Origin of the sequence: Bradyrhizobium ottawaense, from assembly GCF_002278135.3 — a bacterium.
Classification (GTDB): domain Bacteria; phylum Pseudomonadota; class Alphaproteobacteria; order Rhizobiales; family Xanthobacteraceae; genus Bradyrhizobium; species Bradyrhizobium ottawaense.
Map to the genome: position 1 here is coordinate 171405 of NZ_CP029425.2, position 54986 is coordinate 226390.

Sequence of the window (54986 nt, forward strand, 5' to 3'; positions counted from 1 at the left end):
CACGGTCTGCCGCTATGCGATCAACCGCATCGGCTTCGGCTACGACACCAAGAACATCGTCGACCTCATGCGCTTCTTGTTCCCGTTGCCGGTGCCGCAGCGCTGGCGGCGACGCATGATCGCGATCGGCTCGGGCGATCCGACCAAGATCATCTGCTCGGCGCTGATCGCGCAGGCGTTCGATGCGGTGCGCTATCCGATCCTGCCCAAGATCACCAAGGCCGGCAGCCGCGCCGCCCGCCGCGAGATCCTGCACATCCGCGATTCCTCGCTCTACATGCCCCGCGACTTCGACATCTCGCCCTATTTCGAAGTCGTCAAACCCACCATCGTTCACGGGTTCGACTACACCGCCCTGCACTGGGCCGACAAGCAGAAGCCGCTCGAGGAGGTAGCGGGCACATTCAGTGTGTTTCCAGAAACGATCAGTGCGCCGCCGCTCGTTCCTGAGGCGGTTGACCAAGAGGCGCCGGCTGAAATTCCGGCTGCGCAAGTGAGTGCACAGCCTGCGGTGACGGCTGAAAGCGTTCCCGGGCCTGTCCCGCTGCTGAAGAAGCTGGCGATGTACCGCCCGAGGCGCCGTGGCCGGGTGAGAGAAATTGCGGCGTAACCGCTGTCGTCCCTGCGAAAGCACTAGGGCATGCACATATCTGGTGCGGCGGATTGACTCGGGTTCGCCCTGGGGGTTCCAGAATCGGAGATCTATGTGATTCCTATTGCGGCACTCCATGGTTTGGACGGGGGTGCTGCGATGTTGTCACGGATTGACTGGACGCTGGGCCGGTTCGGGGATCGTCGTCTCGATAAAGGGGGGCGGCGCTCGCTGAACGCATGGTTGCGGGCAAAACTGTCTGCCTTCGGCAGCTCTCCAGGGGGAACCGCGCGCTGGAAGTGCGGTTCAACCGCTTTCTTGGCCATGACAAGGTGACGGTGGATCGGATCATCGAAAGCTGGAGCAATAGCACGGGCCCTGCCGTGGAAGGCCGCCACGTGCTGGCCATCCAGGACACCAGCGAGATCCACTTCAACACCACGCCGCAACGCCGGCGCGGGCTCGGAGAAATCGGCAAAGGCAATAACCACGGCGTGCTGCTGCACCCGCTGCTGGCTGTGGACGCCGACGACGGCAGCTGTCTTGGGCTTTTGAGCGGGCAGATATGGACGCGCGCAGGTCGCCGCACGACCTCGCATGATGATCGGGAATTATCGGACAAGGAATCGCAACGCTGGATATCGACTGCCGTGGCGGCAAGGCCGCTGCTCACCAAGGCCGCGGCGGTGACGGTGCTGGGTGACCGCGAGAGCGATATTTTTGCCCTTTATGCCAGCTCGGCCAAGCAACATTTCCACGTCATCGCGCGCAGCATGCATGATCGCAAGCTTGCCGACCGCAGCAGCCTGTATGAGGCCAGCGATGCCATGGCCGCGGTGGACCAGCGTATGATCCAACTGCCTGCGCGCGCCGCGCGGCCGGCTCGCCTGGCCCACCTCGAACTTCGCTTTGGCGCAATCGAGCTCGCCCGCCCGCAGAATAAGTTCTTGCACCATCTGCCGAAAAGCTTGCCGCTGGCGGTGGTCGATGTGCGCGAGATTAACGCCGAAACCGGCATAGAGCCGCTGCACTGGCGGCTTCTCACCTCTCACGAGGTCACCAGCATCGAGGACGCCTGGCGCATCGTCCAATGGTACAAGCAGCGCTGGATCATCGAGCAGTTCTTCCGCATCCTGAAGACACAAGGCCTCAAGCTCGAAGACAGTCAGATCGGATCCGCCGATCGGCTTCTCAAGCTGGTTGCGATCGCCGCCAAGGCGGCCGTCATCACCATCCAGCTTCTGCAGGCCCGCAATGGTGGTCGCCAGCCCATTCTCGCGGCCTTCGACAACGGCCAAATTGGCGCGCTCACAGCCCTCAACCGGCAACTCGAAGCCGCGAGCAAGCGACTAAAGAACCCACATCCGCCCGATAGTCTCGCTTGGGCCGCCTGGATCATCGGCCGTCTCGGCGGGTGGGATGGCTACCCATCGTCCAAGCCGCCGGGCCCGATCACCTTCAAAAACGGCCTCGAATACTTCAACGCCGTCGCAGCAGGATGGAGCCTCAGAGATATGTGCATGCCCTAGTGCGAAAGCAGGGACCCATACCGCGTGATCTATCGAGTGGTCGCGGTAGACATACCGAACAACGAGTCTTCGCCAACATCTCCCTGGGGTTATGGATCCCTGCGTTCGCAGGGACGACACCGGAGTTATGGCGCGATCTCGCTCAACAACAATCATCACGAGCGCAGCGACGGTGAAAACCTACCGCTCCGCCCGTCCGATCACCGCCATCAGCTCCGCGATCTTCTCGCGTTGGTCGGCCTTGTCGCCGCTCGCGATCGCGTGCTCGACGCAATGGGCGACGTGGTCCTTGAGGACCTCTTCCTCGACCCGGCGCAGTGCGGCACGCACCGCAGAGATCTGCGTCACGATGTCGATGCAGTAGCGGTCCTCCTCTACCATTTTCGAGAGGCCGCGAACCTGGCCCTCGATCCGGCCGAGGCGTTTTCCGACAGATGCCTTGATGTCCTTGCGCATGGGGTCTATATACCCCTACCGGGTATGGGTTGCAAGACCTGGGTAAGGCCGGAGCGAGGGCAATGAACGAACACAGGCATCATCAGGGCGCGGACGGACATTCCGGATGCGGTTGTTCCGCCAAAACGGAAGCGACCAAGCCGGCGGCGTCCTCCTGCTGCGGCGGGCACGGCAATCATGCCGGCCACGGCCATCATCACGCGCATGACCATGGCGATGCGGCCAGCAAGGTGCACGACCCCGTCTGCGGCATGACGGTCGATCCCACGACCTCGAAGCACCGTTTCGACCATCACGGCGAGACCTTCCATTTCTGCTCGGCCGGCTGCCGCACCAAGTTCGCCGCCGATCCCGCAAAATATCTCGCCAAGGACAAGGCGCCCGAGCCGGAGATGCCCGCGGGCACGATCTACACCTGCCCGATGCATCCGGAGATCCGCCAGGTCGGACCCGGCAGCTGTCCGATCTGCGGCATGGCGCTGGAGCCGGAAGTGGCAAGCCTGGAGACCGGCCCCAACCCCGAGCTCGCCGACATGACGCGGCGGTTCTGGATCGGCGGCGCGCTGGCGCTGCCGGCCGTGGTGCTGGAGATGGGCGGCCATCTCGCGGGCCCGCACAATTGGATCGATCAGACGCTGTCGAACTGGATCCAGCTCGCCTTCGCCACCCCCGTGGTGCTATGGGCCGGCTGGCCGTTCTTCGTTCGCGGCTGGCAGTCGCTGCTGACGCGCAACCTCAACATGTTCACGCTGATCGCGATGGGCACCGGGGTTGCCTATGTCTACAGCATCATCGGCACCGTCGTGCCGCAGATCTTCCCCGCCACGTTCCGCGGCCATGAAGGTGCTGTTGCCGTCTATTTCGAAGCGGCTGCCGTCATCACCGTGCTGGTGCTGCTTGGCCAGGTGCTGGAGCTGCGCGCCCGTGACGCAACCTCCGGCGCGATCAAGGCGCTGCTTCAGCTTGCGCCGAAGACCGCGCGCCGCGTCGATGACGACGGCGGCGAGCACGAGGTCGAGATTGACGCGCTGCATGCCGGCGAACGCCTGCGTGTCCGTCCCGGCGAAAAAGTGCCTGTCGACGGCGTGATCCTCGAGGGCCGCTCCTCGCTCGACGAATCGCTCGTCACCGGCGAGTCCATGCCGGTGACGAAGGAGAGCGGCGCGAAGGTGATCGCCGGCACGCTGAACCAGTCGGGCAGCTTCATCATGCGCGCCGACAAGGTCGGACGCGAGACGCTGCTGTCGCAGATCGTGCAAATGGTCGCGGACGCGCAGCGCTCGCGCGCGCCGATCCAGCGGCTGGCCGATCAGGTCGCGGGCTGGTTCGTGCCCACCGTCATCGTCGTCGCGATCGCCGCCTTTGCCGCCTGGGCCTGGTTCGGACCTGAGCCGCGGCTGGCCTTCGGCCTGGTCGCTGCCGTCAGCGTGCTGATCATCGCCTGCCCCTGTGCGCTGGGCCTCGCAACCCCGATGTCGATCATGGTCGGCGTCGGCCGCGGGGCGCAAGGCGGCGTGCTGATCAAGAACGCCGAGGCGCTGGAGCGGATGGAGAAGATCGACACGCTGGTCGTCGACAAGACGGGCACGCTGACCGAGGGCAAGCCCAAGGTGGTCGCGATCGTGCCGGCGTCGGGTTTTGCGGAGGATGACATCCTCAAGCTTGCCGCCAGCGTCGAGCGCGCCAGCGAGCATCCTTTGGCCGACGCGATCATGCGCGCCGCCAAGGAGAAGCAGCTGGCCCTCGGCCAGGTCGAGCAATTCGACTCGCCGACCGGCAAGGGCGCCACCGGCAAGGTCGACGGCAAGACCATCGTGCTCGGCAATGCCAGATATCTGACGTCGATCGGCATCGATACCAAGACGCTCGACACTGAAGCCGAACGGCTGCGCGGCGATGGCGCAACCGTGATCAACATGGCCGTCGATGGCCGGCTTGCCGGCCTGTTCGCGATCGCCGATCCGGTCAAGGCCTCGACCCCGGAGGCGCTGAAGGCGTTAGCTGCCGAAGGCATCAAGGTGATCATGTTGACCGGCGACAACCGCACGACGGCCGAGGCCGTGGCGCGCCGGCTCGGCATTGCCGAGGTCGAGGCCGAGGTGCTTCCGGACCAAAAGAGCGCGGTGGTCACCAGGCTGCAAAAGGCCGGCCGCAGCGTCGCGATGGCCGGTGACGGCGTCAACGACGCGCCGGCGCTGGCCGCCGCGGAAGTCGGCATCGCCATGGGCACCGGCACGGATGTGGCGATGGAGAGCGCGGGCGTGACCCTGCTCAAGGGCGACCTCGTCGGCATCGTCCGGGCGCGAAAGCTGTCGCAGGCGACGATGAGCAACATCCGGCAAAACCTGTTCTTCGCCTTCATCTACAACGCCGCCGGCATTCCGATCGCGGCCGGCATCCTCTATCCCGCCTTCGGCGTGTTGCTCTCGCCGATCATCGCCGCGGCGGCGATGGCGCTGTCCTCGGTGAGCGTGGTCGGAAATGCGCTGCGGCTGCGGGCGACGCGGCTGTGAGGGGGACGAATTCGTGTAAGACAGGTCCATTCAGCGGGTACGCGCGGAGAGGACCTGATGCAGCGAATTACCATCACGATCGAGGACGATCTGTTGGCCGAGATCGACGCGGCGGCGGAAGCCCGCGGCTACCAGAACCGCTCCGAGATCATCCGCGATCTCGCCCGCGCCGGCCTGCAGCAGAGCACCGAGGACACCGCGCAGACCGGCCAATGCGTGGCCGGTCTCGTCTATGTGTACGACCACGCCTCCCGCGATCTGTCAAAACGCCTGGTGCAGGAATTCCACGGCCATCACGACCTCGCGCTGGCGACGCTGCACGTCCATCTCGACGACAACAATTGCATGGAGATGACGGCGCTGCGCGGCGATGCCGCCGAAGTCAGGCATTTCGCCGACCACATCATCGCCGAACGCGGCGTGCGCTACGGCCGCGTGGTGATGATCCCGACGGGCGAAGGCAAGCAGGGGAAGGCGCGGAAGCACGGGCACCGGCATGGGTAGGAGCGAGCTTGCGTGCCCCGGACGCGGCGCAGCGCTTCTTCAGCGGTGCGCCGCTGAGCCGGGGCCCATCTCGCCGCAAGCTCCTGGGTCCCGGCTCAGCAGCGCGCCATTGCATGCCGCACTGCGTCCGGGACACGGTCGTGCCTTGGGCAACCGCCCTCCCTTGCCGAAGCCGCATTGGGTGTCTACCTCTCGCAGGGTGTTTACCTCAGAGGGTCCCCCATGCTGGATGCCGCCATCAAGGCGCTGTCGCAAATGATCTCGCCGCCGATGCGCTCGATCCTGTGGCGATCAGTCGGGCTTGCGCTCGTGCTGATCACCGTGCTGGCGATCGGGCTGCAGCGGCTGCTGAGCTGGTTTGCGACCTCCGGTGAGGTCTGGCTGGAAGGCCTGCTCGGGCCGGGCTGGCACACCTCGCTCGAGGTCTTGTCCTGGATCGTCTCGATCGCGGCGGGCCTTGGCGTCGTGTTCGGCGGCGTCTTCCTGATGCCCGCGATCACCTCGCTGGTGGCGAGCCTGTTCGTCGACGACGTCGCCGACATCGTCGAGCGCGAGCATTATCCCGCCGAGCAGCCGGGCCTCGCGCTGCCGTTCAGCCAGGCGATCTTCGAGGGCATCAAGACCGCGCTCCTGACCATCCTGGTCTATCTGATCGCGTTGCCGCTGGTGCTTTTCGCCGGCGCAGGCTTCCTGATCTTCTTCCTCGCCGCCGCCTGGCTGCTCGGCCGCGAATATTTCGAGCTCGCCGCGATGCGCTTCCGCTCGCCGGAAGAGGCCAAGGCGATGCGGCGCGACAATGCCGCCACCATCTTCACCGCCGGCCTCTTCATCGCCGCCTTCGTCTCGATCCCGATCGTGAACCTGGCGACGCCGATCTTCGGCATGGCCTTCATGGTCCACATGCACAAGCGGCTGTCGGGCCCGCGGCCCGAGCTGATCGAGCCGGCGCGGCAGATGCGGTAACGCGCTCTACGTCACCTGCACGCCGCACTTGCGCAGCACCGTCTTGGCGAAGCCGAATGGCGCCGGCGTGAACGGGCCGGCCGGCGCACGGGTGATCAGTGCGAGGACACCGAGCGCGGCTATCGCGAGCCAGAAGCACAGCCAGAAGCCGTCGATATAGGCGAGCACGTTGGCCTCGCGCTGCACGATGCCCGCCAGCGTGCCGATCGCACGCGGCTGTGCCAGTCCGGCGCCGTGGGCAGCGAAGTGATCGGCAAGCTGCTTCAGCATCCGCACCACGTCCACGTCGCCGACGCCGAGGTTCTGGCCGAGATAGAAGGAGTGGACCTGCTCGCGCACGCGCAGCCATGTCCCCATCAGCGCCACGCCGATCTCGGCGCCGCCGAGCCGCATGATCTGGATATAGGCGGCGAACGACGTCGCGCGGCTCGGGTCGGAGTTCGACAGCAGCGTGATGATCAGCGGCAGCAAGGTCAGCGACTGCCCGATCGCCTGGAGCAGCACGATGCCGACAAAGTCCTCGCGCGCCCAGTCATGGGTGAGCTGCGTGCCCCAGAGATTGGCGGCGGCGAAGCAGGCGAAACCCACGACAATCACGGTGCGCGTATCGAAATGCCGCAGCAGCCAGATCGAGAGCGGCACCAGCACGAACATCGGGAGCGCGCCATAGGTGAGCAGCAGCACGCCGCTCTGCTCGGGCCTGAGCAGGGCGATGGCAGCGAGGAAATTCGGCACCAGCGAGGCGTTGGACAGGCTGGTCAGCGTGTAGAGCAGGATCAGCACCAGCCCCAATCCGATATTCCGCGAGAACAAGACGTTCACATGCGCCCAGGGCTGCCGCACCAGCGACTCGTTGACGAGGAAGCCTGCGAACAGCACCGCGCCACCGACAAGCAGCGCCATCACCGTTCCCGAACCCAGCCAGTCCAGCCGGTTGCCCTGATCGAGCCCGGCGTAGATCATCGCGACACCTGCGCCGAGCAGCAGCATGCCGCCCCAATCGGCCTCGCGCAGCAGCGCGCGGTTCACGGGCTCGTTCGGTGTGCCGAGATAGACCATCAGCCCCATCAACGGCGCGATCACGACGCTCTGCCAGTACAGCCATTGCCAGCCGAGATGGTCGACATAGAAGCCGACCAGCGAACTCGAGCTATCGAGCGCAAAGCCGACGCGGATCGAATAGATCGAGATCGCCGGCAGCCACCACCGGATCGGCAGATTGCGGAACACGATCATCAGCGTCGCCGGCACGAAGGTGCCGAGCAGGAGGCCATGCACAACGCTGAGCGCGAGCAGCGTTGGATAATCGTGCACGAAGGGAACGATCAGCGAGATGACGGCATAGATCAGGCTCGGAACGCCAAGCACGCGCCGCAGCCCGAACACGGTCGCGAGCCATGCCACTGCCGGCGCGATGAAGATCTGCGAGCCGATGCCGGCGGTGGAAAGCCAGGCACCCTCGTCGAAGCTGAGCGAGAACGCGCCGCGCAGGTCGGGCAGGCCGACCGTGGTCAGGCGGCTGTCGAAATTGGCGAGGAAGGAGCCGAGCAGCACCGCCGCCACGGCGAACAGCGGCCGCGGCGCGACGCCGCCGCGCGAGAGCGGTCCGCGATCGGCGTCGTCATTTTCCGCCATTCGCAGCCTTGGTGTCGATGCGGGTGACGACCGACATGCCCGGCACCAGCCGCGCCAGCAGCGGCTGGCCTTCGTCGAGCTGGATCCGCACCGGAATGCGTTGCACGACCTTGGTGAAATTGCCGGTGGCGTTATCGGGCGGCAGCAGCGCCACTTGCGCCCCCGTCGCCGGCGCGATGCGCTCGACCGTGCCGCGCAGCGTCTCGCGCGGAAAACTGTCGACGGTGATCTCGACCGGCTGCCCCGGCGCGACGTGCGTCAGCTGGGTCTCCTTGTAGTTCGCGATCACATAGACCTTCGGCAGCGGCACCACGTTGATGAGGTTGGTGCCGATATTGACGTAGTCGCCGGGCTGCACCTGGCGCTCGCCGACGACGCCGTCGAACGGCGCCGATATCCTAGTGTAGCCGAGCTTGAGCTTCGCACCCGCCAGCGTTGCCTTGGCCGCGGCGACATCGGCGGCGCGCTGCTTCCGGGTGCCTTGCAGGACTTCGAGCTGATGCTGCTGGGCTGCGATCACGGCGCGGCTCGCACGCACGTCGGCCTGCGCCTTGGCGTAAGCAGCCACCGCCTGCTCGAGCCGCTGCCGCGTGCCGGCTTCGGTCTGCGACAGCGATTGCTGACGTTCCTGCTCCTGCCGTGCCTCGACCTCCATGGCTTCCGCGGAGAGCCGCGCCGCCTGCGCCTGCGCGATCGTCGCATATTGCAGCTCGACCTGATTGGCCAGATTGTCGAGCGTGGCCTGCGCGGCGGCGACCGAAGCTTCGGACTGCGCGACCTGGGCCTCATAGTCGGCGGGATCGATCTGGATCAGGAGATCACCGGCCTTGACGCGCTGGAAGTCGGTCACGGCGACGGTCAGCACTTCGCCCGAGACACGGCTGGAAAGCCGCGTCAACTCGGCGCGCACATAGGCATCATTGGTGGTCTGGATCGCCGCATTGCCGACCCATTCGTCGAAACGCAACGTCGCCAGCGCGACGAAGCCGAGCGCGACGATCACGGCGAACAGCGGGATCGCGAACCGGCTCCAGAGTGAGGTCGCCGGAGGCTGTGTCGGCTTGGGCGGTGAGGCTGGTGCTGCGGCGACCGATGGCGGCGACGAGACCTGTTCCTGTTGACTCACGACATGCCCCCCAAAATCGGCTGCGCTTGGACTCGAATCTCACCGCCATCATTCCGGGATGGTCCGAAGGACCAGACCCGGAATCTCGAGATTCTCAGGTGCGCAATGGCGCACCATAGTTCGATGCTGCGCATCGCCCCGGAATGACATCGGTTGCTCAGATCGTCTTCTCCGGCCACCGGCACAGATCGTTGATCAGGCAGACCTCGCAGCGCGGCTTGCGTGCGAGGCAAGTATAGCGGCCGTGCAGGATCAGCCAATGATGGGCATGCAGCATGAACTCGGCCGGGATCACCTTTTCGAGACCAAGCTCGACTTCGAGCGGCGTCTTGCCGGGCGCAAGTCCCGTGCGGTTGCCGACGCGGAAGACATGCGTGTCGACCGCCATGGTGTGCTCGCCGAAGGCCATGTTGAGCACGACGTTGGCGGTCTTGCGTCCGGCGCCGGGCAACGACTCGATCTCGGCGCGCGTGCGCGGCACCTCGCCGCCGAACTCGCTGAGCACCTTGGCGGACAGCGCGATCACGTTCCTTGCCTTGGTGCGGTAGAGGCCGATGGTCTTGATGTACTCGCGCAAGCGCTCCTCGCCGAGATCGAGCATCCTCTGCGGGGTGTCAGCGATTTCGAACAAGGCGCGCGTCGCCTTGTTGACGCCGGCGTCGGTTGCCTGCGCCGACAGCACCACGGCGACCAGCAGCGTGAACGGATTGACGTGCTCGAGCTCACCTTTCGGTTCCGGGTTGGCTTTGCGGAAACGGCTGAAGACCTCGTGGACCTCGGCGGGCGTCCAGCGCTTTATCGCCTTGAGCGTCTTTTTGGCGGGCGCGTTCGGCTTCGCGACGATCGCCTTTGCCTTCTTCTTCGGCACCGGCGCTTTGCGCGGAGCCGGCTTGCGGGTGATTTTCGCCATGATCGGGATATACTGAGGGACGATGAGCACAGGCAACGAAATTGAGGGCAGCGATCCTGATCCGCGCGACGTGCAGATCTTCTCCGCGCTGCTGACGCCGCACCGCTCGCTGAACCGCACCGGCTTCCTCGCCGTGATGCTGTTCCTGAGCGTGGTCAGCTTCGTCACGGGCCTCGCCTTTCTGATGATGGGTGCCTGGCCGGTGTTCGGTTTCTTCGGCCTCGACGTGCTCGTGATCTGGTGGGCCTTCAAGGCCAATTTCCGCGCGGCGCGGGCCAGCGAAGAGATCGTGGTCACGCCGTCGGAGCTGCGGGTGCGCCGCGTCAACCATCGTGGCCAAGTCTCGGAATGGACGTTCAATCCGCTCTGGGTCCGGCTCGACCAGGAGGTCGACGAGGAATACGGCATCGAGCACCTCTATCTGATTTCCCGCGGCCGTCGGCTGCTCATTGCCGGTTTTCTCGGACCTGAGGAAAAAGCAAGCTTTTACAATGCCTTGGTCGGCGCCCTAAGTGCCGCCCGGCGCGGCCCGACCTACAATCCGGTGACCTGAGCGCAGTCAGAAATCGGGTGGTTTCCCATCCGTCCCTCTCCTACATTTCCAGTCATGATGACACTCGCCATACATGACCAGCGCCTGGCCGGGCCGGGCACCCAGAACGCCGCGCTGCGCGACTATGATTCGGTGCGCCGGGCGATCGCCTTCATCTCGGAGAACTGGCGCGCGCAGCCGACCATCGAGGCGATGGCGGATGCGGCCGGGGTCACGCCGGATGAGCTGCACCATCTGTTCCGCCGCTGGGCCTCGATCACACCGAAGGCTTTCATGCAGGCGCTGACGCTCGATCACGCCAAGGGTCTGCTGCGGGACTCCGCGAGCATCCTCGACGCCGCGCTCGACTCCGGGCTGTCAGGCCCGGGACGGCTGCACGATCTCTTCGTGACCCATGAAGCGATGTCGCCGGGCGAATGGAAGAACGGCGGCGCCGGCCTGACCTTGCGTTACGGCTTTCACCCCTCGCCGTTCGGCACCGCGATCGTGATCGCGACCGACCGCGGCCTGTCAGGACTTGCCTTCGCCGATCACGGCGAGGAGGAGGTTGCGCTCGCTGACATGACCCGGCGCTGGCCGAACGCGACCTATTTCGAAGATCACGAAGGCACCGCGCCGCTGGCGCAGCGCATCTTCGATCCAAAACTGTGGCGGCCGGACCAGCCGCTGCGCGTGGTGATGATCGGCACCGATTTCGAGGTGCGGGTGTGGGAGACGCTGCTGAAAATCCCGATGGGCCGCGCGGTGTCCTATTCCGACATCGCCTGTAACATCAACAGCCCGAAGGCCTCGCGCGCCGTCGGCGCGGCGGTCGGCAAGAACCCGGTCTCGTTCGTCGTGCCCTGCCACCGCGCGCTCGGCAAGAGCGGCACACTGACGGGCTATCACTGGGGCATCACCCGCAAGCAGGCGATGCTGGGCTGGGAAGCCGGGCAGCTGGGGGTGCAGTAGGCGCAACAAGCACACTGCCGTAGGGTGGGCAAAGGCGCAACGCGCCGTGCCCACGATCTCTCTGAAACGGCCGACAGAACGTGGGCACGCTTCCGCCTTCGCTCTTCGAGCTACGGCGGACAAGTCGCTTTGCCCACCCTACGAGACCGTCGCTAACCCGCCAGATCGAGCTTCGAGGCCACCGTCGAATCCGCATTGAGCCGGTAGATGATCGGCACACCCGTCGCCAGCTCGCGCTTCAAGATGCCTTCGGGCGAGAGCTTTTCCAGCACCATGATCAGCGCGCGCAGCGAATTGCCATGGGCGGCGACCAGCGTGCGCTTGCCGTTGAGCACGCCGGGCAGGATCTCCTGCACGTAGTACGGCAATGCACGTGCGAGGGTGTCCTTCAGGCTTTCGCCGCCGGGCGGCGGCACGTCGTAGGAGCGGCGCCAGATCAGCACCTGGTCCTCACCCCATTTCTTGCGCGCGTCGTCCTTGTTGAGGCCGGAGAGATCGCCGTAATCGCGCTCGTTCAGCGCGAGGTTCTTCGTCGTCGGCAGGCCCTCCTGGCCGAGCTCGCCGAGAATGAGGTCGAGCGTGTGCTGCGCGCGGGTGAGCACCGAAGTGTAGGCGACGTCGAACACGAGGCCCTGCGCCTTCAACTTGCGGCCGGCTTCCGTGGCTTCCTTGACGCCGAGTTCGGTGAGGTCAGGGTCCTTCCAACCCGTGAACAGGTTCTTCAGATTCCATTCGCTCTGGCCGTGGCGCACGAGCACGAGAAGACGTTCGCTCATTGACTGCTTTCCGTTCGGGTTATTTGTTTGAGCATGATCTTGTCGGAAAACCGCTCCACACTTTTCCGGATCATGCTCGTCGATCAGATATCGGCGAGGCCGAGCACGTCGGCCATGGAGTAGTGGCCCGGCTTCTTGCCATGCGCCCACAGCGCCGCCTTCAGCGCGCCATGGGCGAACAGCATGCGATCCTCGGCCTGGTGCGACAGCGTCAGGCGCTCGAACGGGCCGAGGAAGGTGACGCTGTGATCGCCGGCGACGGTGCCGCCGCGCAACGAGGCGAAACCGATATTGCCCGGCCTGCGCGCGCCGGTGATGCCGTCACGGCCACGCTCGGAATGGTCATCGAGGGTGACGCCGCGGCCGCTGGCTGCGGCCTGCCCCAGCATCAGCGCGGTGCCGGATGGCGCATCGACCTTCATCCGGTGATGGGTCTCGACGATCTCGATATCAAAACTCTGGTCGAGCGCCTTGGCGACGCGCTTGACCACGGCGGCCAGCAGATTGACGCCGAGGCTCATATTGCCTGATTGCACCACGACGGCGCGGTTGGTGACGCTCTTGATCACGGCATTGTCGGAGCCCGACAATCCGGTCGTGCCGACGACATGCACGATCCCGCGCTGTGCCGCGATCGCGACATTTGCGATGGTCGCCGCCGGAACGGTGAAGTCGAGGATGCCGTCGGCCTCCTTCGACATCGCCCAGAGGTCAGCGGAGAGCTTGATGTCGTTGGCCGGCAGTCCTGCGAGCACACCGGCATCCTTGCCGAGCAGCTCCGAGCCGGGGGCCTCGAGCGCGCCGGCCAGCACCGCGCCTTTGCTCTCGGCAATCGCCCGCACCAGCGCGCGGCCCATCCGGCCACCGGCTCCAGCAACAATCAGGCGCATGTCGGACATGGTGTGATCCTCTCATGGCCGTTGTAGCGGGGGGACGCAGTTCCGGCAACCGAGGGGGGAGCAGACGGGCGACCCTCTCTAAAGCGTCATGGCCGGGCTTGTCCCGGCCATCCGCGCCTTGCCACGCGCAGGAAGAACGTGGATGCCCGGGACAAGCCCGGGCATGACGACCCCTCGTGAACGTTCAAATGCGACGGCCCCTCCCGCGCAGGGGAAGACCAGCAGCACGCCTCAGCCGTCAGACGGCTGCGGGCCGTCATAGCCCTCGATGATGATGAGGTCGGCGACCGAGTGCGGCTGGCGCACCTTGATGTTGGCCTGGTATTCCGGCGAATTGTAGCAGGCGATCGCGGTCTCGTAGTCCGGGAATTCGATCACGACGTTGCGGGTGCGGCTGGCGCCTTCGACGGTGGTGAACTTTCCGGCGCGGACGACGAAGCGACCACCCCACTTCTTGAAGATCGGGCCGTTGGCGACGGCGTAGGGCTTGTAGCCCTCGTCACTGCTCACATCGACGCGCCCGATCCAGTAGCCTTTTGCCATTGTTCTTCTCCCTGTTGTTGCTGATCTTCATTTGAGCATGATCTGATCGGAAAACCGCTTCTCACTTTTCCGGATCGTGCTCAGAGCGCCTGCGCGATCTCGGCCTGGATGGCTTCCGCGATCGCCTTCGGATCGGCGGCTTCGACGACCGGCCGTCCGACGACGAGATAATCGGCGCCGGCGGCGATCGCGCGGCCCGGCGTCATGATGCGCTTCTGGTCGCCGGTCGCCGAACCGACCGGCCGGATGCCGGGGGTGACGAGATGCATCTGGTGGCCGACGATCTTGCGCAAGGCCCCGACTTCCTCCGGCGACGACACCAGTCCGTCGATGCCAAGCACCTGCGCCTGCTGCGCGCGGGCCTCGACCAGCTCGGAGACGCCGAGCCGATAGCCGGCCGCGTGCAGATCGTCCTCGTTGTAGGATGTCAGCACCGTGACGGCGAGGATCTTCAGGCTGGAATTGCCGCGGCCTTCGACTGCGCCCTTCATGGTCTGCGGATAGGCGTGCACGGTGAGGAAGGTGGCGCCGAGCCTGGTGATGCTTTCGACGCCTTGCATCACGGTGTTGCCGATGTCGTGCAGCTTGAGATCGAGAAAGACCTTCTTGCCCCTGTCGGCGAGCTTGCCGACCAGCGGCAATCCGCCGGCATAAGCGAGCCGATAACCGATCTTGTAGAAGCTGACGCTGTCGCCGAGACGATTGATCGTCGCCTCCGCGGCATCGACGCTGGGCAGATCGAGCGCGACGATCAGGCGGTCCTTGGGGGCGATCTCGGCTGGCGTCATGTCACCTCACATCATGCGTTGGGAAAAGTCGATCAACTGCGCCACCAACTCCTTCAACGCGGCGATATCGCCCTCGTTCTTGAGCTTGTCCATATCGTCATAGGCCTGGTCGGCAAAGGCGAGCGTGAGCTGGCTGGCAATCACATTGGCGTGGCAGGAGGTCAGGATCAGCCGCAGCGCCTGCAGGGCACGGGCCGCACCGAGCCGGCTCTGCGAGGCGCCGGCGAGCGCGAAGGCGCGGTTGCGGAACACATCGCCGCGCGCCTCGTGCAGATCGTGCACGCGGCTGACCCAGTCGATTGCGTTCTTGAGCAGCGGCGGCACCGAGGCATTGTATTCGGGCGAGACGATCAGCACGCCATGATGCGCGCCGATCATACGCTTGAGGTTGATCGCGTGCTTCGGCAGGCCGGACTTGGCCTGGAGATCGCCATCATAGATCGGCAGCGGAAAATCGGCGAGCGAGATGCGGGTGACGTCCACGCCGGCCCGGGCAAACTCATAGGCGGCGACCGCCGCCAGCTTCGCATTGTGCGAGCCGGTGCGCAGCGAGCCGGGAATGATCAGGATCTTGGGAGCTGACATCCAATCCAATGCGTTCGGCGAAACGAGCCCGCCGCGCAAAGAACCGAGCCGGCGGAATTAGTGCTTGCGATACACCCAGACGCGGGCGGGCGGAAGGTTCATCCAGATCCGTTCCGAAGCCTCTGTGGACACGCCGGGCAGCGATTTCGGGATCGGCGGCACCACCGCATAGGTGAACTGGACGAAGGGCGCGCCGGGCGCGAGCGCCGTGAAGGCGTCGCGGATCAGCCGCAGCCGCGTCAGCATCGGTTTTGTCACCAGCGGCAGGCCGGAGACGACCGCGGAGGCCGGCGCGCTCAGGACGTTCCAGAGCGTGTCACGCAGGCGATAGGCATCGCCCTGCACCACCTTGGCCTGCGGATAGCGGTCGCGCAGCAGGGCGCAGAAGCCGGGATTGTATTCGACGAGGACGAGACGCTTCTGGTCGACGCCGCGCTCGATCAGGGCCGAGGTGATGGCGCCGGTGCCGGGTCCGAGTTCGACCACAGGCGCGTCCGAATCGACATCGACGTAATGGGCCATGGTCCGGGCCAAGAGCTTGCCCGACGGCATCACCGCGCCCATGTGGAGGGGCTTTTCGATCCATGATCTGAGGAAGCGCACCTCGTCGTCGAGACGAGGCTTCTTCAACGCACGCGCGGACGATGGCAATGGCATGTCAGGACCGGACGGGACCGCGGGACCGCGGCGTGTCAGAAAATGGTCATAAAGACGTATAGGCCGAAGGCGGTATGGTCAAGCCGGGTCAACTCGCCCGATTACCGAAGAAATCCTTGACCTTGGCGAAGAAGCCCTCGGATTCCGGCTGGGTGTTGCCGGAGGACAGCTTTTCGAACTCGGCCAGCAATTCCTGCTGCTTCTTGGTGAGGTTCTGCGGGGTCTCGACCACGACCTGAACATACATGTCGCCCATCTGGCGCGACCGCAGCACCGGCATGCCTTTTGATGCAATGCGGAACCGGCGGTTCGACTGGGTCCCGGCCGGCACCTTCACCTTGGCCTTGCCCTTCTCGATGGTCGGCACCTCGAATTCGCCGCCGAGCGCGGCCGTCACCATCGAGATCGGCACACGGCAATGCAGATCGGCGCCGTCGCGCTGGAAGAACTGGTGCTGGGCCAGCGACAGGAAGATGTAGAGGTCGCCGGGCGGACCGCCGCGAACCCCTGCCTCGCCCTCGCCGGCGAGCCTGATCCTTGTGCCGTCCTCGACGCCCGGGGGAATGTTGACCGAAAGATTCCGCTCGCGGGTGACGCGGCCCTGGCCCGAGCACGACGGGCAGGCATCCTCGATCATCTGGCCGCGGCCCTGGCAGCCCGGACAGGTCCGCTCCAGCGTGAAGAAGCCCTGTGACTGCCGCACGCGGCCGGCGCCGCCGCAGCTCGAACAGGTCTTCGGCTTGGTTCCGGCCTTGGCGCCGATGCCCGAGCAGGCCTCGCAGGTGACCGAGACCGGAATCTCGATCTGCGCGGTCTTGCCGCCGAAGGCTTCCTCGAGCGTGATTTCCATGTTGTAGCGCAGGTCGGCGCCGCGCTCGCGGCCGCCGCGGCCGCGCTGCCCGGCCATGCCGAACAAATCTTCGAAAATATCGGAGAAGGAAGAGGCAAAGCCCGCACCGAAGCCGGCGCCGCCGCCGCCCTGCTCGAAGGCGGCATGGCCGTAGCGGTCATAGGCCGCGCGCTTGTCCTTGTCCTTGAGGACCTCGTAGGCCTCGTTGATTTCCTTGAACTTGACTTCGCTGGTGTCGTCCCCGGGATTGCGGTCCGGGTGGAACTTCATCGCCAGCTTGCGGAACGACGATTTCAGAACGGATTCGTCGGCATCGCGTTCGACTTCGAGAGTTTCGTAATAGCAGCGCTTGGTGGACGTGGACATGTGGGACTCGGTCTATCCAATCGCGATTCAAGTCGGAGCGAAACGACGTCGCCACACGACGATATAGGCAGCCTTCTGCCCGGCGGCAGAGGGTCGCTTGGCGGCGTTCAGCATAACGGCTGGGAATTGATCGATCGTAACGGGCGACCCGCCCGTCCGTCCCGACACGGCGGCCTCCCCCGCGAAGGAGGAGGCCGGTAGAGCGTGTGGGGTCCAAGCCGTCCGCATCATGACCCTCTTGGGGTTCAGGCGGACTTCTTGTTGTTCTTGTCGTCGTCGACTTCGGTGAATTCCGCGTCGACGACGTCGTCCTTGGCCGCGTCCTTCTTGGCGTCGGCCTCGGCCTGCTGCTTGTACATGGCCTCGCCGAGCTTCATCGAAGCCTGGGCCAGCGTCTGGGTCTTGGCCTTGATCGCCTCGGCATCGTCGCCCTTCAGCGCTTCCTTGAGGTCGCCGACGGCATCCTCGATGGCGCGGCGCTCGGTCTCGCCGACCTTCGAACCGTGCTCGGCCAAAGCCTTCTCGGTCGAATGCACCAGACCATCCGCCTCGTTCTTGGCGGTCACGGCCTCGCGGCGCTTCTTGTCCGCCTCGGCATTGGCCTCGGCGTCCTTGACCATCTTCTCGATGTCGGCTTCCGACAGGCCGCCGGAGGCCTGGATGCGGATCTGCTGCTCCTTGCCGGTGGCCTTGTCCTTGGCCGAGACGTTGACGATACCGTTGGCGTCGATGTCGAAGGTCACCTCGATCTGCGGCATGCCGCGCGGAGCCGGCGGAATGCCCATCAGGTCGAACTGGCCGAGCATCTTGTTGTCGGCCGCCATTTCACGCTCGCCCTGGAAGACGCGGATGGTGACCGCGTTCTGGCTGTCCTCGGCGGTCGAGAACACCTGGCTCTTCTTGGTCGGGATCGTGGTGTTGCGGTCGATGATGCGGGTGAACACGCCGCCCAGCGTCTCGATGCCCAGCGACAGCGGGGTGACGTCGAGCAGCAGCACGTCCTTGACGTCGCCCTGGAGCACGCCGGCCTGGATCGCAGCGCCGATCGCCACGACTTCGTCCGGGTTGACGCCCTTGTGCGGCTCCTTGCCGAACAGCTGCTTCACGACTTCCTGGACCTTCGGCATGCGCGACATGCCGCCGACCAGAACCACTTCGCCGATCTCACCGGCGGTGACGCCGGCGTCCTTCAGCGCCTTTCGGCAGGGCTCGACGGTCTTCTGGACGAGGTCGTCGACCAGCGCCTCGAACTTGGCGCGGGTGAGCTTCATCGTCAGATGCTTCGGGCCGGTCTGGTCCGCGGTGATGAAGGGCAGATTGATCTCGGTCTGCGTCGTCGAGGACAGCTCGATCTTGGCCTTTTCAGCGGCTTCCTTCAGGCGCTGCAACGCGAGCTTGTCGTTGCGCAGGTTGATGCCCTGCTCCTTCTGGAATTCGTCGGCGAGATAGCCGACCAGGCGCATGTCGAAGTCTTCGCCGCCGAGGAAGGTGTCGCCGTTGGTCGACTTCACCTCGAACACGCCGTCGCCGATCTCGAGGATCGAGATATCGAACGTGCCGCCGCCGAGATCGTACACCGCGATCGTGCCGGTCTTGGTCTTGTCGAGGCCATAGGCGAGCGCGGCCGCGGTCGGCTCGTTGATGATGCGCAGCACTTCGAGGCCCGCGATCTTGCCGGCGTCCTTGGTCGCCTGGCGCTGGGCGTCGTTGAAGTAGGCGGGAACGGTGATGACGGCCTGATCGACCTTCTGGCCGAGATGGGCTTCCGCGGTCTCCTTCATCTTCTGCAAGATGAACGCCGAGACCTGCGAGGGCGAGTAGGTCTGGCCGTCGGCCTCGACCCAGGCGTCGCCGTTGGAAGCCTTCACGATCTTGTAGGGGACGAGCTTCTTGTCCTTCTCGACCATCGGGTCGTCGTAGCGGCGGCCGATGAGGCGCTTCACTGCGAAGAAGGTGCGCTCGGGATTGGTGACGGCCTGGCGCTTGGCCGGCTGGCCGACGAGGCGCTCACCGTCGTCCGTCACGGCGACGATCGAAGGCGTCGTGCGCATGCCTTCGGAATTCTCGATGACTTTGGCGTTCTTGCCATCCATCACGGCGACGCACGAATTCGTGGTGCCGAGGTCGATCCCAATGACCTTTCCCATGGTCCTGATATCCTTGTTTTTGCGGCAGGTTGGCTGGGCCCAGAAGGCACCCGACCGAAACCCCCTAAGATCAAACATCCGCGATATTGCGATGATTGAGGCTCATATAGGAGGGGGGGAGGGGCCCGCAAGGACCGAAGCTACGTTTCTGCCGTGAAAACATTGGGTTTTGGACGATGATATCCGGGCTTCACCGCCCTTGCGGGTGAGGAATTATTAACAGGTTCAGGCTTCAGCAAGCCCCCGCTACCGCAAGCCCGCCCACCCTGTTGCCGCAAGCCCAAACCCGGTAAAAGGCGGACCGGCCGGGCAGCCGCCACAGCTGCTTCGCGCGACAATGCGGCCCGGTGGCCGACCATCGAACGGCCTCAATGTGAACCAATCAGAGTGCCCATGAAGCTGATCCGCCCCCTCGCCGCGCTCGCCCTTCTGATCGCCTCCGCGTTTCCGGCCTTCGCCGCCGACGCCGTGTTTCCACCCGGCTTGCGCCTCGGCATGGTGCCGCTGGTCGGTCTCAGCACGGCAAAAACGTTTCCGGGATTCGAGAGCGAGGATGGCAGCGTCAAGGTGTTGATCACCGAGCTGCCGCCGGCAGCCTATGGCGAGGTCGTGAGCGCCTTCAATTCCAATCCGGCCGGCGCTGGCGGCGTCAAGCAGGACAAGATCGAGACGCCCGCGGGCCTCGCTTATTTCACCACCGAAAGCGGCAAGGCCGGCGACACCCCGGTGAAGCGCTATTCGATGATCGTGCCGGGCGCCGGCTTCTCCGGCTACGTCGCGGTGCAGGTCCCGGAGAATGCGACCAAGATCTACACGGATGAGGCGGTGCGGCAGATGTTTGCGACCGCCACTACCCGCAAGCAGGTCTCGGCCGAGGAGCAGATCGCGCTGATGCCGTTCAGGATCACCGATCTCGCCGAATTCAAGGACATCCGCACTCTGGCGCCGGGCTCGAGCATCATCCTGGCGGACGGCGACGAGAGCACCGGTTACGAGTCGAAGCCGTTCATGATCCTCGGCCTGATCGGCGCCACGCCGCAGCAGGCCGACGACCGCGCCCGCTTCGCCCAGGAGGCGGCGCTGCAGATTCCCGGCGTGCGCGAATCGCGCGTCACCATGTCCGAGCCGATCCGCATCAACGGCCAGCAAGGCTTCGAGACCCGGATCGACGGCATCAGCGGCAAGGACAAGGTCCCGGTGACCGTGGTGCAGTGGATCCGCTTCTCGAGCGGAGGCGCCTCGCTGCGCATCATCGCCAGCGCCCCGCGCGACCAGTGGCTGGCCGCCTTCACTCGCTTCCGCGCCGTGCGCGACGGCATCCAGCCGAAGGGGTAGGCCAGAGGCGCTCCAACACACTCGGTGTCGTCCCGGCCTAGCGCGCAATTGCGCGCGGGGGGCCGGGACCCATACCGCGTGATCTCGCGATTGCGGTCGGTCGCAGTACCCACGAAGAGTCTTCGCCAAACTTCTCCCTGGGGGTATGGGTCCCGGATCTGCGCTGCGCTTGTCCGGGACGACAGCGGTGTTGAGGCTGCACGCCCAACCCCTCATCAAACCCGGCCGCATTTTCGGGCTTCTGTTCGTACACGAACGGAACTAGGCTTCGTCTCCGTTGAGTTCATCCGAAGGGGAGGCGAACGATGCTGGATCGGCGACAAGTCTTGGCAATGCTTGGGACGACGGCGCTTGCAACGCTGGCTCCAACCGCACTCCTTGCAGCGGCATCGATCAAGCCGGACGATGCCTCCGCGCTGCTCGTGATCGACGTGCAGAACTGCTTCCTGCCCGGCGGCAGCCTCGCGGTGAAAGAGGGCGAGCAGGTGGTGCCCGTCATCAACAAGATCTCGAAAGCATTTGCGAATGTGGTGATGACGCAGGACTGGCACACGCCGGGCCACATCTCGTTTGCGTCGGTGCATTCCGGCAAGAAGCCGTTCGAGACCGTCGACCTTCCCTATGGCAAGCAGGTGCTGTGGCCCGACCATTGCGTGCAGGGCACCGATGGCGCTTCGCTGTCGAAGGACCTTGCGATCCCGCACGCCGAGCTCATCATCCGCAAGGGCTTTCACAAGGACGTCGACAGCTATTCGGCCTTCCTCGAAGCCGACGGCAAGACCTCGACGGGACTTGCCGGCTATCTGAGGGGACGCAAGATCAAGCGCGTCTTCGTCGCAGGGCTCGCGACGGATTTCTGCGTCGCCTGGACCGCGCTCGACGCGCGCAAGGCTGGCTTCGAGGTCTATGTGGTGGAAGACGCCTGCCGCGGCATCGACACGCAGGGCTCGCTGGCAAAAGCCTGGGCCGATATGGCCAAGGCCGGCGTGAAGCGGATTCAGTCTGCGGATATCGCGAGCGCGCAGGGCTAGATGACTGTCATTCCGGGGCGATGCGAAGCATCGAACTATGGTGCGCCATTGCGCACCTCAGAATCCCGAGATTCCGGGTTTGGCTCTTCGAGCCGCCCCGGAATGACGCAAAAAAATCAGTTCGCCGCGCCGCTCGACTCGTTGTTGTTCGCCGCGGCCGCGGGCTTCGCGCCGCCCTTGGCGACACCGACCAAGGCCGGGCGCAGCACGCGCTCGCCGATGGTGTAGCCGGCCTGCATGATCTGCACCACGGTGCCCGACGGCACCGACGCATCGGGCACTTCGTACATCGCCTGGTGGAAGTTCGGGTCGAACTTCTGGCCCTGCGGATCGAGCTTCTTCACGCCGTGCTTTTCCAGCGCGTTGAGCAGCGAGCGCTCGGTAAGCTCGACGCCTTCGATCAGCGAGATCAGGCCGGGATCGGCCGTGGCGCGGGCCTCGGCCGGAACGGCATCGAGCGCGCGCTGAAGATTATCGGCGATGTCGAGCACGTCGCGGGCAAAGCCGGTGATGCCGTAGAGGCGGGCGTCGGCGACCTCCTTGGTGGTACGCTTGCGCAGATTCTCCATCTCGGCCAGCGTCCGCAGCATGCGGTCACGCGCCTCGGCGGCTTCCTTCTGCAACTGCTCGACCGAGCCGGGCTCGGGATCGTCGGGCATGATGTAGGGTTTTGACACCACGGGCTCGCCGGTCGCGGCAGTCGTGTCTTCGGGTTGCCGGTCTTGCTCGGTCATCGGCTCTAATCTCGAACTCGTTTCCAGGGATTGTTGGCCCGGATATCGTGCCTAAAGCGCCGAAAATCAAGCGCCCGTGATCGGCGGAAACGCCGATCAGCCTCCCAAAAGACGGCTGACGATGCGGGCCGCGTAGTCCACGGTCGGGATCACGCGGGCATAATTCAGCCGGGTTGGCCCGATCACGCCCAAAACACCGACAATATGGCCGGCGGCATCCCGATAGGGCGAGATGATCGTAGAGGAGCCGGACAAGGAAAACAGTTTGTTCTCGGAACCGATGAAGATACGCACGCCCTCAGCGGTCTCGGCACGCCCCAGCAGGTCGATCACGCCGCGCTTGGTCTCGAGATCGTCGAACAGCAGGCGCACCCGTTCCAGATCCTCCAGCGCATGCAGGTCTTCGAGCAGATTGGCGTGGCCGCGGACGATGAGCTGGCGATCCTCGTTCTCGCCGCCGGACCAGCTGGCGATGCCGGCGGAAATCACCTTCTGTGCGAGCTGATCGAGCTCGGCGCGGGCCTCTCCAAGTGCCGTCTCGAGCTCGAGCCGCGCCTCGGCCAGGGTGCGGCCGCGGATGCGCGCATTGAGGAAATTGCCGGCCTCGGTGATCGCCGAGGAGGGAACTCCGGGGGGCAGCGACAGCACGCGGTTTTCGACCTGGCCGTCCTCGCCGACCAGGATCACCAGCGCCTTTTCCGGTTCCAGACGGACGAATTCGATGTGTTTCAGCCGCGCATTGGATTTCGGCGTCAGCACCACCGCGGCGGCGCGGGTCAGGCCCGACAGCCGCGTCAGCGCCTGGTCCAGCGCCGCCTCGACCGATTGCGCCTGGCCGACGGTGGCAAGCTGGCTCTGGATCGACTGCCGCTCGGCCTCGTTGAGGTCGCCGACCTGCATCAGGGCATCGACGAAGAACCGCAGGCCGAGTTCCGTCGGCAGCCGACCGGCGGAGGTGTGCGGGGCGTAGATCAGGCCGAGCTGTTCCAGATCGGCCATGACGTTGCGGACCGAGGCCGGCGACAGCGGCATGGCGATGAGGCGCGAGATATTGCGCGAGCCCACGGGCTCACCGGTCGCGAGGTAACTTTCGACAATTTGACGAAAGATGTCGCGAGAACGCTCGTTGAGCTGGGCGAGGCCTGCGCGCGGCGCGATCAGATGGATCGGATCGTGATGGGCCACAGACGGTAACTCCTCTCAGATGCTCATAATTTGTCCATCCAGGAGGGTTCTGACAAGCGTCGCGTTTGCAGGGTGGAGAACCGGGGGTGAAAAAGCCTTGTCCTTTCCCCTTGCCGCATACCCTCACCCCACCTACAAGCACCGCGAATAGCCCTAACCTGCGAGTTTTGGAGGATTTCCCATGCGGCCAAGCCGCCGTGCGCCCGACGAATTGCGCCCCGTGACGCTGGAGCGCGGCGTGGTCAAATATGCGGAAGGCTCCTGCCTGGTGAAATTCGGCGACACCCATGTGCTGGTCACCGCCACGCTGGAAGATCGCCTGCCGCCGTGGCTGAAGGGCCAGGGCCGCGGCTGGGTCACCGCCGAATATGGCATGCTGCCGCGCGCGACCTCCGAACGCACCCGCCGCGAGGCCTCCGCCGGCAAGCAAAGTGGCCGCACCGTCGAGATCCAGCGCCTGATCGGCCGCTCGCTTCGCACCATCGTCGATCTCGAAGCGCTCGGTGAGCGCCAGATCACGGTCGATTGCGACGTGCTCCAGGCCGACGGCGGCACGCGCACGGCCTCGATCACCGGCGCCTGGGTCGCGCTCGCCGATTGCATCAACTGGATGAAGGCGCGCAACATGATCAAGGCCAATGTGATGCGCGACAACGTCGCTGCGATCTCCTGCGGCATCTACAACGGCACGCCCGTGCTCGATCTCGACTATGCCGAGGATTCGGAAGCCCAGACCGACGCCAATTTCGTCATGACCGGCGACGGCCGCATCATCGAGGTGCAGGGCACCGCGGAACGCGAGCCGTTCACGCAGGACGAGTTCCTGAAGCTGATCGCCCTGGCGCAAAAGGGCATCGCGCGTCTCGTGGACTTGCAGAAACTGGCTGTCGCGTAGTCAATAAGCCCATGCACCGCCGAATCACCGGAAAGCTGGTCATCGCCACCCATAATCCCGGCAAGCTCGCCGAGATGAAGGAGCTGCTCGCGCCGTACGGCATCGAGGCGGTGTCGGCCGGAGAGCTCGGCCTCGGCGAGCCCGACGAGACCGGCAACGATTTCCGCAGCAATGCCGCGATCAAGGCGATCGCGGCAGCGCGGGCGACCAAGCTTCCCGCCTTTGCCGACGATTCCGGCATCGTGGTCGACGCACTCGACGGCGCGCCGGGCATTTTCTCCGCGCGCTGGGCTGGACCTTCCAAGGATTTCGCCGCGGCGATGGCGCAGATCGAGCGCCTGTTGCAGGAGCGCGGCGCCACCACGCCGGACAAGCGCAAAGCGCATTTCGTCTCCGCGCTCTGCGTCGCCTGGCCCGACGATCATCTCGAAGAGGTCGAGGCGCGCGTCGACGGCACGCTGGTCTGGCCGCCGCGCGGCACCGCCGGCTTCGGCTACGACCCGATGTTCCTGCCGGACGGCCACAGCCGCACCTTCGGCGAGATGGACAGCATCGAGAAGCACGGCCTGCCGCCGCTCGGCCTTGGCCTGTCGCATCGCGCCCGCGCCTTCGTGAAACTGGCGGAGATCTGCCTTGAGCCGCGCTAAGGAAGCCTTCGGCGTCTACGTGCACTGGCCGTTCTGCCTGTCGAAATGCCCGTATTGCGACTTCAACAGCCATGTCCGCCACGCTGCGATCGACGAGGCGCGCTTCGCCTCCGCCTTCGCGCGCGAGATCGCAGCCACCGCCGAGCGCTCGCCCGGCCGTGAGGTCACCTCGATCTTTCTCGGCGGCGGCACACCGTCGTTGATGCAGCCCGCAACGGTCGGCGCGGTGCTCGATGCGATCGGCAAGCACTGGACCGTCGCCGGCGATGTCGAGGTGACGCTGGAGGCGAATCCGACCAGCGTCGAAGCCACGCGCTTTGCCGGCTATCGCACCGCCGGCGTCAACCGCGTCTCGCTCGGCGTGCAGGCGCTCGACGATGCCTCGCTGAAAGCGCTGGGCCGCCTGCACAGCGCGCGCGAGGCGCTCGATGCCGTCGCCATAGCGCGCCGCTCGTTCGATCGCTATTCGTTCGATCTGATCTACGCCCGTCCCGACCAGACGCCGGCGATGTGGGCCGATGAGCTGCGTCTCGCCATCGACGAAGCGGCCGAGCATCTGTCGCTCTATCAATTGACGATCGAGGAAGGCACGCCGTTCTTCGGCCTGCACCAGGCCGGCAAATTGAAGACGCCGGACGAAGCGGTGGCGCGCGCGCTTTACGACGTCACGCAGGAGACCTGCGACAAGCTCGGGCTGCCCGCCTACGAGATCTCCAATCACGCACGGCGCGGCGCCGAGTGCCGGCACAATCTGGTCTATTGGCGCGGCGAGGAATATGCCGGCATCGGCCCCGGCGCGCATGGCCGGCTCGACATCGACGGCGTCAGGCACGCCACCGCCACCGAGAAGCGTCCCGAGGCCTGGCTGATGCGGGTCGAGACCAATGGCCATGGTGTCGTCACCGACGATCTGCTCAACAGCGAAGAGCGCGCCGACGAATTTTTGCTGATGGGACTGCGCCTCGCCGAAGGCATCGACCCCGAGCGCTACAAAGCCCTCTCCGGCCGCCCGCTCGATCCCAAGCGCATCGCGCTGCTGCGCGAGGAAGGCGCGATCACGGTGGATGCGACGGGCCGCTTGCGCGTGACGAGCAGCGGTTTTCCGGTGCTGGATGCAGTGGTCGCGGATCTCGCGGCATAACGCGCTGCCGTAGGGTGGGCAAAGCGAAGCGTGCCCACGAATTCCATGCGATTAGCTGAGAGATGGTGGGCACGGCGCGAAGCGCGCCTTTGCCCACCCTACGGCACTGTCGTCCCGAACTACGCCCCAAAACTCTTCGGCGAGCCCGCGACGGCAACGCCGCCACCCTGGGTCACCTTCATCACCGCAAGCCCGCGCTCGTTGGTGCCGTCCGCACGGAAACGAAACAGGCCGTCGATGCCGGCAAAGCCGGACGGATTGGTCAGTACGTCGGACGAGAAGCGCGTGGTGCCTTGCGTGCGCGCCAGCGCGGCGACGAGGGCGACCGCGTCATAGGCCAGCGTTGCCGTGCGAATCGGTTCGGCGCCGTATTTGGTGCGGTAGCGGCCGGAGAAGGCGCGGAAGCCGGCCGGGTCGGGCGCGGCATAGAGGCCGCCTTGCAAGCTCGCATTCGCATAAACCCGCGGATTGTCCCACAGGCCGGTGCCGAGCAACTGGATGTTGCGTAAGTTCGCGCCCGCCGCGGTCATCGCATCTGCGACCGTCACCACGGCATCGCCGTCATCGGCAATGAACAACGCATCCGCGCTGCCGAGTTGCTGCGCCACGGTGCGCGCCGGCGTGGCGCGATCGGCGCCGTATTTTTCGAACGAGACGATGCGCCCGCCGCGGCGCGGCACGGCCGCTTTCACCGCGGCCTCGACGACATTGCCATAGGCATTGTCGGGCACCAGCACGGCGACGGAGCGCTTTCCGATGCTGGCGGAATATTCGACGATGCGGTTGACGTCGGACTCCGGCAGGAAGGAGAGCAAATAGACGCCGCGGCCGGCGATGCTGGAATCGGTCGAGAACGCCATCACGGAAATGCCGCGCGTGCGCGCGACTTGCGCCACCGCCGGCACCGATTGCGCGAACAGCGGTCCCAAAATGATCTCGGCGCCTTCGTCGACGGCCTGCTGCGCGGCGCCCTGCGCGCCTTGCGGGCTGCCATTGTCATCCTTGATCAGCAGCTGGATGTTCGGGTTCTGGAACTCGGCCAGCGCCATCTCGGCGGCGTTGCGCATGGATTGCGCGGCCAAGCCGGCATTGCCGGCGGCCGAGAGCGGCAGAATCACGGCGACCTTCACGCCGCCGGTGCCGGCGGTCGTCGCCTGTTGCGGGGGACCTGCGGGCTGAGCCGGCGGCGTCGAGTTCGAGAAGGGGTTGGAAAACTGGCTCAGGCTCTGCTGCACGCCGGCGCAGGCCGACAGCAGTGGCGTGCCGAGCAACAGGCCGAGCGCGCTCCGGCGGGTCGCCCCTGACATCAGGGACCCCGGAACGGGAGATTTTGGATAACGCGGGCCCACCATTTCAGCTTCTCTTCTGACCCGTCGGCGCCGGCGGGTCACGACATTCTTTCCACGACACAAGCCACGGATTCAGGCATATTGTCGGCAAATAGTTAACCGAAACAAAAGGATAATAGCCGCTTAACGCGGCCGCCTTGCTGTCCCGGCAGCTATTTGCCCTCGCTCATTCAGCATCAAGGCGGCGTTTCGGTCGCGAATATGGCGCGAGAGCCCTCACGCCCTCTCGGCGTGATCCTGGATCGATCACATTCCCGTCCGTTCCTCGCCCCTCACCTCGGCGCGATCTTTTTCGGCGAACCGGTTCCCAGCCCTGCGGATCGTGCCTAAGTTGACTTCATTATGCGCGCAAAGCCGGTCCCGATAAATACGCCTGAAGCTCAAGACGCCGCCTCGCGCGGTTTCTGCATCGATGCCCATCGGCTTGCGGCGCCGAAGGCGGCACCGGGCCTCCATCTGGTCGCAACCCCCATCGGCAATCTCGGCGACATCACGCTGCGGGCGCTCCAGACCCTCGCCGGCGTCGATGTCATCGCCTGCGAGGACACCCGCATCACCCGGCGCCTGACCGAGCGCTACGCCATCGCCGCGCAGCTCAAGCAATATCACGAGCACAATGCGGAAGCCGCGCGCCCGAAAATCCTGGAGGCGCTGGGGCAGGGCGGCTCGATTGCGCTGGTCTCCGACGCCGGCACGCCGCTGATCTCCGATCCCGGCTTCAAGCTGGTGCGCGAGGTCTGCGCCGCCGGCCATGCGGTGTATGCCCTGCCCGGCCCGTCCTCGGTGCTGGCGGCGCTGTCGGTGGCGGCACTGCCGACCGACCGCTTCTTCTTCGAAGGCTTTTTGCCGGCGAAATCCGCCGCGCGAAAGGCGCGCTTGACCGAACTCGCGCGCATCGATGCGACGCTGGTGATGTTCGAATCCGGCAACCGCGTGCAGGACACGCTGGCCGAGCTCGCCGAGATCATGGGGGCGCGCGAGGCCGCGATCTGCCGCGAGCTGACCAAGCTGCACGAGGAGATCTCGCGCGCTCCGTTGAGCCAGCTGGCGCGCGAGGCCGATACGCTGGAGACGCGCGGCGAGTTCGTGCTGGTGATCGCGCCGCCGGCGGCCGACGCCGAGATGCTGACGTCGGATGCGCTGGACGGTCTGTTGCGCGAGCAACTTGCCGCGCACAGCGTCAAGGATGCCGTCGCGCACGCGGTCGCGCTCTCGGGCCGGCCGCGCCGCGAGGTCTATGCTCGCGCGCTCGAGCTCGCCAAGGACTTAAGGGGCGGCGATGGCGAAGACTGAGGTCCCGGTGGAGCCGAAGGTCGCCTCGCCCGAGCGCGTCGCCGCGTTCCACACCGGCATCTCCGCGGAGAGTCGCGCCGCGGCCTATCTCATGGCCAAGGGCTATCGCATCCTGGCCAAACGCTACCGCACCCCGCATGGCGAGATCGACATCGTGGCGCGCCGCCGCAATCTGATCGCTTTCGTCGAGGTCAAGGCGCGGGCCACGCTGGATGACGCGGCCTTCGCCGTGACGCCGCGCCAGCAGCAGCGCATCATCGACGCCGCGCAAGGCTGGCTCGTGGCGCATCCCGAGCATGCCGAATTCGAATTGCGATTCGACGCCATGCTGATTGCGCCGCGCTCACTTCCGCGCCATGTGTTGGCGGCATTCGACGCCTCGACCTGAAAGGCAGACCATGAAACTGAACGTCGCCGTCCAGATGGACCCCATCGCCCGCATCAACATCAAGGGCGATTCCACCTTTGCGCTGCTTCTGGAGGCGCAGAAGCGCGGCCACGGCCTGTCCTATTATACGCCCGACAAGCTCTCGATGGTCGGCGAGGAGATCGTGGCTCCGGTTCAGCTCCTGACCGTGCGCGACGAGCCGGGCGATCACTTCACGCTCGGCGAGCCCAGGCGCGAGGCGCTGAACGGCTTTGACGTGGTGCTGCTGCGCCAGGACCCGCCGTTCGACCTCGCCTACATCACCTCGACACATCTTCTGGAGCGCATCCATCCGAAGACGCTGGTGGTCAACGATCCCGCCTCGGTGCGCAACGCGCCGGAAAAGCTGTTCGTGATGAATTTTCCGCAGCTGATGCCGCCGACGCTGATCTCGCGCGACTTAGATGAGATCAACGCGTTCCGCGACAAGCACGGCGCCGTCGTCATGAAGCCGTTGCATGGCCATGGCGGCGCAGCGGTGTTCCGCGTGATGCCGCAGGACATGAATTTCGGCTCGCTCTTCGACATGTTCTCGGTGACGTTCCGGGAGCCCTGGGTGATCCAGCAATTCATCCCCGAGGTGAGGCACGGCGACAAGCGCATCATCCTGGTCAACGGCGAGTTCGCCGGCGCCGTCAACCGCGTGCCGGCCGCCGACGACCTCCGCTCCAACATGGTGCGCGGCGGCGCGGCGCAGGAGACCGAGCTCACCCCGCGCGAGCGCGAGATCTGCGCCACCGTCGGTCCGGCGCTACGCGAGCGCGGCCTGTTGTTCGTTGGCATCGACGTCATCAACGGCAACCTCACCGAGATCAACGTCACCTCGCCGACGGGCATCCGCGCTATCGCGCGCCTCGGTGGCCCGGATGTTGCGGCGAAGGTCTGGGACGTGATCGAACAGAAGCGGGCGAAGTAGCACTCTGCAATGATGACGTTGCGGAGCGCGCGAACTCTCCTCAGCGTCGTCCCGGCGAACGCCGGGACCCATACCGCGGAATCTATCCGGGGAGCTTGGTCGCGGTACCGGGCGCTCAATCTTCGTCAAGCTGCTCCCTGGGGTTATGGGTCCCGGCGTTCGCCGGGACGACACCGATGTTATGGAGCGCGCTGCGATCTCATTGGCATGATCGCACCCACACACCACTAACCACCCATTCACCATGACGCCGCGCATGTCATTCGAACGGACGTTCCGTACTGCGTGAATCTACGGGGCTGCTGGCCGACCGGATAACGCCGCGTTCACCATCTGCCGAAAACCAGCATCGAGGCCGGCCATCGCATTCGGCCTCGCAACACCCCTTATACTTTTACTCCCTACTCATCGACACGGGGAACCCGCCAGGTGCGGTTCGAGTGCCCCGCGTAAGAGTAGAAGCGTATGAATACCGCACGCATTGTCGTTCTCGTCATCGCGCTGGGCGCCGGTGGTGTCGCTGCGTATCTGGCGAGCGGCTTCGACAACAAGCCCGCGCCCGTCCTGCCCGTCGCCGAGAAGCTGCCGACCGTCGAGGTCCTCGTCGCCAAGTCCGACATCGGGCTCGGCCAGGCCGTGAAGCCCGAGGACCTGCAATGGCAGGCCTGGCCGGCAGCGACCGCGAGCAGCGCCTTCATCCGCCGCGACAGCAGGCCCGAGGCGCAGACCCAGATTGCCGGCTCGATCGCCCGCGTCCCCCTGATGCAGGGCGAGCCGATCCGCGAGCAGAAGCTGGTCAAGGCCGACGGCTCCGGCTTCATGGCCGCGATCCTGCCCGCCGGGATGCGCGCCGTTTCCACCGAGATTTCAGCCGAGACCGCCGCTGGCGGCTTCATCCTTCCGAATGACCGCGTCGACATCGTCCTGACTCGCCGTCTGAAGAACCCCGACGGCGCCAACAACAACGGTCCGACCGGCGGCAACGACCTCGTCCTGTCCGAGGTCATCCTGACCAACATCCGCGTGCTCGCGATCGACCAGGCGCCGAAGGAGAAGGACGGCCAGAACGCCGTCGTCGGCAAGACCGTCACGCTCGAGCTTCGGCCCGACCAGGTCGCAGTGCTCGCAGCCGCGCGCCAGGGCGGCACGCTCCAGCTCGCGCTGCGGAGCATCGTCGATGCCAACGCAGTCGACGGCACGCCCGAGGACCAGGGGATCAAGCGTGCGGGCGGCGTGAACGTGATCCGTTACGGGGTGCAGGCACGGCAATTGACGTCACAGAAGTGATGATGGGGATAGCATGAACTACGGGGATGATCGGATGGGCCTGCGCCTTCGGGGGAAGCGCACGCGCTCGTTCTGGACGGGGACGATGCTGGTGCTGGGGCTGCTCGCAGCCCCCGACCTGGTCAGCGCGACGGATGCGCCGGTCGGCGACCAGGCGCCGATGCGGGCACCGGATCTCGGCGTGTCGTCGGTCGGGACCATCGCGTCGGCGAAGACGCGTTTTCTCTCGCTTGGCGTCGGCAAATCCGTCGTCATCGACCTGCCGCGCGAGGTCAAGGACGTGCTGGTGGCCGATCCCAAGATCGCCAATGCAGTGATCCGCTCGGCCCAGCGCGCCTATATCATCGGCGGCCAGGTCGGCCAGACCAACGTCGTGTTCTTCACCGCCGACGGCCAGCAGGTCGCCTCCTATGACATCGCAGTGAAGCGCGACCTCAACGGCATGCGCGCGGCCCTGCGCCAGTCGCTGCCGGGCGTCCAGATCGAAGGCGTCGGCGACAGCGTGATGCTGACCGGATCGGTGTCGAGCCCAGTCGAGGCCCAGCAGGCCGGCGAGGTCGCCGCAAAACTGGTCGGCGGCTCGGACAAGGTCGTCAACAGCATCGTCGTGCGCGGCCGCGACCAGGTGATGCTCAAGGTCGTCGTCGGCGAAGTGCGCCGCGACATCGTCAAGCAGCTCGGCGTCGATCTCAGCGCCAGCCTGAACGCCGGCACCGCGGTGGTGAATTTCAACAATTCCAACCCGTTCTCGGTCTCGGGCGGACCGATCGTCGGCAGCAACGGGCTCGGCGTCGCCGGCCTCGCCAAGGGCGTCGCCACCGTCAGCGCCACCATGCGCGCGATGGAAAGCGCCGGCGTCATGCGCACGCTCGCCGAACCGAGCCTGACCGCGATCTCGGGCGAATCCGCCACCTTCATCGCCGGCGGCGAATTCCCGATCCCGGCAGGCTATTCCTGCGATCCGGTCACCCACGTCTGTACCACCCAGGTCACCTACAAGAAGTTCGGCATCTCCCTGAACTTCACTCCCGTCGTGCTCAGCGAAGGTCGCATCAGCCTGCGCGTGATGACCGAGGTCTCGGAGCTGTCGAATACGAATTCGATCACGTTGACGCAGGCGGTGTCCTCGACCTCGAGCAACTCGATCACCATCCCCTCGATCCAGACTCGCCGCGCCGAGACGACGCTGGAAATTCCCTCGGGCGGCTCGATGGCGATGGCCGGCCTGATCCAGCAGCAGACCAAGCAGGCGATCAACGGCCTGCCCGGCGTCGACCAGGTGCCGATCATCGGCGCGCTGTTCCGCAGCCAGGACTTCGTCAACAACGAGACCGAGCTGATGGTGATCGTGACGCCCTATGTGGTGCGCGCGGTCGCCCAGAAGGAATTGGCGCGGCCCGACGACGGCTTCGCGCCGGCCTCGGACGCGCAGACCGCACTGCTCGGCCGCATGAACCGCCTCTATGGCATCGCGCGTCGCGTCGATCCGATCGCCGGCGCGCCCGGCGATTTCGGCTTCATCATCGACTGAGACGAACGGACGGCTGGGGAACGGGGCAGGAATCGGGCAAGAGGGGACGAAGCGATGACGAAGACCACAGCCGATCGACGTCGCAATCTAGGCGTCGCGCTGGCACTGACGGGGCTCTCCGTCATGCTGGGCGCCTGCAACACCACCGGCGAGATCGTCACCCAGACGGTGCCGACCGACTATCGCCAGCGCCACCCGATCGCGGTGCAGGAAGGCAAGAAGTCGATCGTGATCTTCGTCGGCAAGGCGAGGGGCGGCCTGTCGGCCGCGCAGCATTCGGACGTCGCGGGCATCGCCCGGGACTGGGTGCGCGAAGGCACCGGCTCCGTCGTCGTCGACGTTCCCGTCGACGCTGCGAATTCGCGCGCGGCGGCTGCGACCTATCGGGAAATCCGTTCCGTGCTCGCATCCGGCGGCGTGCCGTCGCGTGCCATCGTCCAGCATCCCTATCGCCCTGAAGATCCCGGGCTGCTGCCCACCATCCGCCTGAGCTATTCGAAGATCGCCGCGGTCGCCGGCCCCTGCGGGCTGTGGCCGGAAGACCTCGGCCCCAACATCCTCGATCCCGGCTACAACGAGAACCGGCCCTACTTCAATCTGGGCTGCGCCAGCCAGCGCAATCTCGCCGCGATGATCGACAATCCGGCCGACCTCGAGCAGCCGCGATCCGAGACGCCGGCCTATACCGCGCGGCGCGACATCGCCTTTGATCGCTACCGCAAGGGCACTGCGATCTCGACTCCCAATTCCGAGGCCGACAGGGCCAAGCTCAGCGACACAGGCAAATGACGGGCATCCACGACGAAGAAGCGGACGATCCGCAGCACCCCGAGGAACACATTGCGCCGGTTCCCCGCATTTCGGTGCAGGCCTTTTGCGAGACCGAGAAGACGCTGGCCGCGGTAACCGCGGCCGGGCAGGACCGCCGGCTCGCCAAGGCGCACCTCACCGCCAAGGACGGTGGCCTTGCCGCGGCGATCGAAGTCTATGAATCGATGCCGACGCCGAACGTGATCGTGATCGAATCCGACGGCACGCGCGACATCCTCGAGGGACTGGACGACCTCGCCGGCGTCTGCGACCCCGGCACACGCGTGGTCGTGATCGGCAATCCCAACGACACCGCGCCCTATCGCGAGCTGGTGCGCCGCGGCGTCAACGATTATGTGGTGGGACCGGTTGAAACCCTCGACGTCGTCCGCTCCATCTGCAGTCTGTTCTCGGCCTCCGAGGCCATCATCACCGGCCGCGTCATCGCGGTGGTCGGCGCCAAGGGCGGCGTCGGCGCCTCCACCGTCGCGCACAATTTGGCCTGGACCATTGCGCGTGACCTCGCGCTCGATTCCGTCGTGATCGACCTCGACCTCGCCTTCGGCACCGCGGGCCTCGACTACAACCAGGACCCGGTGCAGGGTATCGCCAACGCGGTGCTGTCGCAGGACCGGCCGGACACGGCGCTGATGGAGCGCCTGCTCTCCAAATGCACCGAGCGCCTCAGCCTGCTCGCGGCGCCTGCCACCCTCGACCGCGTCTACGATTTCGGCGCCGAAGCTTTCGACGCCGTGTTCGACACGCTGCGCATGACCACGCCCTGCATCGTGCTCGACGTTCCCCACCAATGGTCCGGCTGGACGCGGCGCGCGCTGGTGAACGCCGACGACATCGTCATCGTGGCCGAGCCCGATCTCGCCAATTTGCGCAACACCAAGAACATGCTGAGCGTGCTGAAGGCGGCGCGGCCGAACGACCGGCCGCCGCTGTATTGCATCAACCAGGTCGGCATGCACAAGCGCGCGGAGATCGAGGTCAAGGCGTTCGCCAAGACCATGGAAAGCCAGCCGATCGCGGTGATCCCGTTCGATTCAAAGCTGTTCTCCACCGCCGCCAATAACGGCCAGATGATCGCGGAGGTCTCCAAGAACCACCGCACCACCGAGCTGTTCCAGAACATGGCGAACCGCCTCGCCGGCCGCGGCGAGGTGAAGAAGCCGAAGCGCTCGCTGCTCGGACCGCTGCTGAAGAAGTTGAAGGGCAAGTCAAGCCGCAACTCGGCGCCGCATCGCAAGGCGTCGTAAGCGTACACCAAAAGGGGCGGACTACTTGTCCGCCCGCTGCTGCTTCTTCGCCAGCAGCTGCCGCAGCGCCGCGACCTTGGCCGCGGCCTGGTCCGGCGGCAAATCTGCCTTCACGAGGATTTCGGCCTCGGCCTCGCGGCCCTGCAATCCCAGCACGAGCGCGAGATTGGCGCGGACCCGCGCATCGTTCTGATTGCGCTGATAAGCGCGGCCGAGCACCTGTTCGGCCTTCGGCAGATTGTTTTGCAGCATATAGGACAGGCCGAGATTGGACAGCACGGTCGGCTCGTCCGGCACGATCTTCAACGCCGCGGCATAATATTGCTGCGCCTCCTCGTTGCGGCCGAGCTGATCGAGCGCCGCACCTTGCGCCGACAGGATGCGCCAGTCCGGATCCTCCGGCGCATGCGCGCGGCTGAGGACGTCGAAGGCCTGCTGGAAATTGCCGCTGTCGGCGAGCGCGCGGCCATAGCCGGCGAGCAGCGCCTTGTTGCTGGGATGGGCGAGCACCGCCTGCTCCATGACCGCAACCGCCTGCGCGCGCTGGCCGGTCTCGCGCAGCGCCTTGCCGTAGGCGAGCGCAACGTTGGGATCACTGGGCTTGGCGCGATAGCGCTCGCGCAACGCATCCATGTCGGACCTGGCGTCAGCCTTGGCGTCGGCCTTGACAGCCGTTTCCGATCTAACGCCAAGCGCGCCGGTCACATCCTCGATGCCGGCGGTCTGGCAGCCACCGAGGACAAGCACCAGGAGTGCGGGAAGCAGCAATCTCGCCGGGGAAGAGGCGAGGGACGAACGCTTGGACATACTCTGATCACTCGGCAACTGATCAGAGATGCTTACCGATTAACGCTAAAGTCCCGTTAAGGACGCGGCCTGTGTGACCTCAAAGCATGATCCGGAAAGTGCGCAGCGGTTTTCCGGAAAGATCATGCTTAAACAACAACCTAAAGCGCGATGACGATTGGTCCTCATCGCATCGCGCTTTAGTCGGTGAACTCGGCACCGAATTCGCAGCCGATCCGCCAGCGCAGGCGGCATTGGCGGGAATAGTCGGGTGCGAAGATGATGGTGAATTGCGGCGGCACTTCAAGGAATTCCGCCACCACTTTCACGCCGCCATCCGAGATATCGGTGATCGTGCAGTCCCGCGGCAGCGAGCCCGCGCCAAAATGGATCTTGGCGAGCCGGCTGCACACCCGACGTTCGCTTCTCCGGCGATTTGCAAGCATTTGAATTGTTCACCCGTTAGACCACGGCCCATCCCGCAGCCTCAGGAGTAGCGGACATTCGTTGGAATGTGCTGAGGACAGAAGCCGGCATTCGAGGCTTAGTGTCGGCGTGGCGTTTACGATTGGTTAGGGCTTGCTCGCCCTCCGGGATCGTTCCCGTATTGTTCTTGCGGAGAAGGGGTAATGGGTCCGTTCAATTGTGACGTTTTTGGTCGCCACCTAGCGGATCGCGCGGGGTAGGCGCATATTCTGCATGACCGCTCATGCAGGAGATCGCCGTGGCGAAGCGCCCGACAGACCCCAACCAACTCGCCAAGAAAGTCATCGGTATAGCTACCGGCGAGGAAACAGACGATCATACAAGGGAGAAGGATCCGGCGGCGGTGGCTCTTGGCCGGCGCGGGGGTCTGAAGGGTGGGAAGGCCCGCGCGGCTAGTCTGTCGCCTGAGCAGCGAAGCGAGATCGCGAGGCGGGCCGCGCAATCTAGATGGCGGCGCGATTCTTAAGAGTCTGGAAATAATCGCTTTTTGACTCTGGCGGCTAAATCATTGCGACTCCTAGCGGAATCGCGAAAGACAGTTTGACTTCATGGGGGGAAAACAATATAAAAACAAACAAGGGGCGGATTTTTCCGCCCCCAGGTTGTCATGATATTCCAACCCTCGGTTGGAGACGGGTTGCAGCCCTCTCCATTTCTCTGCCGAAGCTCAGGTGGATAGACACGACTTCCTCGATCTTCTCCCGGCGGGACACCCCCGCTGGTTGGTTTCAGAGCCACACACGGCCACCCGAATCGGGTGGCCGTTGTCGTTTCCGACGCCAGTTCCTTACCATATCTCAGATACAATACAAAGCTCCTGTTGAAAGAATCTTCGCGGGCAGCTAATACGACCTGTATCAGAACACAGGAGGAACATACTCGTGGCCGACAGCGCGCTAGAGAATGCAGAGCGGCGGCGCGATGCTCTTGCCGGCGAAATCAATGCTCTCCAACAGGAGATCGAGACGAAACGCAAGGAATTGGAACGGGTTAAGCAGTTCATTTCTGACTATATGGCTTTTTCCTCCCCGACTGGCGAACTGCAATTCACGCTCAAGCCGCCGCCAGCGCCAGTAGCCAAGAAGGGCAAGCAAACGGCCAATCCGGATCGAAAAATCGTAGGGGATCATGTCGAGCGGCTGTTGCGGAAATTGGGGCATCCGATCCCGCGCGATGACTTGTTCATGGCCCTAAAGCTTGATGGCGTCGAGATCGTGGGCAAAGACGCACTGATGGTGCTCAGCACCATGATGTGGCGGATGCAGGAGCGGTTCGTCCGTATTCCTGGCAAGGGCTATTGGCTGAAATGGGAACCGTGCCCTGCCGTGGGCTACATTCCGCCGCCAGCTCCGTTGATGCCACCAGACTACAAATAGCTCCATACGAATATGGTTAATGGAATCTAATGCTTGACCGCTCAAGCATACGGCCGTATATTCCCTGCCATGAACAAGCTCGACAAAGCCGAACGCGCGAAAATCCTCACGCTTCTCTGTGAAGGGATGAGCATCCGAGCCATCTCGCGCGTGACTGGAGCCGGCAAGAACACCATCCTTCGCTTGCTCATCGACGCCGGTCGCGCATCGGCAGGGTATCAGGACCGAGTTCTTCGGAACCTGCCCTGCAAGCGAGTGCAGGTTGATGAGGTCTGGTCTTTTGTGCGGGTGAAAAGCCGCAACGTCGCCAAGGCGAAGGTTGCTTCGGCTGACGCTGGCGATGTCTGGACTTGGACTGCGCTCTGCGCCGATACCAAGCTGCTGGCGAGCTTCTACGTTTCTGATCGCTCATACGGCGCCGCCAAGGAATTTATCGGCGATCTCAGCGAGCGCCTTTCGCACCGTATCCAACTGACGAGCGATGGCCATAAAGCTTACGTGCAGGCTGTTGTCGATGCCTTCGGCACCGACATCGACTATTCAATGTTGATAAAGAAGTACGGACAGGACTACGGCGGGAGCGCGCCAGAGCGGCGGTATAGCCCCGCCGTGTGCATAGGCATCGAAAAAGATGCAATCATCGGAAGCCCTGACATGGCGCACGTCAGCACGTCCTTTGTGGAGCGCCAGAACTTGACGATGCGAATGTCAATGCGCCGCTTCACCCGCTTAACCAATGGCTTCTCTAAGAAAATCGAGAACCATGCTTGTGCAGTCGCATTGCACTCCATGTTCTACAACTTCGTTCGTGTCCATCAGACGCTTAAGACGACACCGGCAAAGGCTGCTGGCGTCACGCTGCGGGTCTGGACCATGGCGGACATGGTTGACATGATCGAGGCTTGGGAAGCGCGTGAGGCGCGTCAAATACGGCTAGCCGCATAGAAAAAGCCCCACCCGTTAGGGTGAGGCTTTTTGTTTGGGGCCGGTATGCGCCTCGCCGTAAGAAGGCAACACCCTCGCCCCGACAGGTCCCCGAAGGGATAGACCTACAATATGTCCCCACGAAACTAATTTTTCAATAAGGAACTAGGGGAACCCCAAGGCGTGTTTTAGTCCCTCTTCAACCTTTTTTAGATCGTTCGCATCTAGCGACTCTCCTGAATAGTTCCCGTGACCTATGAAAACACGGGTTAATCTGGAGTGCGAAACGTTCATTATTGCGGTGCAAACCGCCCAGGTATCCACGGTCAGGGTCTCATACTTTCCGGCAGCGAAAGGAACGTCAGCCGGGGTAGCGGCGTGGGGCGCAGTCGCGGAAAATGGCACGACCAAACATCGGCCCGGACCAGCTCCGTGGCGATGATTATAAGACCGAGGCGAAACGACGACCGCCCGTCTAACCTTGTCTATCTCCGGCGAAACTCTCGCCATGTCATAATCACAAATCAGAATGCGGCCCCGTTCGGGCACAAAATTTATAGGCATACGATTCCCCCGCGAGCGGAGTATCGGTTGTGCTACCCTCCAAACGCAAGCCTACGTTCGTCACAATTGAACGGACCCATTACCGGAGAAGGTCCGTCTCTGCTACCCCTAATTGTGCGAGAGGGGCAGGCTGGTTTGAGCATGGTTCAGCGGGTTTCCACCGTCGCCTTCGAGGGGATCGAGGCCCGTGCGGTCGACGTGCAGGTGCAGGTCGCGCCGGGCCTGCCGGCATTTGCCATCGTCGGCCTGCCGGACAAGGCGGTGTCGGAGGCGCGCGAGCGGGTGCGCTCGGCGCTGATCGCCTCAGGGTTGGCGCTGCCGGCGCGGCGGATCATCGTCAACCTGGCGCCGGCCGACCTCCCGAAGGAAGGCAGCCATTACGACCTGCCGATTGCACTAGGCTTGATGGCGGCGATCGGCGCGATCCCGCCGGATGCGCTGACCGGCTTCACCGTGCTCGGCGAGCTCGGCCTCGACGGCTCGATCGCGCCCGTGGCCGGCGTTCTTCCCGCCGCGTTCGGCGCCAATATGCGCGAGGAAGGGCTGATCTGCCCGGCCTCGTGCGGCTCCGAAGCGGCATGGGCGAGCCCGGACATCCAGATCATCGCGGCGAGCTCGCTGATCCAGATCGCCAATCACTTCAAGGGCACCCAGGTGCTGTCGCGGCCGTCACCGAAGGTGCATGAGCCCGCCGCCTCCACGCTCGACCTGCGCGACATCAAGGGCCAGGAAAGCGCCAAGCGCGCGCTGGAGATCGCGGCCGCCGGCGGGCATCATTTGCTCATGATCGGGGCGCCCGGCGCCGGCAAATCGATGCTCGCGGCGCGCCTGCCCTCGATCCTGCCGCCGCTGTCACCGAGCGAACTGCTCGAGGTCTCGATGATCGCCTCCGTTGCCGGCGAAATCGAGGGCGGCGCGCTGACGGCCAAGCGGCCGTTCCGCTCGCCGCATCATTCCGCGAGCATGGCCGCGCTCACCGGCGGCGGCATGCGCGCAAAGCCCGGCGAGATCTCGCTGGCACATCAGGGCGTGCTGTTCCTCGACGAATTGCCGGAGTTCGATCCGCGCGTGCTGGATTCGCTCCGGCAGCCGCTGGAGAACGGCGAGGTCGCGGTGTCGCGCGCCAATCATCGCGTCACTTACCCTGCCCGCTTCATGCTGGTCGCGGCGATGAATCCGTGCCGCTGCGGCAACGCGTTCGAGCCGGGCTATGCCTGCAAGCGCGGCCGCGTCGACCGCTGCACCGGCGACTACCAGGCGCGCATCTCCGGCCCGCTGATGGACCGTATCGACCTGCGCATCGAAGTTCCTGCCGTGACCGCAGCCGACTTGATCCTGCCGCCCCCGGCGGAAGGCTCCGCCGAAGTCGCCGCCCGCGTGGCGGCAGCGCGCGACATCCAGCTCGCGCGTTATGCCGATGCCGGCCTGCCCCGTGTCCGCACCAATGCCGAGGCTCCTGCCTCTGTGCTGGAGGAGATCGCAAAGCCGGACGCGCAGGGCCAGAAGCTGCTGCGCGACGCCGCCGAGACCATGCGGCTGTCGGCGCGCGGCTATCACCGCGTGCTGCGGGTGGCGCGCACGCTGGCGGACCTCGATCGCGCCGACAAGATCGGCCGGCTGCATCTCGCCGAAGCGCTGTCCTACCGCGCACTCGCGGAGGATGTGCGCCAGATGGCTTGATCATTCCGCGCATCAACCCGGCGGTAACGAGTTTCCTTTACGCTCTGCAAACCATAAGGCCCAATGAGTTCCCCGGGGCCTCGGCGAGTAGAGTGTCATGTTGCGTTTCAAGATCCTGGCCTCGGTTGTTCCCTTGTTGGCGGCTGCGGTGTTCGCCCGCGCGGAGATCGGATCGGTCTCGCATCCCTGCATCGCCCTCGGCGAAACCTCGGTCGAGCTCACCTCCCTGTTCTGGACCGCCGGCGTCCATGTCGCCTTCACCGAAGATCCCGCCCGGGCCACGGTGCGGGTTCAGATCACCGACGATGCCGATACTGCGGACTTCGCCGTGGTCGACGACGGTCTCGGTTCCGAGCCGGATTCCTGTCAGGCCAATCCCTCGACGCGCCTCGTCTCGATTGCCGCTCAGCCCGTCGATGGCGGCCAGGTGATCTATCTCTCCACCGAAGGGCCGGCGGATTACCGCATCTATGTGCGCTCGAAGTCGTTCTCGCAGCGCGAGGCCGCGGCGCTGATCGTCGGCGCCCATGGCGGCCATCGCCCGCTCCCGCTCCAGGCCGCCTCGCTCTGAGCCATTAACACTTGGTCAACCCTGTTTGGAGGCAGCGCCAAAGCCTCAAGCTGTTCGCAAGGTCGGCGCGACATCGTCGCAGACGGCGGGTGGCGGTATTTCGAAGAAGAGTCGGGGTCGGTGGCGATGGGTCGGACGTTCCGGATCAAGGTGCGCATGCGCCGCTTCAGGCGACAGCATCCCCGCATCGCTTTCGCGATCCGCTCTTTCATGATCTTCTCGGCGACCTTCGGCGGCGCCTATGGCTTCGTGTCCGGCAGCCGGTCCGAGAACTCCGGCTACGATCCCCACACCTTTGCGATCGGCGCGAGCTTCCTGTTCGCGCTCGCCTGCCTCGGCCTTGCGACGCTGAGCATGCGCCTGCGTTTCGTGAACAAGCGACTGCGTAGCCTCGCAGCCCACAACGAGGCGCTGATCGACCGCAATTGGGAGCTGAAGGAGGCGGAAGAACGCGCCCGCAGCCTGTTCGAGCAGCAGGGCGACCTCATCGTGCTGCGCGCTACCGATGGCCGCATCACCTTTGCCAACGAAGCCTATTGCGCGCTCGCAGGACAGGCGCGCAGCGCGCTGGTCGGCACGCGCTTCGATTTCGACGTGCTGGAGCAGGGTGACAGCGCCCGCGAGAGCAGCGGCACACGCATCCACGACCAGAAGATCGCAACCCCGCTCGGCGCGCGCTGGATCGCCTGGCGCGAAGGCTATGTCCGCCTCGATGCCGGACAGCCCGCCGAATTGCAGAGCGTGGGACGCGACGTCACCGACCGCACCGAGACCGAACGCGCTCTGTCCGACGCGCGCGACCAGGCCGACGCCGCCAACCGCGCCAAATCGCGCTTCCTCGCGATGGCCTCGCACGAAATCCGCACCCCCCTGAACGGCATCATCGGCATGGGCGGCCTCCTGCTCGACACCAATCTGACGCCGGAGCAGGCGACCTATGCCAAGGCGGTGAAAACCTCGGGCGAAGCCTTGATGGCGCTGATAGAGGAGCTGCTCGACTATTCCAAGATCGAGGCTGGCAAGCTTGATCTGGAGCAGCGTCCCTTCGCGCTCTCGACCCTGGTCGAGGAGATCACCGAGCTGCTCGCGCCCCGCGCGCAGGCCAAGGCGCTCGAGATCGCCGCCTATGTCGACGAGCGCCTGCCGCTGGAGGTGGTCGGTGATGCCGCGCGGCTGCGCCAGGTGCTGCTCAACCTCGCCGGCAACGCCATCAAGTTCACCGCGAGCGGTGGCGTCGCGCTGATCGTCGAGCCCGGCATCTGGCCGAACGAGATCAGCTTCCTGGTCCGCGACACCGGCATCGGCATTGCGCCGGAGGCGCAGCAGCGCATCTTCCGCGAATTCGAGCAGGCCGACGAGCGCGTCGCCCGCACCTATGGCGGCACCGGGCTCGGCCTTTCCATCAGCGAGCGCATCGTCAAGCGCATGGGCGGCCGGATCACGCTCGCGAGCGAGCCGGGCAAAGGCTCGACCTTCGAGATCGCGGTGCCGCTTCCGCCGTCGCAAGCCAGCGCGGGACAGACGGCCTTTCCAAGTCCCGACCTCACCGGCAAGTCGATGCTCCTCGTCGCCGACGGCATCGAGGCCTCGCTGATCGCGCGGCGCCTCGAGCGCTGGGGTGGCCAGACCTGCATGATTACGGATGCCGCGGTCGCCGAAGCGCTGCTGCCGGAACGCTCATGGCACGCGGTGCTGATCGATCGTGCGATCGGCCCTGCCGCGGCCGACCAGCTGGGCGAAATGGCCCGCGCGCATGCGTTGCAGCGCCTCGTGCTGCTGACCTCTGGCTCGCGCCACGAAAAGCTGTCCCCGGCCTTCACCGGTTTTCTGGTGAAGCCACTGCGGGCGGCCTCGCTCGCCGCGCGCCTTGCGATGACACCGGAGGTGGCCTCGCCCGATCTGGCGCCGGAACCACCGGCGGAAGCTGCCGGCGCGACGCCGGCCAAAGGAGCGACCAAGGCCCTGTCGATCCTCGTCGCCGAGGACAACGAGATCAACGCGCTGTTGATGCGCTCGCTGCTGACGAAGCTCGGCCATCGCGTCGTCATCGCCGTCCACGGCGAGGCCGCGCTGGAGTCCTGGCTCGCCGCTTCATCGGCCGGCACGCCCTATGATCTCGTGCTGATGGACATCCAGATGCCGCAGCTCGACGGCATCGAGGCGACGAAGCGAATCCGAACGCATGAGGCGGCGACCGGCGGCCACCACACGCCGATCCTTGCGCTCACCGCCAATACGCTGGTGGAGGATCGCTATGCCTGCTTCGAAGCGGGCATGAACGGATTCCTGATCAAGCCGCTCGATCGCGACAAGCTGGACGAAGCGCTGGCAGGGCTGGCGGCGTCACGGCGGCTGGCAGTCTGATCGAAAACCTCACGGGAACCTCATCCCATCTGGCAATCGACAATTGAAATCGACCGCGTTGCGCGTCACCATCCTCCGGGGGGCATTGCAGGAGGGTTTCGCGCATGAACGTGCTGTGCCGCCTCGTACTTACTGTCCTTCTCGCTGGATTTTCCCGATACGCCGCGGCCGATACGCCGGAGCTCATCGCCGCGCTCAAGCAAGGCGGCTACGTGCTGATCTTTCGGCACACCGCCACCGATGACAACCAAAAGGACGTCTACCCCTTCAAGTTCGACGACATGAGCGCCCAGCGTCAGCTCAGCGAAAAGGGCAGGGACATGGCGCTCCAGATCGGGGCAGCGGTCAAGGACCTCGCGATCCCGATCGGCGATGTCTACACCAGCCGGCTCAACCGTGCGATCGAGGCCGGCAAGCTGATCTCCGGCCGCGAGGTCAAGCCGGTCGACGCGTTGACGGACAGCAGCAACGCCAGCGCATCGGGAATGGCAAACCCCACCGGCGCCAATGCAAAGGCCGGGCAGGCCGTGCGCAAGCTCGTCGACGCGCCGCCGAAGGCAGGCAGCAACAATTTCCTGGTCACCCACAAGACGAACATCGCCGATGCCTTCGGGAAGGAGGCCGGCGACGTCGGGGAAGGCGAGGCCTTCGTTTACAAGGCCGGCAGCTCGGGCCCCGCCACCTTTGCCGGACGCCTCAAGCCTGCAGATTGGAGCGCCAAAGCCGGCAAGTGAAGCGCCCACATTCGACCCTGATCGCTGGCGTGATGGAGGGGCCGGATTTCCCCGGCCTCTCGACGAGCCGGCTCACGTGGAGGGTATCCGGCCAACGTCTGCGCAAACCGAGATTTGCCGAGACATTGCCGAAACGCCGCAGACAGATTGACCTTGTGCGACTTGCCCCCGCACGATCGACTTGTGATACCCACGTCTTGCGAGTTCCGACTGAAAGGCTGGCGAACACGTGAGAACATCGGAAGACCGCTCATTTCTCGTATTGCTTGCCGTGGTCACGCTAGCATTTGGCTGGGTGCTCTGGCCTTTCTCCGGAGCATTGCTGTGGGCCACGCTGCTGGCCATCATCTTCGCCCCGCTCTATCGACGCTTCCTGGAAACCCTCCCGGGAAAGCGCAACCTTGTCGCATTCTCCACCGTCGTCATCGTGGTGGTGATCGTCTTGATCCCCGTCGCGATCGTCATCGCTTCGCTCATCGACCAGGGAGGGGAGCTGTATCAGCGCGTTCAGTCGGGGGAGATCAGCTTTGCTCATCCGCTTCAGCAGCTGAAATCCGCGCTGCCCGACTGGGCTGCCCCCATGGCGGATCGCCTCGCCAGCATCGATTTTTCGGCCCTGAAGGAACGCCTGTCGGGCCTGCTCGTCCCGGCTGGCCAGCAGCTGGCCGGGCACGCGATCAACATCGGTCAGTTGACCCTCGAATTCGTCGCAAGCTTGCTCGTGATGTTGTACTTGCTGTTTTTTCTGCTGCGCGACGGTGACGAGCTGAACGCACGCATCCGCGACGCCCTGCCGCTGCGTGCGAGCCACAGCGCCGAGATTCTGCATGCGTTCACCCTGGCGGTTCGCGGGACCATCAAGGGAATCATCCTCGTTGCCCTGATTCAGGGCGCGCTTGGCGGGGTGATCTTCTGGCTGCTCGGACTGACGGCGCCGCTACTGGCGGGCGCGCTGATGGCGCTGCTCTCGCTTCTGCCCGTGCTCGGCTCCGCGCTGGTATGGCTTCCGGCCGGGCTCTATCTGCTCGTGGCAGGCTCGGTCACGAAGGGAATCATCCTGCTCGCTTTCGGCACCTTCGTGATCGGCCTCGCGGACAACTTTCTCCGCCCCATCCTGGTAGGACAGTCGATCCGGATGCCGAGCTACATTGTGTTGCTCGCCACCCTGGGCGGCCTTGCGGCTTTCGGAGCAAACGGCTTCGTCATCGGCCCACTCGTCGCGGCTATGTTCCTGACGGCCTGGCAGGTCTTCGTCCGCTCGAAAGAGCAACAGGAGGTCCGGAAATGACCTGCTACGCGGCGCAAGCTATGAAGCGCGGTGCGGAGAGCTTGTCGGGCGGCCCCGGGGTGCCCTTGAAGATGGTGTCGGTCTTTGCCGCACGCTTGCAATGCGGACATACGAAGAGATGCGCAATGACCGGAACCGGCTCGTCCGCGAGCAGTTCCGAGCGGTACCACCTCATCTCGACATGGCAATCCGGGCAGGTCGGTGCTTCGAGCTGTTCCGCAGCACTTCTGAGACGATCAACCATCGAGCCCTCGCGTTTTCGAAGGTCATAGCCCAATACCTCTTGCCGGTCTGCAACAAAAGACACGCTGCACGAACGCGCAGGATCCGCCGACCGCCGCGACTACAGTCGCCTGAGCGCCACGTTCTCCACGGTGTGGTCGGCGCCCTTCTTCAGGATCAGCGTCGCGCGAGGGCGGGTCGGCAGGATATTGTCCTCGAGATTGGCGAGGTTGGTGCGCTCCCAGATCGCGATCGCGGTGGCAGTGGCTTCCTCGTCCGACAGCAGCGCGTAGCGGTTGAAGTAGGACTTTGGATTGGTGAATGCGGTGTCGCGCAGCGCCAGGAAGCGCTTGATGTACCATTGCCGCAACGGGGCTTCGTCGGCGTCGATATAGACCGAGAAATCAAAGAAGTCGGAAACCACAGGCACCGCCTTGCCGTCGCGCGGCAGCTTGCCGGTCTGCAGCACGTTGACGCCCTCGACGATCAGGATATCGGGCTGGTCGATCTCGGCCCACTGGTTCGGCACGATGTCGTAGGTCAGATGCGAATAGACCGGTGCACGCACATGGCGGCGGCCGGACTTGATATCGGAGAGGAAGCTGAGCAGCAGCGGCAGGTCGTAGCTTTCCGGAAAGCCCTTCTTCTGCATGATGCCCTGCCGGTCGAGCACGGCGTTCGGATAGAGGAATCCGTCGGTGGTGATGAGTTCAACCTTCGGGCGCGGCGACCAGCGCGCCAGCAGGGCCTGGAGCACGCGGGCCGTGGTGGATTTTCCGACCGCGACAGAGCCGGCGACGCCGATGATGTAGGGCACCTTGCGGTCGCGGATGTTGAGGAACTGGCGCTCCGCATAATACAGGCGCTGCATCGCATCGACATAGATCGAGAGCAGGCGCGACAACGGAAGATAAATGTCCTCGACTTCCTTGAGATCGAGGCGATCGTGCAGCGAGCGCAGCCGGTCGAACTCGCCCGGCTCCAGCGTCATCGGCGTATCGTCGCGCAGACGCGCCCACTCCTCGCGCGAATAGATGCGGTACGGATTATACTGCTGCTCGGGTGCGCGGATGTCCATAACGCGACCTTTCCCTTGGGGCTTATACTAGCCCTTACGCGACGCTTTCTCTTCCAGCCCTGACATATTCGTACGCTTGTCGAGCGCCGCTTCCACCTCTTCCAGCTTTACGCCGCGGGCCTTCAGCAAGACAAGGAAGTGATAGAGCAGGTCGGCACTCTCGGCGATCAGATGCGCGCGATCGTTTTCGACTGCTGCGATTACGGTTTCGACTGCTTCCTCACCGAACTTCTTGGCGCAATGCTCTGCGCCCTTGTCGAGGAGCTTGCGGGTATAGGACGCTTCGCCGCCGGCCGCCGCGCGGGCGTCGATGGTCTCGGCCAGATCGTGGATCGTGAAACGCGGCATCGGAATTACTCGGAAACACGCTTGGCAACACACTTGGCCACGGAGGCCATTCCCCGCTACCTCATGTAGCACTTTTACGAACGGGAGTCGTCAGGCATCGAGGCGCATGGCCAGTCCGCGCCGGGCCATGTGCTCCTTGGCTTCGCGGATGGTGAATTCCCCGAAATGGAAGATCGAGGCGGCCAGCACGGCCGTGGCGTGGCCGTCGCGGATACCGTCGACGAGGTGGTCGAGATTGCCGACGCCGCCTGAGGCGATCACGGGCACGGCAACGCTGTCGGCGATCGCCCGGGTCAGCGGGATGTCGAAGCCCTGCCTCGTGCCGTCGCGATCCATCGAGGTCAGCAGGATCTCACCGGCGCCGAGCGAGACCACTTCCTGGGCATATTCGATGGCGTCGATGCCGGTCGAATTGCGACCGCCATGGGTGAAGATCTCCCAACGGTCGCCGCCGGGGCGCTTGACGCGCTTGGCATCGATCGCAACCACGACGCATTGCTCGCCGAATTTCTCGGCCGCTTCCTTGACGAACTCGCGCCGGGATACTGCGGCGCTGTTGATCGAGACCTTGTCGGCGCCGGCGCGCAGCAGCGTCTTGATGTCGTTGACCTCACGCACGCCGCCGCCGACGGTCACAGGCATGAAGCAGGCCTCCGCCGTGCGCCGGACCACGTCCAGCATGATGCCACGATTCTCATGGGTCGCGGTGATGTCGAGGAAGGTGAGTTCGTCTGCGCCGGCGGCGTCATAGGCGATCGCGGCTTCGACGGGGTCGCCGGCATCTCTGAGATCAACGAAGTTGACGCCCTTGACGACCCGTCCGTCCTTGACGTCGAGGCAGGGGATCACGCGCACCTTGAACATGTGTCAGCTCCCAGGCGCGCGCGCGTTGCGGATCAAGGTGAGGGCGGCGGCGGGATCGAGCCGGCCGTCATAGAGCGCGCGGCCGGCAATCGCGCCGGCGAGCTTTTTCGCGCGCGGTGTCAGCATGGCTTTCACATCTTCGATCGAGGCGAGGCCGCCTGAGGCGATCACGGGAATCGAGATGGCGTCGGCCAGCGCGATGGTCGCATCGAGGTTCAGGCCCTTGAGCAGGCCGTCGCGCGCGATGTCGGTGAAGATGATGGCGGCAACGCCGGCATCCTCGAAGCGCTTTGCGATCTCCAGCACCGTGACCTGCGAGGTCTCGGCCCAGCCTTCGACCGCGACCTTGCCGTCGCGGGCGTCGAGCCCGACCGCGACGCGGCCGGGGAATTTTTTCGCCGCAGCCTTCACCAGCTCCGGATCGCGCACCGCAGCGGTGCCGATGATGACGCGGGTGATGCCCTTGTCGAGCCAGGCTTCAACGGTCGCGAGATCGCGAATGCCGCCACCGAGCTGCACCGGAATCCTGATCGTCTGCAGCATCGCCTCGACGGCTTGCGCATTCACCGGCTTGCCGGCGAACGCCCCGTCGAGGTCGACGACGTGGAGATACTCGAAGCCCTGCGCGACGAAGCTCTGCGCCTGCGCGGCCGGGTTGAGGTTGAACACGGTCGCGCGCGCCATGTCGCCTTGCTCGAGGCGCACGCATTGGCCGTTCTTGAGGTCGATCGCAGGAAAGAGAATCACGGTTTCCATCGCAAAAAGTTCGAGATCAGAGCGAGGCCAAAACGCTGGCTCTTCTCGGGGTGGAATTGGGTGCCGATCGCGGTGTCCTTGCCGACGATCGCGGTGACAGGCCCGCCGTAATCGGCGCGCGCGAGCACGTCCGCCTCGTTGGCGGCATTGAGGTGGTAGGAGTGCACGAAATAAGCGTGCTGGCCTTTCGGGCCGAGCGGCAGCCTGTTCAGCACCGGATGTTCCTGCAGTGCGTCGAGCGTGTTCCAGCCCATGTGCGGGATCTTCAGGCTCTCGTCGCGCGGCGTGATCTTCTCGACGTCGCCGCCGATCCAGTTCAGGCCATCGGTCGTGACGTGCTCCTTGCCGCGGGTCGCCATCAGCTGCATGCCGACGCAGATGCCGAAGAACGGCCGCGCCTTGACCCGCACCGCTTCGGTGATCGCCTCGACCATGCCATTGACGGCATCGAGCCCGCGCCGGCAATCGGCGAAGGCGCCGACCCCCGGCAGCACCAGACGGTCAGCCTCGTAGGCCTGATCGGGATCGCTGGTGACGAAAACCTTTTGCGGATTTTCGAGGCTGCGCGCGGCGCGCTCGAACGCCTTGGCGGCGGAATGCAGATTGCCAGAACCGTAATCGATGATGGCGACGCTCATCTTGACCCTCCCGGTTCTGGAAACAACCCGATGATGCCGCCGGCCGGAATCGGCGGCGGATTCGAGAATGGCTGACCCGGCACGCTGCGGGTCGGCGGCGGGCCGCCGCGATCGACGGCCCATTGATCGTTGACGATGCCGTGCTGCTTCTGGCTCCAGCGCTCGAAGAAGCGACGCTCGGCGGTGTCCTCGTCATCGCCAACCACCACGTCGAGCTGTCGCCATTTGCCGCGCGACAGCGTCCAGCGGCGCAGGCTCGAGGCCTCGAAACCCATCAGCAGCGCGACGATGAGATCGGCGAAGAAGATCGAGCCCCGTCCGACGCCGAGGCTCGACAGTCCGGCGTTGAACGCTGCGACGAAAACAACCCAGCCGATCAGCGCCAGCCACAGCCGATTCCACAGCAGCCAGAACGGACCGAGGATCATCGCCCAGAAATGGAATCCGTCGCGCACGAACACGAACTTGTCGGTCGCGCGCAGATCGGCTCCGGCAGGGGAGGGAGCATGAACTGTGTAGACAGGCATGGTGATGCCCCGTTCCTAGGAATTCAGTGATGCCGCAAGCGGCGCGCAGCCGCTGGCCGAAAGACGTTAGCCGCCGAGCGAGCCCTTGGTGGACGGGATTTCTCCCGCCGCTTTCGGATCGATCGCGACCGCGGTGCGCAGCGCCCGCGCCAGGCCCTTGAAGCAGGACTCGGCGATATGGTGGCTGTTATCGCCATATAGGGTCTCGACGTGGAGAGTCACGCCGGCATTCATGGCGAAGGCCTGGAACCACTCGCGCACCAGCTCGGTGTCGAACTCGCCGATCTTGTCGCGGGGGAAGTCAGCCTTGAACACCAGGAAAGGGCGGCCAGAGATGTCGATGACCACACGCGAGAGCGTCTCGTCCATCGGCATGTGCACGCCGGCATAGCGGGTGATGCCCGCCATGTTGCCGAGCGCCTGCTTGACCGCCTGGCCGAGCGCGATGCCGGTGTCTTCGGTGGTATGGTGGTAATCAATGTGCAGATCGCCCACCGCCTTGACCGTGAGGTCGATGCGGGAATGGCGGGCGAGGAGATCGAGCATATGGTCGAAAAAGCCGATGCCGGTCGCGATATTGGCCACGCCGGTGCCATCGAGGTTCACGGAGACCTCGATGTCGGTTTCCTTGGTCTTGCGCTTGATCGTAGCGGTGCGCATTGAAACTAGCTCTCATCCTGGCTCGGGGGCCGAAAACGCCGGTCTTTTAACAGCCAAATGGCGCCTTCGCTACCGCGGGATCGCCTTGGCAGGCCGGCACTTCCACCTATGGTGAGCAAATTGGGGCCGGAGCGGCCCGTTGTGCCCTGGTTGTCCCCTTGCCCCCGACCGCCTAAATCAGGCCGGACAACGAGGTACTTCATGCAGGATTCCCAGAACAGCTCGCCGGGCTGGCACGGCACCACGATTTTGACGGTGCGCAAGGGCGGCAAAGTGGTGGTCGGCGGCGATGGCCAGGTCTCGATCGGCCAGACCGTGATCAAGTCCAACGCTAAAAAGGTCCGCAAGCTCGGCAAGGGCGATGTGATCGGCGGCTTTGCCGGCGCGACCGCCGACGCCTTCACGCTGTTTGAGCGGTTGGAAGCCAAACTCGAGCAATATCCGGGGCAGCTGACCCGGGCCGCGGTCGAGCTGGCCAAGGACTGGCGCACCGACCGTTATTTGCGGCGGCTGGAGGCCATGATGATCGTGGCCGACAAGGACGTCTCCCTGGTGCTGACCGGCACCGGGGACGTGCTCGAACCCGAGGCCGGCGTCATGGCGATCGGCTCCGGCGGCAATTACGCGCTGGCGGCGGCACGGGCCCTGCTCGACACCGACAAGGACGCCGAGACCATCGTCCGCCGCTCCCTCGACATCGCCGCTGACATCTGCGTCTACACCAACCGGAATTTGACGATCGAGAGCCTGGCAGCGGGATAGGCCATGGCGCCCGCCCACACCTTCCGCCCGATGGCCGAGGCCGATCTGCCTATGATCCGGCGCTGGCTGGACGCGCCGCATGTCGCCGAATGGTGGCATGATCCGGAGACGCTCGAGTTCGTCAGCGGCGACCTCGAGCATCCTGACTTGGCGCAGTTCATCGTCAGCCTTGACGGTCGGTCTTTCGCCTATCTGCAGTGCTACCAGATCGGCGATTGGCATGTCAGCTTCGGCTCGCAGCCCGTGGGCACCCGCGGCCTCGATCAATTCATCGGCGAGGCTGACATGGTCGGATGCGGCCACGGCTCGGCTTTCATTCGCGCTTTCATCGATCAGCTCTTTGCCCGCGGCGTGCCGCGCATCGTGATCGACCCCAACCCCGCCAATCCGCGCGCAATTCGTGCCTATGAGAAAGCTGGATTCGTGCCGCAGCACGAGATCGTTACGCCCGATGGTCCCGCACTCCTGATGATCCGAGACCCATGACGCTTGCCGCGACTTCCACCGCCAAGACGGCGTTCCCGCCGCTCGCCTGGGCCGGCATCGCGCTGTTGCTGCTGGCGCTGCAGGCTGCGATCCTGTTCGGCATGGGGCGGGTGCCGATCTGCACCTGCGGCTATGTCAAGCTGTGGCACGGCGTGGTGAACAGCTCGGAGAACTCCCAGCACATCGCCGACTGGTACACCTTTTCCCATGTTCTGCACGGCTTCCTGTTCTATGGCCTGACCTGGCTGCTGTTCGCGCGATTGCCGTTGCTGTCTCTATCCTGGCCGGCTCGACTGATCATCGCCATGCTGATCGAAGGCGCCTGGGAGATCGTCGAGAACTCGCCCTTCATCATCGAGCGCTACCGCGCCGGCACGATCTCGCTGGATTATTTCGGCGACAGCATCGTCAATTCGGTCTCCGACAATCTGGCCATGATGCTCGGGTTCCTCGTCGCGCGCGTTCTGCCCGTATCAGCGACGATCCTGATCGGCCTCGCCTTCGAGATCATGCTGGCGCTGCACATTCGCGACAATCTGACGCTCAATATCCTGATGCTGATCCATCCGATCGAGGCGGTGAAGCAATGGCAATCCGGCCCGCCCATCATCTGACCTAAAAAGCGACTTGTCCTTGACCGCCTCCCGCCCTAGCTAGACAGACATGACAGACTTCTCTCCCCGTGAAATCGTTTCCGAACTCGACCGTTTCATCGTCGGCCAAGCCGACGCCAAGCGCGCCGTCTCGATCGCGCTGCGCAACCGCTGGCGCCGGCAGCAGCTCGAAGGCTCGCTGCGCGAAGAGGTGCTGCCAAAGAACATCCTGATGATCGGCCCCACCGGCGTCGGCAAGACGGAAATCGCGCGGCGGCTCGCCAAGCTCGCGAATGCGCCGTTCCTGAAGGTGGAAGCGACCAAATTCACCGAGGTCGGTTATGTCGGCCGCGACGTCGAGCAGATCGTGCGCGATCTCGTCGAGGTCGCAATCGCCCAGGTCCGCGAGAAGAAGCGCAAGGACGTGCACGCCCGCGCGCAGCTCGCCGCCGAGGAGCGCGTGCTCGATGCGCTGGTCGGCGCCAATGCCAGCGCGGCGACGCGTGAATCCTTCCGCAAGAAGCTGCGTGCCGGCGAGCTCAACGACAAGGAAATCGAGATCGAGACGCAAGGCGGCGGCAGCGGCATGCCGATGTTCGAGATCCCGGGCATGCCGGGCGCGCAGATGGGCGCGATCTCGATCGGCGACATCTTCGGCAAGTTAGGGGGCCGCAGCAAGACGCGGCGGCTGACGGTCGAAGGCTCGCACGAGATCCTCGTCAACGAGGAGTCCGACAAGCTGCTGGACACCGATCAGCTGACGCTGGAGGCGATCAACGCGGTCGAGAACAACGGCATCGTGTTTCTCGACGAGATCGACAAGATCTGCGCGCGCGAGGGCCGTGCCGCCGGCGACGTCTCGCGCGAGGGCGTGCAGCGCGATCTGTTGCCCTTGATCGAGGGCACCACGGTCTCGACCAAGCACGGCGCGGTCAAGACCGACCACATCCTGTTCATCGCCTCCGGCGCCTTCCACGTCGCAAAGCCGTCGGACCTGCTGCCGGAATTGCAGGGCCGCCTGCCGATCCGCGTCGAATTGCAGGCGCTGACCCGCGACGACATGCGCCGCATCCTGACCGAGCCCGAGGCCTCGCTGATCAAGCAATATGTCGCCTTGATGCAGACCGAGGGCGTGACGCTCGACATCACCGACGGCGCCATCGACGCGCTCGCCGACGTCGCGGTCGCCGTCAATTCCACCGTCGAGAACATCGGCGCGCGGCGGCTGCAGACCGTGATGGAGCGGGTGCTGGACGAGATCTCCTTCACCGCCCCCGACCGCAGCGGCGAGACCGTCAAGGTGGATGCGGATTTCGTGCAGAAGCACGTGGGTGATCTCGCCAAGAACGCCGATCTGAGCCGGTTCATTTTGTAATTTTGGCCTGGCACGCTATCAATCGGTTGTCGTCCCTGCGAAAGCAGGGACCCATAACCACCAGCGGTCCTTGTTGAAACAGATAGTAGCTCCAGCCCTGCCTCAAATAACCTCCTGTGGTTATGGGTCCCGGGTCGCGCTTCGCTTGCCCGGGACGACGGCGGAGGTCGATCGCGCCAGCCCGGGTGCTGCGTGATCGCTCCGATCCAGAACAATCCCTGGCGACTCCTGCTCGCGATCAACGCGGCGGTCATCGTCGGCGTGTTCATTCACAAGATCCAGCTGCCGCCTTACGTCCCTTACATCCATCTCGTGGTCGACTACCATTTCGGCTTCATCAAGCGCGCGCTGATCGGTGCCACCGTCGCGCTGTTCACGGACAAGGTGCCGGTCTGGTCGGTGTTCGCGATCGGCGGGGTGACGTGGCTGGTGACGCTGGCCCTGTACGCAAGGCTGTTTCAGAAGAGCTTTGGCTTCACCGCGAAAACGCTGCCGCTGTTCGTCTTCATTGCGGGCTCGCCGTTCTTCCTCAAGAACTTCATGCACACGCTCGGCCATTTCGACATCTATGGCTGTGCGCTGGCGCTCGTTCTGCTGCTGATGCCGGCGGGGTCGCTGCTGTTCGTGGCTTTGGCTGCGCTGTTCTCGATCGTTCTCGTGCTGATCCACCACATTCATCTGCTGATGTATGTGCCGACGATCGTCACCATCGTCG

At 64.9% G+C, this 54986-nt stretch carries 57 protein-coding genes (2 of these 57 cut by a window edge); 31 read left to right on the forward strand and 26 right to left on the reverse strand.

Translation table 11 applies throughout. The features are described 5' to 3' along the window. Positions 1–610: the 3' portion of a YiiX/YebB-like N1pC/P60 family cysteine hydrolase gene (locus tag CIT37_RS00790; RefSeq protein ID WP_095424852.1), read on the forward strand. Its footprint begins 368 nt before the window's first position; only the last 610 of its 978 coding nucleotides appear in the window; its start codon lies beyond the left edge, outside the window; its stop codon occupies positions 608–610. A gap of 221 nt (positions 611–831) precedes the next feature. Next, the gene (locus tag CIT37_RS00795; protein ID WP_038951373.1) at positions 832–2121 is read left to right on the forward strand and encodes an IS4 family transposase; all 1290 of its coding nucleotides are present in this window, start codon (positions 832–834) and stop codon (positions 2119–2121) included. A gap of 180 nt (positions 2122–2301) precedes the next feature. Here the strand turns inward: CIT37_RS00795 and CIT37_RS00800 are convergent, their stop codons facing one another. Next, positions 2302–2577, reverse strand: coding sequence for a metal-sensitive transcriptional regulator (locus CIT37_RS00800; RefSeq protein ID WP_007598521.1), 276 nt, complete (start codon positions 2575–2577; stop codon positions 2302–2304). Positions 2578–2639: 62 nt separating this feature from the next. Here CIT37_RS00800 and CIT37_RS00805 point away from each other — a divergent pair, with 62 nt between their 5' ends. The 3 genes from CIT37_RS00805 to CIT37_RS00815 all read left to right on the forward strand — a co-directional run bounded on the left by CIT37_RS00805 (position 2640) and on the right by CIT37_RS00815 (position 6557). Then, on the forward strand, positions 2640–5090 hold the full coding sequence (locus CIT37_RS00805; protein ID WP_095424564.1) for a heavy metal translocating P-type ATPase: 2451 nt from the start codon (positions 2640–2642) through the stop codon (positions 5088–5090). 57 nt (positions 5091–5147) lie between these two features. Further along, a complete protein-coding gene (gene nikR, locus CIT37_RS00810) occupies positions 5148–5594 on the forward strand; it encodes a nickel-responsive transcriptional regulator NikR (RefSeq protein ID WP_028139424.1) in 447 nt (148 codons plus the stop codon). A gap of 222 nt (positions 5595–5816) precedes the next feature. Next, the gene (locus CIT37_RS00815) at positions 5817–6557 is read left to right on the forward strand and encodes a sulfate transporter family protein (RefSeq protein ID WP_038948637.1); all 741 of its coding nucleotides are present in this window, start codon (positions 5817–5819) and stop codon (positions 6555–6557) included. Positions 6558–6563: 6 nt separating this feature from the next. Here the strand turns inward: CIT37_RS00815 and CIT37_RS00820 are convergent, their stop codons facing one another. The 3 genes from CIT37_RS00820 to nth all read right to left on the reverse strand — a co-directional run bounded on the left by CIT37_RS00820 (position 6564) and on the right by nth (position 10228). Then, the gene (locus tag CIT37_RS00820; RefSeq protein WP_095424563.1) at positions 6564–8192 is read right to left on the reverse strand and encodes an MFS transporter; all 1629 of its coding nucleotides are present in this window, start codon (positions 8190–8192) and stop codon (positions 6564–6566) included. Beyond that, entirely contained in the window at positions 8179–9318 is a 1140-nt protein-coding gene (locus CIT37_RS00825) for an HlyD family secretion protein (RefSeq protein WP_095424562.1), read from the reverse strand. The genes CIT37_RS00820 and CIT37_RS00825 overlap by 14 nt, the downstream gene beginning before the upstream one ends. Before the next feature lie 157 nt (positions 9319–9475). Further along, positions 9476–10228 (reverse strand): endonuclease III, encoded by a 753-nt coding sequence (gene nth / locus CIT37_RS00830; protein ID WP_038972293.1) that lies wholly within the window; start codon positions 10226–10228, stop codon positions 9476–9478. Between the two features lie 22 nt (positions 10229–10250). Here nth and CIT37_RS00835 point away from each other — a divergent pair, with 22 nt between their 5' ends. Then, entirely contained in the window at positions 10251–10781 is a 531-nt protein-coding gene (locus CIT37_RS00835; RefSeq protein ID WP_038972292.1) for a DUF2244 domain-containing protein, read from the forward strand. A 54-nt stretch (positions 10782–10835) separates the two neighbouring features. Continuing rightward, positions 10836–11732, forward strand: coding sequence for a methylated-DNA--[protein]-cysteine S-methyltransferase (locus CIT37_RS00840; RefSeq protein WP_095424561.1), 897 nt, complete (start codon positions 10836–10838; stop codon positions 11730–11732). A 152-nt stretch (positions 11733–11884) separates the two neighbouring features. Here the strand turns inward: CIT37_RS00840 and CIT37_RS00845 are convergent, their stop codons facing one another. The 8 genes from CIT37_RS00845 to dnaK form a co-directional block, all read right to left on the reverse strand. Next, positions 11885–12508 (reverse strand): 2,3-bisphosphoglycerate-dependent phosphoglycerate mutase, encoded by a 624-nt coding sequence (locus tag CIT37_RS00845; RefSeq protein WP_028139417.1) that lies wholly within the window; start codon positions 12506–12508, stop codon positions 11885–11887. Between the two features lie 83 nt (positions 12509–12591). Continuing rightward, positions 12592–13407: a 4-hydroxy-tetrahydrodipicolinate reductase gene (gene dapB / locus CIT37_RS00850; RefSeq protein WP_028139416.1), complete on the reverse strand. Its 816-nt coding sequence runs from the start codon at positions 13405–13407 to the stop codon at positions 12592–12594. Between the two features lie 231 nt (positions 13408–13638). Further along, positions 13639–13950: a DUF1330 domain-containing protein gene (locus CIT37_RS00855; RefSeq protein ID WP_027566211.1), complete on the reverse strand. Its 312-nt coding sequence runs from the start codon at positions 13948–13950 to the stop codon at positions 13639–13641. Between the two features lie 80 nt (positions 13951–14030). Continuing rightward, entirely contained in the window at positions 14031–14738 is a 708-nt protein-coding gene (gene pyrF, locus CIT37_RS00860; RefSeq protein ID WP_095424560.1) for an orotidine-5'-phosphate decarboxylase, read from the reverse strand. Between the two features lie 6 nt (positions 14739–14744). Beyond that, positions 14745–15323, reverse strand: a complete 579-nt coding sequence (locus CIT37_RS00865) for an NADPH-dependent FMN reductase (protein ID WP_095424572.1) — start codon at positions 15321–15323, stop codon at positions 14745–14747. A gap of 57 nt (positions 15324–15380) precedes the next feature. After that, complete coding sequence (locus CIT37_RS00870; RefSeq protein ID WP_038948644.1) at positions 15381–15980, reverse strand: class I SAM-dependent methyltransferase; 600 nt, start codon at positions 15978–15980, stop codon at positions 15381–15383. An 88-nt stretch (positions 15981–16068) separates the two neighbouring features. Beyond that, a complete protein-coding gene (gene dnaJ, locus CIT37_RS00875; RefSeq protein ID WP_028139412.1) occupies positions 16069–17196 on the reverse strand; it encodes a molecular chaperone DnaJ in 1128 nt (375 codons plus the stop codon). Between the two features lie 245 nt (positions 17197–17441). After that, entirely contained in the window at positions 17442–19343 is a 1902-nt protein-coding gene (gene dnaK, locus CIT37_RS00880) for a molecular chaperone DnaK (protein ID WP_028139411.1), read from the reverse strand. Between the two features lie 393 nt (positions 19344–19736). Between dnaK and CIT37_RS00885 the strand changes: the two genes are divergently transcribed. Next, entirely contained in the window at positions 19737–20678 is a 942-nt protein-coding gene (locus CIT37_RS00885; RefSeq protein ID WP_028139410.1) for a hypothetical protein, read from the forward strand. A gap of 305 nt (positions 20679–20983) precedes the next feature. Continuing rightward, the gene (gene pncA / locus CIT37_RS00890; protein ID WP_095424559.1) at positions 20984–21709 is read left to right on the forward strand and encodes a bifunctional nicotinamidase/pyrazinamidase; all 726 of its coding nucleotides are present in this window, start codon (positions 20984–20986) and stop codon (positions 21707–21709) included. 116 nt (positions 21710–21825) lie between these two features. Here pncA and grpE read toward each other — a convergent pair whose 3' ends face one another. Then, a complete protein-coding gene (gene grpE, locus CIT37_RS00895; RefSeq protein WP_038948645.1) occupies positions 21826–22443 on the reverse strand; it encodes a nucleotide exchange factor GrpE in 618 nt (205 codons plus the stop codon). 96 nt (positions 22444–22539) lie between these two features. Continuing rightward, the gene (gene hrcA / locus CIT37_RS00900; RefSeq protein WP_028139407.1) at positions 22540–23628 is read right to left on the reverse strand and encodes a heat-inducible transcriptional repressor HrcA; all 1089 of its coding nucleotides are present in this window, start codon (positions 23626–23628) and stop codon (positions 22540–22542) included. A 181-nt stretch (positions 23629–23809) separates the two neighbouring features. Between hrcA and rph the strand changes: the two genes are divergently transcribed. From rph to hemW, 3 genes are read left to right on the forward strand one after another with little or no spacing between them, the layout of a single operon-like run. Continuing rightward, positions 23810–24523, forward strand: a complete 714-nt coding sequence (gene rph, locus CIT37_RS00905; protein ID WP_018323503.1) for a ribonuclease PH — start codon at positions 23810–23812, stop codon at positions 24521–24523. Positions 24524–24534: 11 nt separating this feature from the next. Beyond that, positions 24535–25170, forward strand: a complete 636-nt coding sequence (gene rdgB / locus CIT37_RS00910) for an RdgB/HAM1 family non-canonical purine NTP pyrophosphatase (protein ID WP_028139406.1) — start codon at positions 24535–24537, stop codon at positions 25168–25170. Then, a complete protein-coding gene (gene hemW, locus CIT37_RS00915; protein ID WP_038948647.1) occupies positions 25157–26311 on the forward strand; it encodes a radical SAM family heme chaperone HemW in 1155 nt (384 codons plus the stop codon). Before rdgB ends, hemW begins: the two co-directional genes overlap by 14 nt. A gap of 119 nt (positions 26312–26430) precedes the next feature. Here hemW and CIT37_RS00920 read toward each other — a convergent pair whose 3' ends face one another. Next, positions 26431–27663, reverse strand: coding sequence for a penicillin-binding protein activator (locus tag CIT37_RS00920; RefSeq protein ID WP_028139404.1), 1233 nt, complete (start codon positions 27661–27663; stop codon positions 26431–26433). Between the two features lie 339 nt (positions 27664–28002). Here CIT37_RS00920 and rsmI point away from each other — a divergent pair, with 339 nt between their 5' ends. The 7 genes from rsmI to CIT37_RS00955 all read left to right on the forward strand — a co-directional run bounded on the left by rsmI (position 28003) and on the right by CIT37_RS00955 (position 35189). Further along, positions 28003–28953: a 16S rRNA (cytidine(1402)-2'-O)-methyltransferase gene (gene rsmI / locus CIT37_RS00925; protein ID WP_038972286.1), complete on the forward strand. Its 951-nt coding sequence runs from the start codon at positions 28003–28005 to the stop codon at positions 28951–28953. Beyond that, complete coding sequence (locus CIT37_RS00930) at positions 28940–29341, forward strand: YraN family protein (protein ID WP_028139402.1); 402 nt, start codon at positions 28940–28942, stop codon at positions 29339–29341. The genes rsmI and CIT37_RS00930 overlap by 14 nt, the downstream gene beginning before the upstream one ends. 10 nt (positions 29342–29351) lie before the next feature. Then, positions 29352–30296, forward strand: coding sequence for a glutathione synthase (gene gshB / locus CIT37_RS00935; protein WP_038948653.1), 945 nt, complete (start codon positions 29352–29354; stop codon positions 30294–30296). Between the two features lie 465 nt (positions 30297–30761). After that, on the forward strand, positions 30762–31583 hold the full coding sequence (gene cpaB / locus CIT37_RS00940; RefSeq protein ID WP_038972285.1) for a Flp pilus assembly protein CpaB: 822 nt from the start codon (positions 30762–30764) through the stop codon (positions 31581–31583). A gap of 13 nt (positions 31584–31596) precedes the next feature. Further along, positions 31597–33114 carry a type II and III secretion system protein family protein gene (locus CIT37_RS00945; RefSeq protein WP_038972284.1) on the forward strand — a complete coding sequence of 506 codons (1518 nt, stop codon included), beginning with the start codon at positions 31597–31599 and terminating at the stop codon, positions 33112–33114. A gap of 54 nt (positions 33115–33168) precedes the next feature. After that, entirely contained in the window at positions 33169–33903 is a 735-nt protein-coding gene (locus CIT37_RS00950; RefSeq protein WP_028139398.1) for a CpaD family pilus assembly protein, read from the forward strand. Further along, on the forward strand, positions 33900–35189 hold the full coding sequence (locus CIT37_RS00955) for a CpaE/TadZ family protein (protein WP_028139397.1): 1290 nt from the start codon (positions 33900–33902) through the stop codon (positions 35187–35189). Before CIT37_RS00950 ends, CIT37_RS00955 begins: the two co-directional genes overlap by 4 nt. A gap of 21 nt (positions 35190–35210) precedes the next feature. On the opposite strand, the gene CIT37_RS00960 is transcribed toward CIT37_RS00955, so the two are convergent. Both CIT37_RS00960 and CIT37_RS00965 read right to left on the reverse strand, forming a co-directional pair. After that, positions 35211–35996: a tetratricopeptide repeat protein gene (locus CIT37_RS00960; RefSeq protein ID WP_095424558.1), complete on the reverse strand. Its 786-nt coding sequence runs from the start codon at positions 35994–35996 to the stop codon at positions 35211–35213. A gap of 179 nt (positions 35997–36175) precedes the next feature. Further along, positions 36176–36421, reverse strand: coding sequence for a PilZ domain-containing protein (locus CIT37_RS00965; RefSeq protein ID WP_011083489.1), 246 nt, complete (start codon positions 36419–36421; stop codon positions 36176–36178). Between the two features lie 921 nt (positions 36422–37342). Between CIT37_RS00965 and CIT37_RS00970 the strand changes: the two genes are divergently transcribed. Both CIT37_RS00970 and CIT37_RS00975 read left to right on the forward strand, forming a co-directional pair. Further along, entirely contained in the window at positions 37343–37837 is a 495-nt protein-coding gene (locus tag CIT37_RS00970; protein WP_095424556.1) for a hypothetical protein, read from the forward strand. A 69-nt stretch (positions 37838–37906) separates the two neighbouring features. Next, the gene (locus CIT37_RS00975) at positions 37907–38782 is read left to right on the forward strand and encodes a helix-turn-helix domain-containing protein (protein ID WP_095424555.1); all 876 of its coding nucleotides are present in this window, start codon (positions 37907–37909) and stop codon (positions 38780–38782) included. 144 nt (positions 38783–38926) lie between these two features. Here the strand turns inward: CIT37_RS00975 and CIT37_RS40100 are convergent, their stop codons facing one another. Continuing rightward, positions 38927–39325: a type II toxin-antitoxin system PemK/MazF family toxin gene (locus CIT37_RS40100; protein WP_095424554.1), complete on the reverse strand. Its 399-nt coding sequence runs from the start codon at positions 39323–39325 to the stop codon at positions 38927–38929. A gap of 141 nt (positions 39326–39466) precedes the next feature. Here CIT37_RS40100 and CIT37_RS00980 point away from each other — a divergent pair, with 141 nt between their 5' ends. The 5 genes from CIT37_RS00980 (at position 39467) to CIT37_RS01000 (ending at position 45962) form a co-directional block, all read left to right on the forward strand. After that, on the forward strand, positions 39467–41005 hold the full coding sequence (locus CIT37_RS00980; protein WP_095424553.1) for a YifB family Mg chelatase-like AAA ATPase: 1539 nt from the start codon (positions 39467–39469) through the stop codon (positions 41003–41005). A gap of 97 nt (positions 41006–41102) precedes the next feature. Then, positions 41103–41576 (forward strand): hypothetical protein, encoded by a 474-nt coding sequence (locus CIT37_RS00985; RefSeq protein WP_028139394.1) that lies wholly within the window; start codon positions 41103–41105, stop codon positions 41574–41576. Between the two features lie 126 nt (positions 41577–41702). Next, complete coding sequence (locus CIT37_RS00990) at positions 41703–43940, forward strand: ATP-binding protein (protein WP_161966303.1); 2238 nt, start codon at positions 41703–41705, stop codon at positions 43938–43940. 104 nt (positions 43941–44044) lie between these two features. Continuing rightward, positions 44045–44674, forward strand: a complete 630-nt coding sequence (locus CIT37_RS00995; protein ID WP_095424551.1) for a histidine phosphatase family protein — start codon at positions 44045–44047, stop codon at positions 44672–44674. 229 nt (positions 44675–44903) lie between these two features. Next, on the forward strand, positions 44904–45962 hold the full coding sequence (locus CIT37_RS01000) for an AI-2E family transporter (protein ID WP_095424550.1): 1059 nt from the start codon (positions 44904–44906) through the stop codon (positions 45960–45962). A 4-nt stretch (positions 45963–45966) separates the two neighbouring features. On the opposite strand, the gene CIT37_RS01005 is transcribed toward CIT37_RS01000, so the two are convergent. The 8 genes from CIT37_RS01005 to hisB form a co-directional block, all read right to left on the reverse strand. Then, positions 45967–46206 carry an SIR2 family protein gene (locus CIT37_RS01005; protein WP_028139390.1) on the reverse strand — a complete coding sequence of 80 codons (240 nt, stop codon included), beginning with the start codon at positions 46204–46206 and terminating at the stop codon, positions 45967–45969. A gap of 99 nt (positions 46207–46305) precedes the next feature. Beyond that, positions 46306–47262, reverse strand: a complete 957-nt coding sequence (gene coaA, locus CIT37_RS01010) for a type I pantothenate kinase (RefSeq protein ID WP_028139389.1) — start codon at positions 47260–47262, stop codon at positions 46306–46308. A 27-nt stretch (positions 47263–47289) separates the two neighbouring features. Beyond that, complete coding sequence (locus tag CIT37_RS01015) at positions 47290–47610, reverse strand: phosphoribosyl-ATP diphosphatase (RefSeq protein ID WP_018323522.1); 321 nt, start codon at positions 47608–47610, stop codon at positions 47290–47292. Between the two features lie 90 nt (positions 47611–47700). Beyond that, complete coding sequence (gene hisF, locus CIT37_RS01020; protein ID WP_018323523.1) at positions 47701–48474, reverse strand: imidazole glycerol phosphate synthase subunit HisF; 774 nt, start codon at positions 48472–48474, stop codon at positions 47701–47703. A gap of 3 nt (positions 48475–48477) precedes the next feature. Continuing rightward, positions 48478–49221, reverse strand: coding sequence for a 1-(5-phosphoribosyl)-5-[(5-phosphoribosylamino)methylideneamino]imidazole-4-carboxamide isomerase (gene hisA, locus CIT37_RS01025; RefSeq protein WP_095424571.1), 744 nt, complete (start codon positions 49219–49221; stop codon positions 48478–48480). Beyond that, a complete protein-coding gene (hisH, locus tag CIT37_RS01030; RefSeq protein WP_095424549.1) occupies positions 49218–49868 on the reverse strand; it encodes an imidazole glycerol phosphate synthase subunit HisH in 651 nt (216 codons plus the stop codon). The genes hisA and hisH overlap by 4 nt, the downstream gene beginning before the upstream one ends. After that, positions 49865–50395 carry a DUF2628 domain-containing protein gene (locus CIT37_RS01035; protein ID WP_028139386.1) on the reverse strand — a complete coding sequence of 177 codons (531 nt, stop codon included), beginning with the start codon at positions 50393–50395 and terminating at the stop codon, positions 49865–49867. The genes hisH and CIT37_RS01035 overlap by 4 nt, the downstream gene beginning before the upstream one ends. 66 nt (positions 50396–50461) lie before the next feature. Beyond that, a complete protein-coding gene (gene hisB, locus CIT37_RS01040; protein WP_018323527.1) occupies positions 50462–51055 on the reverse strand; it encodes an imidazoleglycerol-phosphate dehydratase HisB in 594 nt (197 codons plus the stop codon). A 201-nt stretch (positions 51056–51256) separates the two neighbouring features. On the opposite strand from hisB, the gene hslV reads away from it, so the two are divergent. The 5 genes from hslV to CIT37_RS01065 form a co-directional block, all read left to right on the forward strand. Further along, positions 51257–51817, forward strand: a complete 561-nt coding sequence (gene hslV / locus CIT37_RS01045; RefSeq protein ID WP_018323528.1) for an ATP-dependent protease subunit HslV — start codon at positions 51257–51259, stop codon at positions 51815–51817. Between the two features lie 3 nt (positions 51818–51820). Then, positions 51821–52303 carry a GNAT family N-acetyltransferase gene (locus tag CIT37_RS01050; RefSeq protein WP_028139385.1) on the forward strand — a complete coding sequence of 161 codons (483 nt, stop codon included), beginning with the start codon at positions 51821–51823 and terminating at the stop codon, positions 52301–52303. Continuing rightward, on the forward strand, positions 52300–52917 hold the full coding sequence (locus CIT37_RS01055; protein WP_028139384.1) for a DUF2585 domain-containing protein: 618 nt from the start codon (positions 52300–52302) through the stop codon (positions 52915–52917). The genes CIT37_RS01050 and CIT37_RS01055 overlap by 4 nt, the downstream gene beginning before the upstream one ends. Positions 52918–52966: 49 nt before the next feature. Next, the gene (hslU, locus tag CIT37_RS01060; RefSeq protein WP_028139383.1) at positions 52967–54271 is read left to right on the forward strand and encodes an ATP-dependent protease ATPase subunit HslU; all 1305 of its coding nucleotides are present in this window, start codon (positions 52967–52969) and stop codon (positions 54269–54271) included. A gap of 192 nt (positions 54272–54463) precedes the next feature. Beyond that, positions 54464–54986, forward strand: the beginning of a protein-coding gene (locus CIT37_RS01065; RefSeq protein WP_095424548.1) for a hypothetical protein. It continues 602 nt past the right edge of the window; 523 of the gene's 1125 nt are visible here — the first part of the coding sequence; the start codon lies at positions 54464–54466; its stop codon lies beyond the right edge, outside the window.

What these genes read in the sequence shown, in the direction of transcription:
- dapB (WP_028139416.1), bottom strand. Translation starts at nt 13,407, where the DNA reads ATGTCCGACATGCGCCTGATTGTTGCTGGAGCCGGTGGCCGGATGGGC.
- CIT37_RS00840 (WP_095424561.1), top strand. Translation starts at nt 10,836, where the DNA reads ATGATGACACTCGCCATACATGACCAGCGCCTGGCCGGGCCGGGCACC.
- CIT37_RS00845 (WP_028139417.1), bottom strand. Translation starts at nt 12,508, where the DNA reads ATGAGCGAACGTCTTCTCGTGCTCGTGCGCCACGGCCAGAGCGAATGG.
- nth (WP_038972293.1), bottom strand. Translation starts at nt 10,228, where the DNA reads ATGGCGAAAATCACCCGCAAGCCGGCTCCGCGCAAAGCGCCGGTGCCG.
- CIT37_RS00965 (WP_011083489.1), bottom strand. Translation starts at nt 36,421, where the DNA reads ATGCTTGCAAATCGCCGGAGAAGCGAACGTCGGGTGTGCAGCCGGCTC.
- CIT37_RS00815 (WP_038948637.1), top strand. Translation starts at nt 5,817, where the DNA reads ATGCTGGATGCCGCCATCAAGGCGCTGTCGCAAATGATCTCGCCGCCG.
- coaA (WP_028139389.1), bottom strand. Translation starts at nt 47,262, where the DNA reads ATGGACATCCGCGCACCCGAGCAGCAGTATAATCCGTACCGCATCTAT.
- cpaB (WP_038972285.1), top strand. Translation starts at nt 30,762, where the DNA reads ATGAATACCGCACGCATTGTCGTTCTCGTCATCGCGCTGGGCGCCGGT.
- CIT37_RS00955 (WP_028139397.1), top strand. Translation starts at nt 33,900, where the DNA reads ATGACGGGCATCCACGACGAAGAAGCGGACGATCCGCAGCACCCCGAG.
- pyrF (WP_095424560.1), bottom strand. Translation starts at nt 14,738, where the DNA reads ATGACGCCAGCCGAGATCGCCCCCAAGGACCGCCTGATCGTCGCGCTC.
- CIT37_RS00795 (WP_038951373.1), top strand. Translation starts at nt 832, where the DNA reads ATGGTTGCGGGCAAAACTGTCTGCCTTCGGCAGCTCTCCAGGGGGAAC.
- CIT37_RS00920 (WP_028139404.1), bottom strand. Translation starts at nt 27,663, where the DNA reads ATGGTGGGCCCGCGTTATCCAAAATCTCCCGTTCCGGGGTCCCTGATG.
- hisF (WP_018323523.1), bottom strand. Translation starts at nt 48,474, where the DNA reads ATGTTCAAGGTGCGCGTGATCCCCTGCCTCGACGTCAAGGACGGACGG.
- CIT37_RS00865 (WP_095424572.1), bottom strand. Translation starts at nt 15,323, where the DNA reads ATGTCAGCTCCCAAGATCCTGATCATTCCCGGCTCGCTGCGCACCGGC.
- CIT37_RS00975 (WP_095424555.1), top strand. Translation starts at nt 37,907, where the DNA reads ATGAACAAGCTCGACAAAGCCGAACGCGCGAAAATCCTCACGCTTCTC.
- CIT37_RS00945 (WP_038972284.1), top strand. Translation starts at nt 31,597, where the DNA reads ATGAACTACGGGGATGATCGGATGGGCCTGCGCCTTCGGGGGAAGCGC.
- CIT37_RS01055 (WP_028139384.1), top strand. Translation starts at nt 52,300, where the DNA reads ATGACGCTTGCCGCGACTTCCACCGCCAAGACGGCGTTCCCGCCGCTC.
- CIT37_RS00800 (WP_007598521.1), bottom strand. Translation starts at nt 2,577, where the DNA reads ATGCGCAAGGACATCAAGGCATCTGTCGGAAAACGCCTCGGCCGGATC.
- CIT37_RS00960 (WP_095424558.1), bottom strand. Translation starts at nt 35,996, where the DNA reads ATGTCCAAGCGTTCGTCCCTCGCCTCTTCCCCGGCGAGATTGCTGCTT.
- dnaK (WP_028139411.1), bottom strand. Translation starts at nt 19,343, where the DNA reads ATGGGAAAGGTCATTGGGATCGACCTCGGCACCACGAATTCGTGCGTC.
- CIT37_RS01050 (WP_028139385.1), top strand. Translation starts at nt 51,821, where the DNA reads ATGGCGCCCGCCCACACCTTCCGCCCGATGGCCGAGGCCGATCTGCCT.
- hisH (WP_095424549.1), bottom strand. Translation starts at nt 49,868, where the DNA reads ATGAGCGTCGCCATCATCGATTACGGTTCTGGCAATCTGCATTCCGCC.
- dnaJ (WP_028139412.1), bottom strand. Translation starts at nt 17,196, where the DNA reads ATGTCCACGTCCACCAAGCGCTGCTATTACGAAACTCTCGAAGTCGAA.
- CIT37_RS01015 (WP_018323522.1), bottom strand. Translation starts at nt 47,610, where the DNA reads ATGCCGCGTTTCACGATCCACGATCTGGCCGAGACCATCGACGCCCGC.
- grpE (WP_038948645.1), bottom strand. Translation starts at nt 22,443, where the DNA reads ATGACCGAGCAAGACCGGCAACCCGAAGACACGACTGCCGCGACCGGC.
- CIT37_RS00870 (WP_038948644.1), bottom strand. Translation starts at nt 15,980, where the DNA reads ATGCCATTGCCATCGTCCGCGCGTGCGTTGAAGAAGCCTCGTCTCGAC.
- CIT37_RS00855 (WP_027566211.1), bottom strand. Translation starts at nt 13,950, where the DNA reads ATGGCAAAAGGCTACTGGATCGGGCGCGTCGATGTGAGCAGTGACGAG.
- rsmI (WP_038972286.1), top strand. Translation starts at nt 28,003, where the DNA reads ATGCGCGCAAAGCCGGTCCCGATAAATACGCCTGAAGCTCAAGACGCC.
- CIT37_RS00930 (WP_028139402.1), top strand. Translation starts at nt 28,940, where the DNA reads ATGGCGAAGACTGAGGTCCCGGTGGAGCCGAAGGTCGCCTCGCCCGAG.
- rdgB (WP_028139406.1), top strand. Translation starts at nt 24,535, where the DNA reads ATGCACCGCCGAATCACCGGAAAGCTGGTCATCGCCACCCATAATCCC.
- CIT37_RS00990 (WP_161966303.1), top strand. Translation starts at nt 41,703, where the DNA reads ATGGGTCGGACGTTCCGGATCAAGGTGCGCATGCGCCGCTTCAGGCGA.
- CIT37_RS00885 (WP_028139410.1), top strand. Translation starts at nt 19,737, where the DNA reads ATGAAGCTGATCCGCCCCCTCGCCGCGCTCGCCCTTCTGATCGCCTCC.
- CIT37_RS00995 (WP_095424551.1), top strand. Translation starts at nt 44,045, where the DNA reads ATGAACGTGCTGTGCCGCCTCGTACTTACTGTCCTTCTCGCTGGATTT.
- CIT37_RS40100 (WP_095424554.1), bottom strand. Translation starts at nt 39,325, where the DNA reads ATGCCTATAAATTTTGTGCCCGAACGGGGCCGCATTCTGATTTGTGAT.
- CIT37_RS00835 (WP_038972292.1), top strand. Translation starts at nt 10,251, where the DNA reads ATGAGCACAGGCAACGAAATTGAGGGCAGCGATCCTGATCCGCGCGAC.
- CIT37_RS00980 (WP_095424553.1), top strand. Translation starts at nt 39,467, where the DNA reads ATGGTTCAGCGGGTTTCCACCGTCGCCTTCGAGGGGATCGAGGCCCGT.
- hslV (WP_018323528.1), top strand. Translation starts at nt 51,257, where the DNA reads ATGCAGGATTCCCAGAACAGCTCGCCGGGCTGGCACGGCACCACGATT.
- CIT37_RS01035 (WP_028139386.1), bottom strand. Translation starts at nt 50,395, where the DNA reads ATGCCTGTCTACACAGTTCATGCTCCCTCCCCTGCCGGAGCCGATCTG.
- CIT37_RS00985 (WP_028139394.1), top strand. Translation starts at nt 41,103, where the DNA reads ATGTTGCGTTTCAAGATCCTGGCCTCGGTTGTTCCCTTGTTGGCGGCT.
- pncA (WP_095424559.1), top strand. Translation starts at nt 20,984, where the DNA reads ATGCTGGATCGGCGACAAGTCTTGGCAATGCTTGGGACGACGGCGCTT.
- CIT37_RS00805 (WP_095424564.1), top strand. Translation starts at nt 2,640, where the DNA reads ATGAACGAACACAGGCATCATCAGGGCGCGGACGGACATTCCGGATGC.
- hisB (WP_018323527.1), bottom strand. Translation starts at nt 51,055, where the DNA reads ATGCGCACCGCTACGATCAAGCGCAAGACCAAGGAAACCGACATCGAG.
- CIT37_RS01005 (WP_028139390.1), bottom strand. Translation starts at nt 46,206, where the DNA reads ATGGTTGATCGTCTCAGAAGTGCTGCGGAACAGCTCGAAGCACCGACC.
- gshB (WP_038948653.1), top strand. Translation starts at nt 29,352, where the DNA reads ATGAAACTGAACGTCGCCGTCCAGATGGACCCCATCGCCCGCATCAAC.
- rph (WP_018323503.1), top strand. Translation starts at nt 23,810, where the DNA reads ATGCGGCCAAGCCGCCGTGCGCCCGACGAATTGCGCCCCGTGACGCTG.
- CIT37_RS00820 (WP_095424563.1), bottom strand. Translation starts at nt 8,192, where the DNA reads ATGGCGGAAAATGACGACGCCGATCGCGGACCGCTCTCGCGCGGCGGC.
- hslU (WP_028139383.1), top strand. Translation starts at nt 52,967, where the DNA reads ATGACAGACTTCTCTCCCCGTGAAATCGTTTCCGAACTCGACCGTTTC.
- nikR (WP_028139424.1), top strand. Translation starts at nt 5,148, where the DNA reads ATGCAGCGAATTACCATCACGATCGAGGACGATCTGTTGGCCGAGATC.
- CIT37_RS00950 (WP_028139398.1), top strand. Translation starts at nt 33,169, where the DNA reads ATGACGAAGACCACAGCCGATCGACGTCGCAATCTAGGCGTCGCGCTG.